This is a genomic window from Mesorhizobium sp. B2-8-1, from assembly GCF_006440955.1.
In the GTDB taxonomy this organism is placed as follows: domain Bacteria; phylum Pseudomonadota; class Alphaproteobacteria; order Rhizobiales; family Rhizobiaceae; genus Mesorhizobium.
On the sequence record NZ_VFTX01000006.1, the window covers coordinates 338,417 to 394,281 of the forward strand.

Annotated in this window: 54 protein-coding genes and 1 pseudogene (2 of these 55 running past the window's edge); 25 read left to right on the forward strand and 30 right to left on the reverse strand. The window is 64.2% G+C overall.

Annotation, left to right across the window (positions count from 1 at the left end; all coding sequences use genetic code 11):
- The 4 genes from FJ428_RS18350 to FJ428_RS18365 form a co-directional block, all read left to right on the forward strand.
- On the forward strand, positions 1-968 hold the final stretch of the coding sequence (locus tag FJ428_RS18350; RefSeq protein WP_140879913.1) for a prolyl oligopeptidase family protein. The gene continues 1,093 nt to the left of window position 1, outside the view; only the last 968 of its 2,061 coding nucleotides appear in the window; its start codon lies off the left edge, out of view; the stop codon is at positions 966-968.
- 67 nt (positions 969-1,035) lie between these two features.
- The gene (locus FJ428_RS18355) at positions 1,036-1,176 is read left to right on the forward strand and encodes a capsid protein (RefSeq protein WP_140495676.1); all 141 of its coding nucleotides are present in this window, start codon (positions 1,036-1,038) and stop codon (positions 1,174-1,176) included.
- Between the two features lie 49 nt (positions 1,177-1,225).
- Positions 1,226-2,605 carry an aspartate aminotransferase family protein gene (locus FJ428_RS18360; RefSeq protein ID WP_140559631.1) on the forward strand — a complete coding sequence of 460 codons (1,380 nt, stop codon included), beginning with the start codon at positions 1,226-1,228 and terminating at the stop codon, positions 2,603-2,605.
- Positions 2,606-2,740: 135 nt separating this feature from the next.
- A complete protein-coding gene (locus FJ428_RS18365; protein ID WP_140879914.1) occupies positions 2,741-3,385 on the forward strand; it encodes a cytochrome c oxidase assembly factor Coa1 family protein in 645 nt (214 codons plus the stop codon).
- Positions 3,386-3,655: 270 nt separating this feature from the next.
- On the opposite strand, the gene mmsB is transcribed toward FJ428_RS18365, so the two are convergent.
- Positions 3,656-4,540, reverse strand: coding sequence for a 3-hydroxyisobutyrate dehydrogenase (gene mmsB, locus FJ428_RS18370; RefSeq protein WP_140521087.1), 885 nt, complete (start codon positions 4,538-4,540; stop codon positions 3,656-3,658).
- Between the two features lie 26 nt (positions 4,541-4,566).
- Positions 4,567-5,733, reverse strand: coding sequence for an isobutyryl-CoA dehydrogenase (locus FJ428_RS18375; RefSeq protein ID WP_140879915.1), 1,167 nt, complete (start codon positions 5,731-5,733; stop codon positions 4,567-4,569).
- Between the two features lie 144 nt (positions 5,734-5,877).
- Between FJ428_RS18375 and FJ428_RS18380 the strand changes: the two genes are divergently transcribed.
- Positions 5,878-6,492, forward strand: a complete 615-nt coding sequence (locus tag FJ428_RS18380) for a dimethylsulfonioproprionate lyase family protein (RefSeq protein ID WP_140879916.1) — start codon at positions 5,878-5,880, stop codon at positions 6,490-6,492.
- Positions 6,493-6,495: 3 nt separating this feature from the next.
- Positions 6,496-7,971, forward strand: coding sequence for a cobyric acid synthase (locus FJ428_RS18385; protein ID WP_140879917.1), 1,476 nt, complete (start codon positions 6,496-6,498; stop codon positions 7,969-7,971).
- On the opposite strand, the gene FJ428_RS18390 is transcribed toward FJ428_RS18385, so the two are convergent.
- The 4 genes and pseudogenes from FJ428_RS18390 to FJ428_RS18405 all read right to left on the reverse strand — a co-directional run bounded on the left by FJ428_RS18390 (position 7,972) and on the right by FJ428_RS18405 (position 10,407).
- Positions 7,972-8,388, reverse strand: coding sequence for a VOC family protein (locus FJ428_RS18390; RefSeq protein WP_140648825.1), 417 nt, complete (start codon positions 8,386-8,388; stop codon positions 7,972-7,974).
- Between the two features lie 85 nt (positions 8,389-8,473).
- Positions 8,474-9,312 (reverse strand): annotated as a pseudogene (locus FJ428_RS18395) (AraC family transcriptional regulator).
- Positions 9,313-9,394: 82 nt separating this feature from the next.
- The gene (locus FJ428_RS18400; RefSeq protein WP_140517247.1) at positions 9,395-9,565 is read right to left on the reverse strand and encodes a hypothetical protein; all 171 of its coding nucleotides are present in this window, start codon (positions 9,563-9,565) and stop codon (positions 9,395-9,397) included.
- Positions 9,566-9,621: 56 nt separating this feature from the next.
- Positions 9,622-10,407: a TSUP family transporter gene (locus FJ428_RS18405; RefSeq protein WP_140517245.1), complete on the reverse strand. Its 786-nt coding sequence runs from the start codon at positions 10,405-10,407 to the stop codon at positions 9,622-9,624.
- A gap of 185 nt (positions 10,408-10,592) precedes the next feature.
- On the opposite strand from FJ428_RS18405, the gene FJ428_RS18410 reads away from it, so the two are divergent.
- Positions 10,593-11,024 carry a TerB family tellurite resistance protein gene (locus FJ428_RS18410; RefSeq protein ID WP_140495687.1) on the forward strand — a complete coding sequence of 144 codons (432 nt, stop codon included), beginning with the start codon at positions 10,593-10,595 and terminating at the stop codon, positions 11,022-11,024.
- A 95-nt stretch (positions 11,025-11,119) separates the two neighbouring features.
- On the opposite strand, the gene FJ428_RS18415 is transcribed toward FJ428_RS18410, so the two are convergent.
- From FJ428_RS18415 to FJ428_RS18440, 5 genes are all read right to left on the reverse strand, one after another.
- Positions 11,120-12,742 (reverse strand): dipeptide ABC transporter ATP-binding protein, encoded by a 1,623-nt coding sequence (locus FJ428_RS18415; RefSeq protein WP_140675728.1) that lies wholly within the window; start codon positions 12,740-12,742, stop codon positions 11,120-11,122.
- Complete coding sequence (locus FJ428_RS18420; RefSeq protein WP_140879918.1) at positions 12,739-13,608, reverse strand: ABC transporter permease; 870 nt, start codon at positions 13,606-13,608, stop codon at positions 12,739-12,741. The genes FJ428_RS18415 and FJ428_RS18420 overlap by 4 nt, the downstream gene beginning before the upstream one ends.
- A complete protein-coding gene (locus FJ428_RS18425) occupies positions 13,605-14,552 on the reverse strand; it encodes an ABC transporter permease (protein ID WP_140879919.1) in 948 nt (315 codons plus the stop codon). The genes FJ428_RS18420 and FJ428_RS18425 overlap by 4 nt, the downstream gene beginning before the upstream one ends.
- A gap of 301 nt (positions 14,553-14,853) precedes the next feature.
- Positions 14,854-16,332, reverse strand: coding sequence for an ABC transporter substrate-binding protein (locus FJ428_RS18435; RefSeq protein WP_140879920.1), 1,479 nt, complete (start codon positions 16,330-16,332; stop codon positions 14,854-14,856).
- A gap of 158 nt (positions 16,333-16,490) precedes the next feature.
- Positions 16,491-17,765: an acetylornithine deacetylase/succinyl-diaminopimelate desuccinylase family protein gene (locus FJ428_RS18440; protein WP_140879921.1), complete on the reverse strand. Its 1,275-nt coding sequence runs from the start codon at positions 17,763-17,765 to the stop codon at positions 16,491-16,493.
- 217 nt (positions 17,766-17,982) lie between these two features.
- On the opposite strand from FJ428_RS18440, the gene FJ428_RS18445 reads away from it, so the two are divergent.
- On the forward strand, positions 17,983-18,411 hold the full coding sequence (locus tag FJ428_RS18445) for a L,D-transpeptidase (protein ID WP_140879922.1): 429 nt from the start codon (positions 17,983-17,985) through the stop codon (positions 18,409-18,411).
- 44 nt (positions 18,412-18,455) lie between these two features.
- Here FJ428_RS18445 and FJ428_RS18450 read toward each other — a convergent pair whose 3' ends face one another.
- From FJ428_RS18450 to FJ428_RS18475, 6 genes are all read right to left on the reverse strand, one after another.
- The gene (locus FJ428_RS18450) at positions 18,456-19,424 is read right to left on the reverse strand and encodes a lipid A biosynthesis lauroyl acyltransferase (RefSeq protein ID WP_224519172.1); all 969 of its coding nucleotides are present in this window, start codon (positions 19,422-19,424) and stop codon (positions 18,456-18,458) included.
- Between the two features lie 12 nt (positions 19,425-19,436).
- Complete coding sequence (locus FJ428_RS18455) at positions 19,437-20,465, reverse strand: zinc-binding dehydrogenase (protein ID WP_140879923.1); 1,029 nt, start codon at positions 20,463-20,465, stop codon at positions 19,437-19,439.
- A 37-nt stretch (positions 20,466-20,502) separates the two neighbouring features.
- Entirely contained in the window at positions 20,503-21,774 is a 1,272-nt protein-coding gene (locus FJ428_RS18460; protein WP_140495696.1) for a beta-ketoacyl-ACP synthase, read from the reverse strand.
- Positions 21,775-21,815: 41 nt separating this feature from the next.
- Positions 21,816-23,003, reverse strand: a complete 1,188-nt coding sequence (locus tag FJ428_RS18465) for a beta-ketoacyl-ACP synthase (protein ID WP_140623294.1) — start codon at positions 23,001-23,003, stop codon at positions 21,816-21,818.
- A 17-nt stretch (positions 23,004-23,020) separates the two neighbouring features.
- Positions 23,021-23,302, reverse strand: coding sequence for an acyl carrier protein (locus FJ428_RS18470; protein ID WP_010909964.1), 282 nt, complete (start codon positions 23,300-23,302; stop codon positions 23,021-23,023).
- Between the two features lie 303 nt (positions 23,303-23,605).
- Positions 23,606-24,154: a histidine phosphatase family protein gene (locus tag FJ428_RS18475; protein ID WP_140517227.1), complete on the reverse strand. Its 549-nt coding sequence runs from the start codon at positions 24,152-24,154 to the stop codon at positions 23,606-23,608.
- Between the two features lie 263 nt (positions 24,155-24,417).
- Here FJ428_RS18475 and FJ428_RS18480 point away from each other — a divergent pair, with 263 nt between their 5' ends.
- From FJ428_RS18480 to FJ428_RS18490, 3 genes are all read left to right on the forward strand, one after another.
- A complete protein-coding gene (locus tag FJ428_RS18480) occupies positions 24,418-25,368 on the forward strand; it encodes an AEC family transporter (RefSeq protein WP_140879924.1) in 951 nt (316 codons plus the stop codon).
- Between the two features lie 227 nt (positions 25,369-25,595).
- Entirely contained in the window at positions 25,596-27,053 is a 1,458-nt protein-coding gene (locus FJ428_RS18485) for an NAD-dependent succinate-semialdehyde dehydrogenase (protein WP_140517224.1), read from the forward strand.
- A gap of 85 nt (positions 27,054-27,138) precedes the next feature.
- Positions 27,139-28,161, forward strand: coding sequence for an aldose epimerase family protein (locus FJ428_RS18490; protein WP_140495701.1), 1,023 nt, complete (start codon positions 27,139-27,141; stop codon positions 28,159-28,161).
- A 3-nt stretch (positions 28,162-28,164) separates the two neighbouring features.
- Here FJ428_RS18490 and FJ428_RS18495 read toward each other — a convergent pair whose 3' ends face one another.
- The gene (locus FJ428_RS18495) at positions 28,165-29,085 is read right to left on the reverse strand and encodes a sugar kinase (RefSeq protein ID WP_140495702.1); all 921 of its coding nucleotides are present in this window, start codon (positions 29,083-29,085) and stop codon (positions 28,165-28,167) included.
- Positions 29,086-29,237: 152 nt separating this feature from the next.
- On the opposite strand from FJ428_RS18495, the gene FJ428_RS18500 reads away from it, so the two are divergent.
- Positions 29,238-29,687, forward strand: a complete 450-nt coding sequence (locus FJ428_RS18500; RefSeq protein ID WP_140495703.1) for a FixH family protein — start codon at positions 29,238-29,240, stop codon at positions 29,685-29,687.
- Between the two features lie 7 nt (positions 29,688-29,694).
- Positions 29,695-30,894: a cytochrome c peroxidase gene (locus FJ428_RS18505; protein ID WP_140559645.1), complete on the forward strand. Its 1,200-nt coding sequence runs from the start codon at positions 29,695-29,697 to the stop codon at positions 30,892-30,894.
- A 1-nt stretch (position 30,895) separates the two neighbouring features.
- On the opposite strand, the gene FJ428_RS18510 is transcribed toward FJ428_RS18505, so the two are convergent.
- Entirely contained in the window at positions 30,896-31,348 is a 453-nt protein-coding gene (locus FJ428_RS18510) for an Lrp/AsnC ligand binding domain-containing protein (protein ID WP_140495705.1), read from the reverse strand.
- A gap of 164 nt (positions 31,349-31,512) precedes the next feature.
- On the opposite strand from FJ428_RS18510, the gene putA reads away from it, so the two are divergent.
- The gene (gene putA / locus FJ428_RS18515) at positions 31,513-35,124 is read left to right on the forward strand and encodes a bifunctional proline dehydrogenase/L-glutamate gamma-semialdehyde dehydrogenase PutA (protein ID WP_140559646.1); all 3,612 of its coding nucleotides are present in this window, start codon (positions 31,513-31,515) and stop codon (positions 35,122-35,124) included.
- A 28-nt stretch (positions 35,125-35,152) separates the two neighbouring features.
- Here the strand turns inward: putA and FJ428_RS18520 are convergent, their stop codons facing one another.
- The 3 genes from FJ428_RS18520 to FJ428_RS18530 form a co-directional block, all read right to left on the reverse strand.
- The gene (locus tag FJ428_RS18520; RefSeq protein ID WP_140517212.1) at positions 35,153-35,467 is read right to left on the reverse strand and encodes an antibiotic biosynthesis monooxygenase; all 315 of its coding nucleotides are present in this window, start codon (positions 35,465-35,467) and stop codon (positions 35,153-35,155) included.
- A gap of 71 nt (positions 35,468-35,538) precedes the next feature.
- On the reverse strand, positions 35,539-35,982 hold the full coding sequence (locus tag FJ428_RS18525; RefSeq protein WP_140559647.1) for a hypothetical protein: 444 nt from the start codon (positions 35,980-35,982) through the stop codon (positions 35,539-35,541).
- Positions 35,983-35,984: 2 nt separating this feature from the next.
- Positions 35,985-38,174 (reverse strand): TonB-dependent hemoglobin/transferrin/lactoferrin family receptor, encoded by a 2,190-nt coding sequence (locus tag FJ428_RS18530; protein WP_140879925.1) that lies wholly within the window; start codon positions 38,172-38,174, stop codon positions 35,985-35,987.
- Between the two features lie 202 nt (positions 38,175-38,376).
- Here FJ428_RS18530 and hemP point away from each other — a divergent pair, with 202 nt between their 5' ends.
- From hemP to FJ428_RS18555, 5 genes are read left to right on the forward strand one after another with little or no spacing between them, the layout of a single operon-like run.
- Positions 38,377-38,583 (forward strand): hemin uptake protein HemP, encoded by a 207-nt coding sequence (gene hemP / locus FJ428_RS18535; protein WP_140555090.1) that lies wholly within the window; start codon positions 38,377-38,379, stop codon positions 38,581-38,583.
- A gap of 18 nt (positions 38,584-38,601) precedes the next feature.
- Positions 38,602-39,663 carry a hemin-degrading factor gene (locus FJ428_RS18540; RefSeq protein WP_140555092.1) on the forward strand — a complete coding sequence of 354 codons (1,062 nt, stop codon included), beginning with the start codon at positions 38,602-38,604 and terminating at the stop codon, positions 39,661-39,663.
- A gap of 10 nt (positions 39,664-39,673) precedes the next feature.
- Positions 39,674-40,582, forward strand: coding sequence for a hemin ABC transporter substrate-binding protein (locus FJ428_RS18545; RefSeq protein WP_140555093.1), 909 nt, complete (start codon positions 39,674-39,676; stop codon positions 40,580-40,582).
- A 5-nt stretch (positions 40,583-40,587) separates the two neighbouring features.
- On the forward strand, positions 40,588-41,688 hold the full coding sequence (locus FJ428_RS18550) for an iron ABC transporter permease (RefSeq protein ID WP_140555095.1): 1,101 nt from the start codon (positions 40,588-40,590) through the stop codon (positions 41,686-41,688).
- A 9-nt stretch (positions 41,689-41,697) separates the two neighbouring features.
- Positions 41,698-42,486 (forward strand): heme ABC transporter ATP-binding protein, encoded by a 789-nt coding sequence (locus tag FJ428_RS18555; RefSeq protein WP_140555097.1) that lies wholly within the window; start codon positions 41,698-41,700, stop codon positions 42,484-42,486.
- A 60-nt stretch (positions 42,487-42,546) separates the two neighbouring features.
- On the opposite strand, the gene rirA is transcribed toward FJ428_RS18555, so the two are convergent.
- Positions 42,547-43,008, reverse strand: a complete 462-nt coding sequence (gene rirA / locus FJ428_RS18560; RefSeq protein ID WP_140495713.1) for an iron-responsive transcriptional regulator RirA — start codon at positions 43,006-43,008, stop codon at positions 42,547-42,549.
- 398 nt (positions 43,009-43,406) lie between these two features.
- On the opposite strand from rirA, the gene FJ428_RS18565 reads away from it, so the two are divergent.
- From FJ428_RS18565 to FJ428_RS18575, 3 genes are all read left to right on the forward strand, one after another.
- On the forward strand, positions 43,407-44,702 hold the full coding sequence (locus FJ428_RS18565) for a DUF445 domain-containing protein (RefSeq protein ID WP_140555099.1): 1,296 nt from the start codon (positions 43,407-43,409) through the stop codon (positions 44,700-44,702).
- Between the two features lie 69 nt (positions 44,703-44,771).
- Positions 44,772-45,200 (forward strand): phasin family protein, encoded by a 429-nt coding sequence (locus FJ428_RS18570; protein ID WP_140495715.1) that lies wholly within the window; start codon positions 44,772-44,774, stop codon positions 45,198-45,200.
- Between the two features lie 247 nt (positions 45,201-45,447).
- Complete coding sequence (locus tag FJ428_RS18575) at positions 45,448-45,945, forward strand: MaoC family dehydratase (protein WP_140495716.1); 498 nt, start codon at positions 45,448-45,450, stop codon at positions 45,943-45,945.
- A 35-nt stretch (positions 45,946-45,980) separates the two neighbouring features.
- On the opposite strand, the gene FJ428_RS18580 is transcribed toward FJ428_RS18575, so the two are convergent.
- Positions 45,981-47,426, reverse strand: coding sequence for an MFS transporter (locus tag FJ428_RS18580; protein WP_140879926.1), 1,446 nt, complete (start codon positions 47,424-47,426; stop codon positions 45,981-45,983).
- A gap of 136 nt (positions 47,427-47,562) precedes the next feature.
- Between FJ428_RS18580 and FJ428_RS18585 the strand changes: the two genes are divergently transcribed.
- On the forward strand, positions 47,563-48,453 hold the full coding sequence (locus tag FJ428_RS18585) for a LysR family transcriptional regulator (RefSeq protein WP_140517192.1): 891 nt from the start codon (positions 47,563-47,565) through the stop codon (positions 48,451-48,453).
- 23 nt (positions 48,454-48,476) lie between these two features.
- Here FJ428_RS18585 and FJ428_RS18590 read toward each other — a convergent pair whose 3' ends face one another.
- Complete coding sequence (locus tag FJ428_RS18590) at positions 48,477-49,877, reverse strand: PLP-dependent aminotransferase family protein (RefSeq protein WP_140517190.1); 1,401 nt, start codon at positions 49,875-49,877, stop codon at positions 48,477-48,479.
- A 108-nt stretch (positions 49,878-49,985) separates the two neighbouring features.
- Between FJ428_RS18590 and FJ428_RS18595 the strand changes: the two genes are divergently transcribed.
- Positions 49,986-50,885 carry a DMT family transporter gene (locus FJ428_RS18595; protein ID WP_140555108.1) on the forward strand — a complete coding sequence of 300 codons (900 nt, stop codon included), beginning with the start codon at positions 49,986-49,988 and terminating at the stop codon, positions 50,883-50,885.
- On the opposite strand, the gene FJ428_RS18600 is transcribed toward FJ428_RS18595, so the two are convergent.
- The 3 genes from FJ428_RS18600 to FJ428_RS18610 all read right to left on the reverse strand — a co-directional run bounded on the left by FJ428_RS18600 (position 50,882) and on the right by FJ428_RS18610 (position 53,411).
- A complete protein-coding gene (locus tag FJ428_RS18600) occupies positions 50,882-51,922 on the reverse strand; it encodes a zinc-dependent alcohol dehydrogenase family protein (protein WP_140517186.1) in 1,041 nt (346 codons plus the stop codon). The genes FJ428_RS18595 and FJ428_RS18600 overlap by 4 nt on opposite strands.
- 135 nt (positions 51,923-52,057) lie before the next feature.
- Entirely contained in the window at positions 52,058-52,708 is a 651-nt protein-coding gene (maiA, locus tag FJ428_RS18605; protein WP_140495722.1) for a maleylacetoacetate isomerase, read from the reverse strand.
- 4 nt (positions 52,709-52,712) lie between these two features.
- A complete protein-coding gene (locus tag FJ428_RS18610) occupies positions 52,713-53,411 on the reverse strand; it encodes a fumarylacetoacetate hydrolase family protein (protein ID WP_140656519.1) in 699 nt (232 codons plus the stop codon).
- Between the two features lie 226 nt (positions 53,412-53,637).
- On the opposite strand from FJ428_RS18610, the gene FJ428_RS18615 reads away from it, so the two are divergent.
- A complete protein-coding gene (locus tag FJ428_RS18615; protein ID WP_140762770.1) occupies positions 53,638-54,321 on the forward strand; it encodes a response regulator transcription factor in 684 nt (227 codons plus the stop codon).
- A 9-nt stretch (positions 54,322-54,330) separates the two neighbouring features.
- Here the strand turns inward: FJ428_RS18615 and FJ428_RS18620 are convergent, their stop codons facing one another.
- The gene (locus tag FJ428_RS18620) at positions 54,331-55,671 is read right to left on the reverse strand and encodes a hybrid sensor histidine kinase/response regulator (protein WP_140495725.1); all 1,341 of its coding nucleotides are present in this window, start codon (positions 55,669-55,671) and stop codon (positions 54,331-54,333) included.
- A gap of 8 nt (positions 55,672-55,679) precedes the next feature.
- Positions 55,680-55,865, reverse strand: the 3' portion of a protein-coding gene (locus FJ428_RS18625; RefSeq protein ID WP_140656516.1) for an FIST signal transduction protein. Its footprint extends 951 nt past the window's final position; 186 of the gene's 1,137 nt are visible here — the last part of the coding sequence; its start codon lies beyond the right edge, outside the window; its stop codon occupies positions 55,680-55,682.

Below are 55,865 nucleotides of genomic sequence, written 5' to 3' on the forward strand. Positions count from 1 at the left end.
TGAAACCGGTCGCGTTGCCGGAAAACGGCACGGTAGGCATCAGCCATGCCGAACATTTCGGCGCCAGCGTCTCCTTCTCTTTCACCGATTTCCTGACGCCGAGTTCGATCATCTGGTCCGACGACAATGGCGAGACGCTCGCCACAGTGAAGTCGCAGCCGTCGCGGTTCGATGCTTCGCAGCTCGTCTCGGAACAGTTCGAGGCGCGCTCGAAGGACGGCACGATGATTCCCTATTTCGTCGTCAGGCGGCGTGACCAGAAGGGCCCGGTGCCGACGCTGCTCTACGGCTATGGCGGCTTCGAAGTGCCTTTGCTGCCTGGCTATGCCGGCGTGCGCGGCAGGCTGTGGCTGGAGAAGGGCAATGCCTATGTGCAGGCCTGCATCCGCGGCGGGGGCGAGTTCGGCCCGGCCTGGCACCAGACAGCGCTCAAGGGCAACCGGCAGAACGCTTTCGACGATTTCGCGGCGGTCGCGCAGGATGTCGTCAGGCGCGGCATTGCGACAGCTGCCTCGCTCGGCATCCAGGGCGGCTCGAATGGCGGCCTGCTGACGGGCGTCTCGTTGACGCAGCATCCGGAGCTGTTCGGCGCCGTGATCATCGAGGTGCCGCTGCTCGACATGCTGCGCTACACCGAATTGCCGCCCGGCGCGTCGTGGATGGCCGAATATGGCGATCCGTCGAAGCCGGAAGATGCGACCTGGCTGGCCGCCTACTCGCCTTACCAGCATGTCGAGGCCGGTGCCTATCCGCCGGTGCTGCTCACCACCTCGACCGCCGACGACCGGGTGCATCCCGGCCATGCGCGCAAGATGGCCGCCCGCCTGCAGGAGGCCGGCCACGCCGGGACGCTCTTCTTCGAAGAGACCGAGGGCGGCCATGGCGGCCGCGGCGACCGCCGGCCGCAGGCGGCACAGGCCGCGATGAAGTACGTTTTCCTGCAGAGGACGCTGGGCGGGAAGGGCTGAACCGGAAGCCTTCGGACCGGAGCGAAGGGTGGTTCACCTCGAACCTTCTTTGCTCTAAGGTGCCTTCATGGCTCCCGTGGTGACATTGGCCGGCCTTTTCGGGGTTCGGGCATTTGGGGGCGCGGTGACGCCGTCGCTGCGCACGTTGCGCGCCGAGCTTTTGCGGCTTTGCGCCCGCATAGGCTATTCGCCACCCGCTATCCTCTGAAGAATCCGCCCCGGCGCAGCCGGATTGGTTCCAGAGGAAGATCAGATCCATGACCTATCAAAATTATTCGCTGAAGCAGCTTCAGCAGATCGACGCCGCGCATCATCTGCATCCGTTCACCGACCATAGGGAATTGCGCGAGGCCGGATCGCGCATCATCACCCACGCCAACGGTCCCTTCATCTACGATTCCGAAGGGACGGAACTGCTCGACGGCATGGCGGGGCTGTGGTGCGTCAATATCGGCTATGGCCGCGACGAGCTCGCCGAGGCTGCCTATGCGCAGATGAAGGAGCTGCCTTACTACAATTCCTTCTTCAAATGCTCGACGCCGACGCCTGTGCTTCTGTCGAAGAAGCTGGCGGAGATCGCGCCGAAGAATGTCAACCAGGTGTTCTATGGCTCGTCCGGCTCGGAAGCCAACGACACTGCGCTCAGGCTCGTGCGCCACTATTGGGTGCTCGAAGGCAAGCCGCAGAAGAACCGCGTCATCTCGCGCAAGATGGCCTATCACGGCTCGACCATCGCCGGCACGTCGCTCGGCGGCATGGACGCCATGCACAAGCAGCTCAACGGAGAGGTGCCCAACATCGTCCATGTGATGACGCCGTACGCCTATGAGCTGTCGCTGCCGGGCGAGAGCGATCATGATTTCGGACTGCGCGCGGCAAAGGCGGTCGAGGACGCCATCCTCGAAGCCGGCGCCGACAAGGTCGCCGCCTTCATTGGCGAGCCGGTGATGGGAGCTGGCGGCGTGAAGATACCGCCGGCAAGCTATTGGCCCGAGGTACAGCGCATCTGCCGCAAATACGATGTGCTGCTGATGCTGGACGAGGTCATCACCGGCTATGGCCGCACGGGCGAATGGTTTGCCGCGCAGACGCTTGGCATCCAGGCCGACACCATCACCACCGCCAAGGCGCTGACGTCGGGCTACCAGCCGTTGTCGGCGCTGCTGGTCGGCGATCGCATTGCCTCGACGCTGATCGAGAAGGGCGGCGAGTTCAATCACGGTTATACCTATTCCGGCCACCCCGTGGCTTGCGCCGTGGCGCTGAAGAACCTGGAGATCATGGAGCGGGAGGGTCTGGTCGACCGCGTCAGGAGCGACACCGGGCCCTATTTCGCCAAGGCGCTGCAAGAGCGCATCGCCGGGCACGAGCTGGTCGGCGAGGTGCGTTCGATCGGGCTGATGGGTGCGATCGAGATCGTCAAGGACAAGGCGACCAAGGAGCGGTTCCTGCCGGCTGGAAGTGCCGCGGTGACCGTGCGCGACCATGCGATCGCCAACGGCATGATGCTGCGCGCCACCGGCGACACAATGATCCTGTCACCGCCGCTGATCTGGACCCGCGACACGATCGATATGGCCTGCGAGCGTATCGGCAAGGCGCTCGACCTGGCGCAAGCGGATCTGCGCAAACGGTAAAAGAAATGGCCGGGCGTTCGTGATCGAGACGCCCGGCCGTCGGTGACCCAATGCCGGTCCCAGACGACCGAGGGTTCCGGTCGCCGGCGCTATCGGTTACAACCCGCCAAGGCAGTTTTGCCGACGGGGAACGCGATGGCCGGACAACCGCTCAACCAGCCCGCCGAAATCCCGGCTGAGCTCGATCGCTGGAATTGGGGCGCCTTCTTCCTCAACTGGATCTGGGGCATCGGCAACTCCACCTTCATCGCCCTGCTGGCGCTGATCCCGATCGTCAACATCGTCATGATCTTCGTGCTCGGCGCGCGCGGCAGCCGCTGGGCATGGCGGAACCGGGCGTGGCGCGATGCCGAGCAGTTCCGCAGAACGCAGCGCAACTGGGCGATCGCCGGTCTTGCCGTCTGGGTGCTCAGTATCGGGGGCTGCGCGACGATGGTCGGCGGCATCCCTTTCATGATCAAAGGCAGTGACGCCTATCACATGACCATGGAGGTCGTTCGCGCCGATACCCGGGTGAAAGCCGCCATCGGCGACGACGTGACCGCCAATTTCTGGGTCGGCGGCCATCTCAACGTCAACGCAAACGGGACGGGTGACGCGCAGTTCAGCATTCCCATCCACGGCGCCAAGGGAAAGGGCACGGTGTTTTCGCATCTTGTTCGCAATGCAGGCACGTGGAGCACGCGCCTGCTCGTGGTCCGGGTCGATGGCGCCGATGCGCCGATCGTGCTGACCAATGAAGATCACGTGCCGATCCCGAACGCGGCAATCGGAATATGAGGGATGTCGGATCCTGGAACGCAAAAACCGCGCCCCACCGGGAACGCGGCTTTGCCAGATACGCTTGGCGTTTCGCTACGCAAACACTTGGCGAAACTTACGGGCTCCGGTACGCGAGACCTGATCCGGAGCGCCGGGCGGACGCGATATCCGCCTCGCAGTCCGTTTTATAGGGACATCGTTACCGCGGAGTTATCGAGAGCTTAAGCAAACCTAAATTTTGCGGTTCTCCGGCGAGGCGTACGAAAGAAAACGAGCTTTATCAATTGCTTATTGATTGGCGCCGCGCAGAAAATTTATGATCCCGGAAAAATCGGCGCCGGCATTCCCTTGCGCGTTGAACAGGCCGTAGAGCTGTGTCGCTTCGGCGCCAAGCGGTGTCACCGCGCCCGCGGCTTGTGCGGCTTCCTGCGACAGCTTCAAATCCTTCAGCATGAGTGCGGCGGCGAAGCCGGGCTTGTAGTCGCGGTTAGCGGGCGAGGTCGGCACCGGGCCGGGCACCGGGCAATAGGTGGTCAGCGACCAGCACTGGCCTGAAGAGGTTGAGGCAACGTCGAACAGGGCCTGGTGCGCCAGGCCGAGCTTTTCGGCCAGCACGAAGGCCTCGGCGACGCCGATCATCGAAATGCCGAGAATCATGTTGTTGCAGATCTTGGCCGCCTGGCCGGCGCCGTCGCCGCCGCAATGGACGATGCGCCCGGCCATGGGCTTCAGGATCGGCTCGGCGGCGGCGAAGGCGTCGTCCGAGCCGCCGGCCATGAAAGTCAGCGTGCCGGCGGCGGCACCGCCGGTGCCGCCCGAGACCGGCGCATCAACCGACAGCAGGCCGTGCTTTGCGGCGATGGCATGCGCCTTGCGCGCCGATTCGACGTCGATGGTCGAGGAATCGATGAAAAGCGCGCCCTTCTTTGCCTTGGACGCGATGTCTTCGTAGACCGACAGGACATGCTTGCCGGCGGGCAGCATGGTAATGACAACATCCGCATCTTTCACTGCGGTCAAGGCATTGGCCATGATCGTAACGCCATGTTCTTTGGCGACGGTGAGGTTTTCGGACATTAGGTCGTAGCCGTGCACGGCATACCCCGCTTTGACCAGGTTCGCCGCCATTGGATTGCCCATATTCCCAAGGCCGATGAAGGCGATTGTGGTCATTGTGTCTCTCCCGGAGTTTGCACGCTTCAGCGACCGATCAACGCGCGGGCGATGATGACGCGCATGATCTCGTTGGTGCCTTCGAGGATCTGATGCACACGCAGGTCGCGCACCAGTTTCTCGATGCCGTAATCGTGCAGGTAACCATAGCCGCCGAGCAGCTGCAGCGCATCGTTGGCGACGTTGAAACCGGTGTCGGTGACGAAGCGCTTGGCCATTGCCGACCATTTCGAGGCATCCGGTGCCTTGCGGTCGAGCTTGGAAGCGGCGGCATAAAGAAAGATGCGCGCCGCCTGCAACTCGGTTTCCATATCGGCCAGCCGGAACTGCAGCGCCTGGAACTGGTTGATCCTGGAGCCGAATGCCTTGCGCTCGGCGGTGTATGACAGCGCCTTGTCGAGCGCCGACTGGGCCCCACCAAGCGAACAGGCGGCGATGTTCAGCCGGCCGCCGTCGAGGCCGGCCATGGCGATGCCGAAACCGGCGCCTTCACCTGACAAAAGGTTCTCGGCCGGCACCTTGCAATCCTCGAAGATGACCTGGCGGGTCGACTGCATGTGCCAGCCCATCTTGTGCTCATTGGCGCCGAAGGAGAGGCCGGGAGCGTCTTTCGGCACGACGATGGTGGAAATGCCTTTCGGTCCCTCGGCGCCGGTGCGCACCATGACGGCATAGACATCGCTGTCGCCGGCGCCGGAGATGAACTGCTTGGCGCCGTTCAGCACGTAGTTGCCGCCGCTCTTCACCGCCCGCGTCTTCAATGCGGCAGCGTCGGAGCCGGAACCCGGCTCGGTCAGGCAATAGCTCGCCAGCCATTCCATGGAGGTGAGCTTCGGCAGGAAGCGCTGGCGCTGGCCGTCGTCGCCGAAACGGTCGATCATCGAGGCCACCATATTGTGGATCGAGATGAAGGAAGAAAAGGCCGGGTCGGCGTGGGACAGCGCTTCGAAGATCAGCACGGCGTCGAACCGGCCGAGCGCGGAGCCGCCGACATCGTCCCTGACATAGATGCCGCCGAGGCCCAGCGGGCCAGTCTCGCGGATCACGTCGGCGGGGAAATGCTTGTTGCGGTCCCAGTCTAGCGCATTCGGCGCTACGCGATCGGCGGCGAAGGCCTGAGCCATTTCCTGGATGGCGCGCTGGTCCTCGTTGAGTTCGAACTGGCTGGTGCTCGCATCGACCGCGGCGTCCATGGCGTGCTCCCTATATACTGGCCAGCTGGCTCGCTGGCCTGTCGTTTTTGGCTTTGCGCGCGCACCAATCTAGACCAATGATGCCGCCGCGCAACCCGAGCCGCCGCGGAGCGGCTGTGCGTCAATGCATGTCCGGAGCAAGATGTGACGACAAAATTCGATGAGCTGCTAGAGCGGTTCCACGCCTATCTCGCTTCCGTGGGTGACTTCCTGGTGCAGGATGCGGTGGCGCGCATAGGGTGGGATATGCCCGCCCGCGAGCTTGAACCGCACTCACTCGGCTGCCTGCGCCATCTCGATCGCGCCGCCGAATTGACGCCGGCGCGGACCAAGCAGCTGGTGCAATTTCTGGCGCAGGAGCGCGGCGAATTGCGCTGGGGCCAGACCTACGGCGAGTCGGATTTCGGCAAGGCGTTCATCGACAATTATGGCTGGCTCGAAGTATTCGGCACCCGCGGCCACTTCGCCAACGACGAGGTCGCCGCCGGCGTGCTGATCCTTGGGCCTGATATCGTCTATCCCGACCATCATCATGTCGCTGAGGAGATCTATATCCCGCTGACCGGCGGCACCGAGTGGCGAATGGGCGAGGACAGCTTTCACAAGAGAGAGGCCGGCGAGGTCGTGTATCACGCTTCCAAGGTCAATCACGCCATGCGCACCGGCAAGGAGCCGTTGCTGGCGCTCTATATCTGGCGCGGCGGGCCGCTGGCGCAGAAATCCACGATCACCGGGACCGCGACGCAGGGCAGGGGCTGAGCCATGGCTAAAGCCATTATGCTGCAAGGCACCGGTTCGGATGTCGGCAAGACCGTGCTGGTCGCCGGACTGTGCCGCGCCGCGAAAAAGCGTGGGCTGAAGGTGCGTCCGTTCAAGCCGCAGAACATGTCGAACAATGCCGCCGTCGCCGATATTCCCGGCGACAACAGGGCTGGCGGCGGCGAGATCGGCCGCGCGCAATGGCTGCAGGCGATCGCCTGCGGCGTGCCGCCATCGGTTCACATGAACCCGGTGCTGCTCAAGCCGCAGACCGATGTCGGTGCGCAGGTCATCGTGCAAGGCAAGGTGTTCGGCGAGGCGCGGGCGCGCGACTACCAGGCGCTGAAGGGCCGGCTGATGGACGCGGTGCTGGACTCCTGGGGCAAGGTCGGCGAGGGCGCCGATCTCGTCATCGTCGAGGGCGCGGGCTCGCCGGCCGAGATCAACCTCAGAAGCCGCGACATCGCCAATATGGGCTTTGCGACGCGTGCCGATGTGCCTGTCGTGCTGGTCGGCGACATCGATCGGGGCGGCGTCATCGCCTCGGTCGCGGGCACGCATCTGATCCTGCCGGAGGAAGACCGGCGCATGATCGTCGGCTACCTCATCAACAAGTTCCGCGGCGACGTCTCGCTGTTCGACGACGGCATCAAGGCGATCGAAGGGTTCACCGGCTGGCGCTGCTTCGGCGTCGTGCCGTGGCTGAAGGCGGCAGCGCGGCTGCCCTCGGAGGATTCGGTGGTGCTGGAACGGCTTGCCTCCGGGGAGGCGCGCGCGCTGAAGGTGGCGGTGCCGATGCTCGGCCGCATCGCCAATTTCGACGATCTCGACCCGCTCAAGGCCGAGCCGCAGGTGGAAGTGGTATTCGTGCAGCCTGGAAAGCCGTTGCCGCAGGATGCGGGACTGGTGGTCATTCCCGGCTCGAAGTCGACGATCGGGGATCTGCTGAAATTTCGCGAAAATGGCTGGGACCGTGATCTTCTCGCCCATCGCAGGCGCGGCGGCCATGTCGTCGGCATTTGCGGCGGCTTCCAGATGCTTGGCCGCATCGTGCGCGATCCCGACGGCATCGAGGGCAGCGTCACCGAAGCGGAAGGGCTTGGCCTGCTCGACATCGAAACAGTGATGGAACCGGAAAAGACGGTGCGCAACGTCAGCGCCCGCTCGGTGCCGTTCGACCTGCCGCTCGAAGGCTACGAGATCCATCTCGGCCGCACCACCGGCCCGGACATGCTGCGGCCGTCGGCGATCATCAATGGCGCCGAGGACGGTGCGGTCTCGGCGGATGGCAAGGTGGTCGGAACCTATATGCACGGGCTGTTTGGCGCCGACGCCTTTCGAGGGAGGTTCCTCGAAAGCCTCGGCGTCAAGGGCGGCGGCATCGACTATCGCGCCGAGGTCGAGAGGGCTCTCGACGAGGTCGCGGCCCAGTTGGAGAGCCATCTTGACTGCGACGCGATCTTTTCGCTGGCGCGGTAGCTAGCTGCTCTTTTCTCCCGCCTTCGGCCAATAGGTGCCGAAGGACCAGACATTGCCCTCCGGGTCGCGGCAGATGAACTCGCGACTGCCATAGTCGCGGTCGGTCAATTCCTGGAGGATCGTGGCGCCTGCCTTCTTCGCTTTGGCGTAGGCGGCGTCTGCGTCGTCGACGGTGATGTAGATTGACTTGCCGCCGCCTGTGCCGGGTTCGCCAACCATTTTGCCGTAGTCGTCGTCGCGCGCGCTGCCGAGCATGATCATCGAGGAGCCGAAGACCAGTTCGGCATGGTGCACGACATCGCCTTCGCCGTAGCGAGCACGGATGCTGAAGCCGAAGGCTTCGCACAGCCAGTCGATCATTTTTGCGGCGTTCCTGTAACGCAAGGCGGGGTAGAGGCGGGGGGCTTCAGCGGGCATGGCAACTTCCTTCATTCGAGCTCATCGATGAACCCAGTCTGAGCGACAGCCGTTCCGGCGTCTTGAAGAAATGTTACCCGGGACTTCAGGCCTGTGCCGAACCCTCGATCGCGGTCGGTGTCTCGCCGGCAAGGACGCGGAACTCACGCACCAGATGCGCCTGGTCGGCATAGCCGCAATCGGCCGCGATGTCGGCCCGATCGCCAGCTTGCTGCCTCGACAGGCCAAGCGCGCGGTTGAAGCGGACGATGCGCGACAGCGTTTTCGGGCCGATGCCGGTCGCGTCCGCGAATTTCCCCGCCAGATGCTTGCGGCTCCAGCCCAGCCTGTCGGCCAGCGAGGAGACGCGCACGCGGCCGCCGGAGGCGAGGATCCTGTCATAGGCCCAGGCAACCCCGGCCTGCGTTTCCGGCGCATCGGCCAGCCGGGCGGCGACGAACATCTCGACAAGGGCAAAACGTTTGCTCCAGTCCGCCGCGTTGCCAAGCCGCTCGCGCAAGGCGACGCCTTCGATGCCGAGCACATCGTCCAGGCTGACCATGCGGTCGGTCAACCCGCTCATCGGCTGGCCAAAGAATCGGCGTGCGCCAAGCGGGGTGAAATTGACCTGGACGCAGCAGGCGCCGCCGAAGGATTCGATCATCACGGGTCCGGCATAGAGGCCGGCGGCGAAACTGGCGAAGCGATCATTGTCGCCGGGTGGCTTGCCAAGGCCATGGCGAAAGGTTCGGCGAAGCTGATGACCAGAGGCACGGTAAGGGAGGCATATTCGACATTGCGGTAATGGCCGGGCGCCGTTTCGCGATAACCGCAAATGTCTGACACAATGCCCGCGAGGGCAGGGCTGGGAAGGCGCCGCCGCATCTCGAACCGCCCGGGGACTGACCGGTCCTGTTCCTCCTGACATGGCATCTCGATTGGCATCGACAGGACTCTAGCAGAGCCCGGACCCGAATCAAAAGCGCCCGGCTCGGCCGGGCGCTCCGAATTGCCTGAGATTTGAATGTCAGGCGCCGCGCATCAGGCAGCCGCCGGCAAGCACGAGGTAAGCAATGAGCACGATCCACACCGATGCGAGTGGGATGAACGAAAGAAGGCCGAGGGCGGCGAGAATGCCGATGAGGGCGATGACAAGGGAGATGATGAAAACAATCTCGGTAGGTGCGCTGAGATTCATGTGCGGGTCCTCTCCTCGACATGATTCGAACAGCGGCATTCCATCAGGCGCGCGGGTCACACACCAATCAGGACGCGCAGCGGGTTCGCCGGGTCGGCTAGGAGCTTCGCCGCCAGAGCGACGCAGACGATGACAAGCAGCGGCTTGATCAGCCTGGCGCCGATGCGCATGGCCAGGCTGGCGCCGAGGCGGGCGCCGAGGAACTGGGCGACGCCCATCATCAGGCCGATCTTCCAGGAGATGACACCGACCGCGGCGAAGACGACGAAGCCGCCGATGTTGGAGGCGAAGTTGAGCAGCTTGGTGTGGGCCGTCGCCTTGAGTACGCCGTAGCCGGCAAGCGCGACGAAGGCCAGCATGTAGAAGGACCCGGCACCCGGCCCGAACAGGCCGTCGTAAAAGCCGATGGCCGGCACCAGCGTTATCCCGAACAGGAAGGGCGTCATACGTTCGGCGCGGTCAACGTCGGTCATGTTGGGCTTCAGGGCGAAATAGAGCGCGATGGCGATCAGCACCAGCGGCAGAAGCGCCCGCAGCAGATCGCCGGGCACGACCGTTGCCAGCAAGGCGCCGACGGCACCGCCGGCAAGCGCCAGCAGCGCAGAAGGCAGTTGCCGGCGAAGGTCGACATGGCCTTTCGCGGCATAGTGGATGGTCGCAGATCCCGAGCCGAACATGCCCTGCAGCTTGTTGGTTCCCAGCGCCTCGACCGGCGAGAAGCCGGCCAGCAGCAGTGCGGGAATAGTGATCAGCCCACCGCCGCCGGCAATCGAGTCGACAAAGCCCGCGGCAAAACCGGCGAAGGCGAGCATGGCGACGGATTCTAAGGTGAAGTCGATCATCAGGGAGAAATCAAGCCAGAGATGCTCCGGCTTCGATCACGAACACCCCGTTTGCGCAAGACCGATTTCACGCTACTTCTATCCAAGCGCGTCGCGCCTGGATTTCGCGTTGTGCTGTCATTATCCCAAAACCGCTGCGCTTTTTTGGGCTACATGGATTAGAGGAATCGGCAAAGGGGCTCCCGATGGCATTCGAACTGCTCGACCAGATACGCTCGATCTTCGATGGCGACCCCGGGGTGCGCAAGGTGGCGGACGACCCCGTGTTGTCGGCGGAACTTCTGATGCTGTTCCGCATGATCCTGGCTGACGGAACGGTCAGCGAGAGCGAGATGGTTGCCTTCCGGCGCATCTGCAAGGATGCCTTCGGCATTCCGGAAACCAGCATCGACGCCGTCATCGAATATCTCAACGAATTCGGCTACGAAACCAATGGCTCACAGGCCATCGCGCTGTTCCGCGACCTCGATGTCGAGCGGCGCAAGCAACTGGCGCAGCATATGGCCGAGATCGCCAAGGCGGACGCGCAATTGGCCGAGACCGAGGTGCGCCTGCTGCGCCGCACGCTCGACCTGCTCGACATCAGCCCGGTCGACGTGGTGAAATCTGAGCAGTAGGTTGATGGGATCCCAGCCGGGCCGGCTGTCTACGGCAGCCTCCGGCATTTGCGGCCTTTCACTCACACGGCGGATTCGCTTCGCGAACCGATCGCTCACCCCTGCTCCTGCATACGGCGTGCAATTGCCCTGTGCAGGTCCGGCGCTGCGGCGACAAGCGCCTTGGCCGCCTCGGATTGCGGGTGATCCAGCACCTCGCTCGTCCGGCCACGCTCGACGATCTGGCCGTCATGCATGACCAGCACTTCGTCCGTTATGGCGCGGGCGACGGTGAGGTCGTGGGTGATGAAGAGATAGGCGATGCCGAGTTTCTGGTTGAGCTCGGCGAACAGGTCGAGGATCTGAGCGCGGATCGAAACATCGAGCGCCGAAACCGGCTCGTCGGCGACGACCAGTTTTGGGCGGGTGATGATGGCGCGGGCGATCGACAGGCGCTGGCGCTGGCCGCCGGAAAATTCGTGCGGATACTTTTCCATGTCGTGCTGGTCGAGGCCGACCTCGTGCAGCGCCTGCGCCACCATCTCGCGGCGCTCGGCGCGCCCCGGTTTCCTGTCCAGCACGTGCAGCGGCTCGGCGACCAGTTTCTCGACCTTCTGGCGCGGATCGAACGAGCCATAGGGGTCCTGGAACACCACCTGCATGTCGCGCCGCGCCGGCTTCAGGTCCGCCTCGCTCTTGCCGGTGAGGGGCTCGCCGCGAAAGCGGATGGTCCCCGAACTCGGCCGGTCCAGCGCCAGGATCATGCGCGCCAAGGTGGACTTGCCGCAGCCGGAGCGGCCGACCAGCGCCACCGATTGGCCCGGCGCCATCGACAGCGACACGCCGTCGACGGCGCGGATATCAGGCGCGCGCCGGAACAGCGAGGTGCGCCGGCCTGGATAGTCGCGCGTCACGCCCTCCACCTCGAGCAAGGGCCGGGCTGCCGAGGCGCCATGCGGCCGGGCGCGGGCCGGCACGTGCATCGAGGCCAGCGCCAACTGGCGGGTATAGGGGTGGAGCTGTTCAGAGAGCGTGCGGGCCGTATCGCCGGCTTCCATGACTTCGCCCCGACGAAGAATGGTGATGCGATCCGCCATCTCGGTGACCACGGCGAGGTCATGCGAGATCAGGAGCAGGCCCATGCCGCTCTCCGCGACAAGGTCGCGCAAGAGGGTGAGGATTTGTGCCTGCAGCACCACGTCGAGCGCCGTGGTCGGCTCGTCGGCGATCAGCAGCTTCGGCTTCAGCGCGCAGGCCATGGCAATGACGACGCGCTGGCGCTGGCCGCCGGACAGTTCGTGCGGATAGCGCGACAGCGGGAATTTTGCCGACGGCAAGCCAACCCGGTCGAGCGTTTTTCGCGCCCGCTCTTCCGCCTCGGCGCGGCTCGCCTTGGCATGCCAGCGTATACCTTCGGCGACCTGCTCGCCGATGGTCTTGAGCGGGTTCAGCGCGGTCATCGGCTCCTGGAACACCATGCCGATATCGTCGCCGCGCAGGGCGCACATCTGATCCTCGCTTGCCGCGAGGATGTCGATGCCGTCGAAGGTGATGCGCCCGCTGGCACGCGCGGCATATGGCAAGAGCCGCATGACGCTCAGAGCCGTCATCGATTTGCCGGAGCCGGATTCGCCGACCAGCCCCATTACCTCGCCGGGCGCGATGGAGAACTCGATGCTCCGGAGGATCGGCGTGTCGCCGATCGCCAGCGACAGATTGTCGATTTCCAGCAGGCTCATCGTTGCCGCCGCGATTTCGGATCGAGGATGTCGGCGATGCCGTCGCCCAAAAGGTTCAGCCCAAGCACGGTGATCACGATCGCCATGCCGGGAAAGATCGCCATCCAGGGCGCCACCACCATGCGGGTCTGGGCGTCGAACAGCATGCGGCCCCAGCTCGGCATTGGCGGTTGGGCGCCAAGGCCCAGATAGGAAAGCCCGGCCTCGGCCAATATGCCGAGCGCGAACTGGATAGTGCCTTGCACCAGGAGCAAGGTGGCGATGTTGGGCAGCACATGTTCGATGGTGATCAGCGCCTTGCCCTTGCCCGCGGCGCGGGCGGCGAGGATGAATTCGCGCGGCCAGATCGCCAAGGCGCCGGCGCGGGCGACGCGAGCAAAGACAGGGATGTTGAAGATGCCGATGGCGATGATGGCATTAACGGCGCCGGGGCCGAAGATGGCGGTGATCATGATGGCCGACAAAAGCGCAGGGAAGGCGAAGACCAGATCGTTAATGCGCATCAAGGCCTCGTCGACGAGGCCGCCGCGCGCCGCGGCGAAAGCACCGAGCGGCACGCCGACGCCCATGCCGATGCCGACCGCGACCAGCGCCACCGCGATCGAATTGCGGGCGCCGACCATGATCATCGACAGGATGTCGCGGCCGAAATGGTCGGTGCCGAACCAGTGCGCCCAGGACGGCGCCAGCGTCTTGTCGGATATCACCAGCCGGGTCACGTCATAGGGCGTCCAGAGATAGGAGAGGATCGCCACCGCCGCCACAAACAATGTGACGACGAAGCCGGCAAGAAACGAGCGGTTGCCGAACGCCTTGACGAGGATGCCGCCCAGCGTCTCTTCGGGGATGTCCGGATGCAACATCATTGCCGGCTTCGGAGGCGCGGATCGACGACGGCATAAGAGAGGTCGACGACGAGGTTGACGGCGATGACCGCGGCGACCAGCAGCATGACGACGCTTTCCACGACGATCAGGTCGCGCTGGGTGATCGCCTGGAACACCAGCCGGCCGAGGCCGGGCAGGTAGAAGACGTTCTCGATGATGATGGTGCCGGCGAGCAGGAAGGCGAATTGCAGGCCAAGAATGGTCAGCACCGGGATCATGGCGTTGCGCAGCGCGTGCCGCCACAAGACCACGCGGTAAGGCAGGCCCTTGGCGCGGGCGGTGCGGATATAGTCCTCGTTCAGCACCTCGATCAGCGCCGAACGGGTAACGCGTGCCAGGATCGCGGCCTGCGGCAGCGCGAGCGCCACAGCCGGCAGCAGCAGCGATTTCAGCGCCGGCCAGGCACCAGCCCCCCAGCCAGGAAAGCCGCCGGCCGGAACCAGCCGCAACCAGACGGCGAAGAGATAGATCAGCATCAGCGCGAACCAGAAATTGGGAATGGCGACGCCGAGCTGCGCGGCGCCCATCGCCGCTGTGTCACCCATCCGCCCGCGATGGTTCGCTGAAAACAGGCCGACCGGGATGGCGATGAGGGTGGATAGGGCGAGCGCAATCAGCGCCAGCGGCAGTGAGACGACGAGACGCTCGCGCACGAGGTCGATGACCGGCACCGAATAGGTGTAGGAGCGGCCGAAATCCAGGCAGAGCAGGCCGCCGGCCCAGTGCAGGTAGCGCCAGGGCAAGGGCGCGTCGAGGCCCATCTGGTTGCGCAGCAGCTCAACCTGGTCGGCGCTGGCATTCATGCCCAGCATCAGCCGCGCCGGGTCGCCGGGCAGGATCTCCAGCACCGCGAAGACGACCATGGAGGCCAGCGCCAACGTGGCGGCGGCGATCGCGAGACGCCTGAGGAGGTAGGCGGTCATCGCTTGATCGGCCAACAGTCGAAATCGGCGCTGCCCCTCATCTGCCTGCCGGCATCTTCTCCCCGTATAGAGACGGGGAGAAGGACGCCTTCGCAAAGGATTTCGCCAATCTTCAGCGTTGCAGAAAGGGTGCCGAGGTTGCGGCCAGCCCCCTTCTCCCCGTCACTATACGGGGAGAAGTGCCCGGCAGGGCGATGAGGGGCGGCGCAAACCTGAAGCGATCGTCCTGCGGCTCGGGTCAGGCAGCCCGGCAGGGCAGAGGGGGGTGCGGAGCGCAAGCGTCGCCTCTTGGCCAACGGCTTCACTCGTTCCACTTCACCTTGGTGAGATCATTGGACTGGATCGGCGCGTTTTCCCACAGGCCCTGCAGCTTGGCGTCCCAGACGCCGACCTTGGGCAGTTCGTAGAGGAAGCCGACCACGGCGTCGTCGGCCAAGATCTTCTGTGCCTGCCCCAGCAATTCCTTGCGCTTGGCTTCATCGGAGGTGACGTCCAGATCGGCGATCACCTTGTCGAAGGCCGGATTGTCGTAATTGAAGTAATAATCCTTACGCGCATAGATACCGATGTCGTTGGGCTCGGTATGGGAGACGATGGTCAGGTCGTAGTCCTTCTTGGTGAACACCTGGTCCAGCCACTGCGCCCATTCGACCGGGATGATCTCGAGGTTGATGCCGACGTCACGGAGCTGCGAGGCGATGATCTCGCCGCCGAGCCTGGCATAGGTGGGAGGCGGAAGCTTCAGCGTCGCCTTGAAGCCATTCTCCAGGCCTGCTTCCTTCAAGAGTTCCTTGGCCTTGGCGACATCGTGCGGATAGCGGCCGGTGAGGTCGACGTAGTCCTTGTTGGCCGGCGACATATGCGAGCCGATCGGCAGGCCGAGGCCGGCCGAGGCACCGTCGATGATCGCCTTGCGATCGAGCGCGTAGGAGATCGCCTGCCTGACCAGCAATTTGTCGAAGGGCGGCTTCTTGTTGTTGATCGACAGGATGGTTTCGCCTTCGGTCGAACCGATCACCACCTTGAAACGCGGATCGTCCTTGACCTGCGCGAGACTGTCGGGATCGAAGAATGGGAACGCCTGGATATCGCCGGAAAGCAATGCCGGTACGCTAGCAGCGGCATCGGGCACGATGCGGAACTCGACCTTGTCGAGGTAAGCCGGCGTGCCCCAATAGCTGTCGGATTTCACCAGTTTGATCGAGGATCCCTTGGCCCAGCTCTGGAATTTGAACGGGCCGGTCCCGACCGGCTTTTCCTTGTTGGCGTCAGCGGATTTCGGCGAGACGATGACAGCATCGCCCCAGCCCATATTGTAGAGGAAGGATCCCTGCGGGTTCTTCAACGTCACCTTGACCGTTGCCGGGTCGACCACGTCGACCGTATCGATGGCTGCGAACAGGGCTTTTTGCGCATTGACCGAATTGTCGGCGCGGGCGCGGTCGAGCGAGAATTTCACGTCGTCGGCGCTGAAGCCGGCGCCATCGTGGAATTTCACGCCGGTGTGCAGCTTGAATGTGTAGGTCTTGCCGTCGTCGGAGATGGTCCAGCTTTCAGCCAAATCCGGCAGGACCTCGCCATTTGGCCCGATGCGGGTCAAGCCTTCGAACACGTTGGCGTAGAGAACCTCGTCGATTGCCGCGGCCGCGCCGGCGGTCGGATCGAGATGTGGCGGTTCGAGCGGGATGCCAATGACCAGATCGGTTCGCGCCGCCAGCGCGGGAGTGCCGACGGCCAGCGCCAGGACGGCGGCGGCCAGGATGGTTTTCCACAATTTCATGGTGCTACTCCCCGTGTGGTCAAACATGCGCTCAAACCGGGCGAATAGAAGCGTGATTTCGCACGGGAGTAAATTGCGTTTCGTGCCGCGCGGCGGCGTAGCGGGGAATGTTTTTCTCCGGACGGCCGCATCGATCGTTGGCTCTTGCCCGTGCGGCGCTATCGGGCGCCGCGCAGCAGCATGTTGAGCCCGAACGCCATCACCTTGGCCGATTCCACCATATCCGAGATCCCGACCCATTCGTCCGGCCGGTGGGCGAGATCGAGAATGCCCGGGCCATAGGCGATGCAATCATAGACATGGCCGATGCGGGCAATGTGCTTCTGGTCGTAGGTGCCCGGTGAAATGACGTAGTCGGGCTCGCGATCGAAGATCGCGTGGATGCCTTGCGCGATTGCCTTGACGACGGGAGCGTCGCGTTCGGTCATCAGCGGCAGCACCTCCATCAGGTCACGGATCTCGTAGTCGAACTTTTGCCGATCACGCTTCAGCCGCTCGAGAATGCCGGTCACCTCGCCCTTGACCGTGGCGAGATCCTCTTCGAGCAGGAAGCGGCGGTCGATGGTCAGCCGGCAGGAATCGGGCACGTTGGGCGAGGGCAGGCCGGGCCGGAAATCCTCGGTCTGGCCGCCATGGATGGAGTTGATGTTCATGGTGGAACGCTTCGCCCCTTCGGGCACGACCGGCATGAGCGTCATCTTGCGGTCAAGCGCGGGGAACAATTCGTCCTCGAATGCCTGCAGCACGGCGCCCATATGGCGCACCGCATTGTCGCCGAGGAACGGCATCGAGCCATGCGCGATCTCGCCCTTGGTCTCGATCTCGGCCCACCAGACGCCGCGATGGCCAAGGCAGATGCGGTCCTTGTTCAGCGGTTCGGGAATGATGACGTGGTCGACCCTGGGTTTCGAGAAATAGCCGAGCCTCGCCAGATGCGCGACACCGCCGAAGCCGCCGGATTCCTCGTCGACCGTGCCTGATATCTCGATAGCGCCGGGAAAATCGGGAAATACCTCCATGAAGGCTTCGGCCGCGATGATCGAGGAAGCCAGGCCGCCCTTCATGTCGCAGGCGCCGCGGCCGTAGACCTTGCCGTCCCTGACGATGCCGGCGAAGGGATCGACGGTCCAGCCGTCGCCGGCCTCGACGACATCGATATGCGAGTTGAAATGGACGCAGGCGCCAGGCGAGCGCCCATCGAAGCGAGCGACGACGTTGACGCGCGGGTAGCGGTCGGTGTCGCCGGGCGTGCCCTCGGCACGGATGAACTCGGTCTGAAAGCCGCTCTTCTTCAGCCGCGCGCCAAGAAATTCGGCGCATGGCCGGTACGCTTCGCCGGGCGGGTTGATGGTGGGAAAGCGGATCAGCTCGGCGGTCAGCGCGACGAGATCGTCACGCCGGTCATCGATCGCTTGGAAGAGTCGCTCGTTCATGGCCCGAGTTGAGCAGCGATCGGCGTCGTTTTGCAAGTCCGCTGGCAATTAGGCCGTTGCGGCGTGTCGTTACGGCAACTCTTGCGGGAATTCGTTCAAATTCGCTGCTTTGGATTGGCGAATTGGTCAAGGGTATATGTTATGCCGTTCACCTGTCATTAAAGAGATGAAAAACGACGTGAAGGCAGGCAAGGGGCAATCAAAGGGGTTTGATCGCATGAAAAAGACAGTTCTCATGGCAGCAGCACTTGTCACGATGCTGTGGGGTGCTTCGGTGCAGAGCTGGGCAGCCAGCCTCATTGCAAATATAGACGTGTCATCGCAGACGATGACGGTCAGGTACGGCCAGGAGGTTTACCGGTGGAGCGTGTCCACGGCTCGGTCCGGCTACTTCACACCGCGCGGCTCCTACCGGCCGCAGCGAACGGCCCGGATGTGGTATTCGCGCAAATACGACATGTCGCCGATGCCTTATTCCGTGTTCTTCCACGGCGGCTATGCCATCCACGGAACGGGCGCGGTGAGGCAGCTCGGCCGACCGGCGTCGCATGGCTGCGTGCGGCTGCATACGGCCAATGCGGCGGCTTTCTACTCGATGGTGCGAGAAGTCGGCTTCGGCAACACGCGCATCGTCGTGAGGAACTGACTGCTAAGCCGGCTTGTGGCGGAGGCGCATCGGACGGATTCAGGCTAGGCGCTTCGGGTCTTTGCCTTGCGTCGCTTGCGGCTGATGTCCCATCTCTTGTGGAACCACATCCACTGGCCGGGATCCTCGCGCACCCAGCGCTCGACCACGTCGTTGAGAAGCTGGGTGGTGGCGCGCACGTCGACACTGCCATCGGCGGTGCGGGGCAATGTCAGCTTCTCTTCTATCTCGAGCCTGAAGCGGTTGCCCGGCAGCCTGACGCAGCGCGCCGGGTAGACGTCGCAATCATAATGACGGGCAAGTGTGCCGAGCACGCGATTGCTCTGGCAGGGGCGGCCGAAGAATGTCGTTTCCAGGCCGCCCGTGAACTTCTGGTCGACGAGGACCCCGATATTGCCGCCGTTTTCCAATACCGAGGCGAGCGCGAACGAAGCGCCCGCCATCGAGGGCAGCAACGATCCCATGGTCGCGCGGCGCGTCGAGAGGATGTAGTCAGCCAGGTAAGGATTGTTGGGCGGGCGAAACAGCGCGGTGATATTCATGCCGAAAGTAGCCGCCGCCACCGGCAGCAATTCAAAATTGCCGAGATGTCCGGTGAAGACGATGTGCGGCTTCTTTTCGGCCGCGATCTCGACGAAATGGTCTACTCCCCTGACCTCGACACGGCCGGGACTGGTGGCGGCTGGATCGTAGTCGAACAAGGCGTCGAGAAAGATGTATTCGGCGGCGAGACGCGCCATGTTGCCCCACATGTCGGAGGCGATGGCCTGGATCTCGGCTTCGCTCTTGTGCGGATAGGCCTTGCGCAGATTCTCGACGGCCACATTATGGCGTCCGACCCATGGACCGATGCGGCGGGCGACGCGGTCGGCGAAATTCAGCGCGCTGTCGGGGGGCAGCAGGCGCAGCACCGAGATGATGATCATCGCAATGCGCGCGACCAGCCAGTGCTCGAACCGGCGCAATTGCCGGCCGTAGCGGAACATCAGGTCGCGGCGAAGCTTCTTCAACACAGAAGTCAGGGCCTAGACGACGCGTAGGATGATCTTGCCAAAGACGTCGCGGCCTTCCATGCGCTTCAGCGCGGCGTCGATGTCGTCGAAGCCGACTTCGGTATCGATGACGGGTGCGACCTGTCCCGCCGCCATCTTCTGCATGGCGTTGGCCATGTTCTCCATGCGGCAGCCGAAGGAGCCGAGCAGCTTCAACTGCTGCTGGAAGAGCTGCATCAGATTGACCTGCGCCGACACGCCGGACGTCGAGCCGCAGGTGACGAGCCGGCCACCGCGCTTCAGGCACAGCATCGAGCCGGCAAAAGTGTCGGCGCCGACATGTTCGAAGACGACGTCGACGCCCTTCTTCTTGGTCAGCTTGCGCACGACGCCCTCGAACCGGTCGTCACGGTAGTTGATGACATGATCGGCGCCGAGCGCCTTGGCCTTGTCTATCTTGTCGTTCGAGCCGACCGTGGTGATGACCGTGCAGCCCATCCGCTTCGCCAGCTGGATGGCGGCCGAGCCGATGCCGGATCCGCCGGCGTGGACAAGGATCGTCTCGCCGGGCTCGAGCCTGGCATTGTCGAACAGCATGTGTTCGACGGTGCCGAAAGTGACGGGGGCGACAGCCGCGCCGATCTCGCTCACGTCTGGAGGGGCGGGGACCAGCAGGCGCGCCGGCAGGTTGATCTTCTCCTGCGCGAAGCCGTCGAGGTGGAAGCCATGTACGCCCGAGACGTGTTCGCAAAGATTGTCGCGGCCTTCGCGGCAGGCACGGCAAAGGCCGCAGGTGCGCGCGCCGTAGATCGAGACCAACTGTCCCGGCAGCAGGCCGGAAACGCCGGGACCGACGGTCTCGACCTCGCCGGAGGCTTCCGCGCCGACGACCAGCGGCAGCTTGCGCTTGGCGAAAGCCATGCCGCGCCAGCCCCAGACGTCAATGTGGTTCAGCGCCACTGCCTTGATGCGCAGCGTCACCTCGCCGAGCGCGGGCGGCGGCGGGGGCGGCAGGTCCACCGTTTCAAGACGGCGGTCCTCGATAAGTTGCAGTGCGCGCATGGAGCCTGTCGGTTCTGTTCTAGCGGAAGTGGCTCGCTTAGACCGGTTCCCGCGCCATGACAAGGCAAGTGTTCTGGCCGCCAAAGCCGAAGGAGTTCGAAAGCACGGTGCCAACCTGCGCATTGCGCTTCTTGTTGGGCACGACATCGAGCACGATCGCCGGATCGGGATTGTCGTAGTTGATGGTCGGCGGAATGACGCCTTCGCGCATTGTCATCAGGGAAAATGCCGCTTCCACCGCGCCGGCGGCGGACAGCGTATGGCCGATCATCGACTTGTTGGACGAGATCGGCATCGAGCCGATCCGTTCGCCGAACACCGTCGACAGCGACAGGTGCTCCATCTTGTCATTTTCCGGCGTCGAGGTGCCGTGCGCGTTGACATAGTCGATCTCGTCCTCGCCCAGGCCGGCATCGGCGAGGGCGGCGCGCACCGCCGCGATGGCCGGCGAACCATCCGGCTTGGAGCGGGTGCGGTGGAAATCGTCCGCCTTTTCGCCGCAGCCGCGCAGAATGCCCAGAACGCTTGCTCCACGGGCGAGCGCTGCCTCCAGCGATTCCAGCACCAGAGCGCCGGAACCTTCGGCCAGCACGAAGCCGTCGCGGTCCTTGGAGAAGGGCTTAGAAGCCTTTTCCGGGATGTCGTTGTGGGTCGAAAGCGCCGACAGCAGCGAAAAACGGATCAGCGCCTCGGCGGTCGCCGAGCCGTCCGCGCCGATCGACAGCGCCCGGTCGCATTCGCCTCTGCGGATTGCCTCGACCCCAAGCTGGATGGCCGTTGCACCGGAGGCGCAAGCGGTCGACAGCGTGATCGGCAGGCCGCGCGTGCCGAAACGGTCGGCGAGCCGGTCGGCGATCGACCCGAACTGCGTGGTCTCGAATGTATCGAGCTCCTTCAAGCCGCGCGCCACCCGAAGCAGCCTTTCGGCACCGGCGTCGTGCTTGTCGGAATTATAGAGCGCGAACCGCTCATGCCAGTCGAGTTCGACCGGCGGCGAGGCCAGAAACAGCGGTCCGCCGAAGTCGCTGGAATTGAGGCCGGCTTCGGCAACGGCTTCCTGCGCGGCCGTCTCCGCCAGTTCGTATGTGAGGGGGCTGGCGCCCTTCGAGCTCGACGCAAGGAAATCGACCATGCCGGAAATGCGGGTGTTGAGGTGGTCGACAGGGAAGCGGGTGATCGGGTGGATGCCCGATCTGCCCGAGGTCAGCGCCGTCCAGTTGTCTGATTTGCCGGCTCCAAGGGAAGTAACCACGCCGATGCCTGTGACGGCAACGATCGGCCTGCCCATGTGATCTCTGAGATTGGCCATCCGGAAGCCCTAACCTTTGTCGTTGTATGTGGCTGGCCGCTCTATGCGGCGTTGACCAGCGCCATGCCCTCGAATTGGTGGTAGCCGATCGCCGTTGCAAGGACGCTTCTTGGAATGCCTTCGAACGGTTTCTCGGCAGCGGCATCGAAAACGGGGTAGGCGGCCTTACGGTCGACGGCGAGCGCCGCCAGCGCCACGGCGAAGGGAAACTGCGCTTCCTTCATGTGGCCGGTCAGCGTCGCGAAGCCACGCGCCGCGATCGCGGGATTGGCGTCGAATGCCGACTTCTCGGCGGAGGTAGCCGCGTGAGCGCCTGAGGCGCCAGACATGGTCAGCAAGCCGCCATTCGGCACGGCGGTCTTCTTGAGCAGCGCGGCGATCTCGGAATCGAGCTCGCCCTGCCGCCGCCTGGCACGGCCGGAGACGACCGGGCCGAGCTCGGCATAGATCTTGCGCCCCCGGCTTGCCGCGTGTTCGCGCTGCTCCAGCACCAGGAAAGCGCCGCCGGATCCCGACACCACGCCGCCACCTTCGGCGCCTTGCCGCTGCCAGACGGGCTTCCAGGCGCCGCGATGCAGGTAGCCGGCAAGCTCATAGCCGAGCAACATATCGGAATGTTCGGTCTGGAAAGCGCCGCCCACCAGTATATGCGTCGACTGGCCGGAACGAATGCGCGCGGCAGCCGTCTCGACGGCGGCTACGCCGGCGCCTTCCTCGCCCATGAAGGTCCTGGACGATCCCGTCACCTTGTGGACGATGGAGATGTTGCCGGCGAGCAGATTGGAAAGCTGTGCCAGGAACAGGGTGGGGCGCAGTTCGGTGGTGAGCTTCTCGTTGAGCAGCACGTCACGGTCGTTGCGGCTTTCCGAGGCGGCCAGGATGGCGGCATCGACCGCTTCGTCGCGCTCGCCGCCGCCGGCGGCCACGACCATGTCCATGGTCGTGCAGAGCTCGTCATTGCCCTTGATGCCGGCATCGTCCAGCGCAAGACCCGCGGCATAGGTGCCGAGCCTTTGCCAGGTTTCCATCTGGCGCTGGTCGCCGCGCTTGGCGATCTGCAGGTTCCAGTCGATCTCCGGCAGCGGATGGACGGTGTAGGGCGCGAAACGCTCGGCTTCGAGCACCGGCTTCTGACCCGGCTGAGTGAGCTTGCGCCAGTGTTCATCGGGGCCTTCTCCCAACGAGGAGACAAGGCCAATGCCGGTGATGACGACGTCGCGGGGGCTCATGGATGATCGGGTACGGATCAGGCGGTCTTGGCGGCGACCAGTGCGTCGATCTTGGCGCACAGGTTCTTCATGACAAAGTAATCGTCCGTCGAGGCCTTGCCGTCATTGACTTCCTGGGTCCACTTTTCCAGCGGCACCTTGATGCCGAATTCCTTGTCGATGGCGAAGACGATGTCGAGGAAATCGAGGCTGTCGATGCCGAGATCGTCGATCGTGTGGCTCTCGGGCGTGATGGTGTCGATATCGATCTCGCTGGTGTCGGCAATGATCTTGGCGACTTTGTCGAACGTGGTGGACAAGGGCTTTTCCTTCGGTTGCGGGCGGAATCTGTCCGCATCTTGTTTGGGCGCTGTCTAATCGGTTTTTCCCGGCAGGAAAAGGCCTGATACGCCGGGCGCAGATGGGTAGCGTGCCCAAGAAACGCAAGACGGGCCGCCGGTCAACCCGGCGGCCCCTCCATGGCTGGCGACCGCGGATGATGTTGGCCTCATTGTCGCGGCCCTAGCGCGGCATCTTTTTTGGGTGGTATTTTGGCAACATTACCTCTGTCGCAAGTCCTCATCGACGCGTGGCTGCTCGCGGATGCGCCGGTCGGCCCCGATTTAGAACGTAACCCGGCCGAGCACACGCAGACCGTCGCCCTGCGGCTCGACGACAACGGCTTCGCCCTCGCGCGGCGAGACGCCGGTCAACGCAGCGATATTTTCCAGATGAGTGACCATGACCAGGTTGTCAGAGCCGGAATAGGCGCGGATTTCCTTCATGATCGCGGCGATCTGGGCCGCCTTTTGCGCCGCGTCGCCCTTCAGCAGGTCGAGCGGCGCGAAAGGCTCCGGCTCGGTCTCGAAGGCGATGCGCGCGGTGTCGAGGCAGCGGCAATAGCGGCTGGACAGCACGCGCTCGATCGGCGCGGCGCGGGCGGCAAGCAAGGCGCCGATCTTGCTCGACTGCTGCTTGCCGCGTGCGGACAGATTGACCTGGGTGGCGCAGCTGTCGATATCAAAATTGGCGGGATCGGTGGTGCCGGTGACCATGGCATGGCGCAAAAGCACGACATGGCCGCCATCGCGCAGCAGCGCCCAGCCGGCATCCGTCGCATGCGCTGCAGCCGGAACGCCAAACAGGAACAACGCCAAGGCAAATCGGATCATCGTAATCCTTCCAGGAGCCGGGCACCGGCCACCCGCATATAGGGATCGGAAAGCAGGTACAAAGACAAGCGAAAGGCCTGCGGTCTCCGCGGTCTCACTTCTCCTTCGTCATCCGCTGCTTCACCAGATCGGTCTTCCGGTCGTGAGCGGGATGGGAAAAGTCCAGCCGCCTTCGGCGATGCCCCGCTTGGCAGAACAAATTCGGGGTCGAAGAAATTCGGGCGCGATTGCACCGCGACCTTGGCTCGCCTATCCCTGGAAAAATGTCTCCGCTTACCGAAACCGTCCTTTTCGTCTTCAGCCTCGTGGCGCTCGGCTACCTCGCCGGGTTCACCGGTTATATGAAGCCGGCGAGCGGCGAGGGGATATCCGATTTCGCGGTCAGCGTTGCGATGCCGCTGCTGTTGTTCCAGACGATGGTGAATGCCGATTTCCACGGGGTGGCACCGTGGTCGCTATGGGGGGCCTATTTCGCGGCGGTGGCAATCACCTGGGCCGCCGGCCATGTCGTTACCACGCGGATATTCGGACGCGACGAACGCGCCGGTGTCGTCGGCGGCGTGTCGTCGGCCTATTCCAATGTTGTCCTGCTCGGCGCGCCGTTCATTCTCGGCATATTCGGGCGGGACGGATTCGAGGTGCTGTCGCTTCTGGTTTCCGTGCATCTGCCTGTCATGATGATGGCTTCGATCGTGCTGTTCGAGATGTTCGGCCGCGGCGGCGGCGAGCATGTGCATCCCGTGCGCGTCGTCCGCAACTTCCTGAGGCGGCTGTTCATCAATCCGCTGATCATCGGCATTCTTTTGGGTCTCGCATGGCGCTTCAGCGGCATCCCGCTGCCCGAACTGGTCATGCGGCTGGTGGACGCGCTGGCCGGCACCGCCGGGCCGGTGGCGCTGTTCGCCATGGGGCTCAGCCTGCGCCGCTTCGGCATATCAGGCAATGTCCGCCCGGCGCTGGCGCTATCAACACTGAAGCTGTTCCTGATGCCGGCGCTGGTTCTGATCTTCGTCTGGTTGCTCGGCCTGCCGCCCTTGACCGCCAAGGTAGCGGTCGTGGTGGCGGCGCTCCCATCCGGCATCAATTCCTATCTCATTGCCGTGCAGTTCAACACAGGCCAGGCGCTGGCTTCGAACCAGATGACCATCGCGACCGCGAGCGCGGTCGTCACCACTGCTTTCTGGCTGGCGGTGAGCGTGCACGTCTTCGGCTGACATGAATAAGACCAGGGTCTGAGCCGCTCGGCGTGAGTCCGTTCGACGCGATGTCTCAGCGGTGAAATCAAACCTCGGCTCTCGCCTTGCACTGGCATAACCCCTATATGCCATCTTGCGATTGCTTGCGGGGCTTTCCCTAGGTTAAGAGCAATGGCCCCAGCGCACGGTGCGCTAATCGAAGACATCCAGATAGCGGCCCGTGAGCGCCGAACGGAGGCTAGACCATGCTTCAGAAAACCAGCCATTTCATGCGCCAGGCCAATCTCATCAACGGCGAATGGGTGCAGGCCGACAGCGGCCAGACGGTCGACGTCACCAATCCGGCAACCGGCCTCAAGATCGGCACCGTGCCCAAGGCAGGCAAGGTCGAGACCCGCCGCGCCATCGAAGCCGCCGACGAAGCTTTCAAGACCTGGCGCAAGACCACCGCGCTCGAGCGCTCGAAGCTGCTGCGCAAGCTGCACGATGCCATGATGGACAATCAGGACGTTCTGGCGGAGCTCCTGACCATTGAACAGGGCAAGTCGCTGTTCGAATCGAAGGGCGAGATCGGCTCGGCCGCCTCCTACATCCTGTGGTTCGCCGAGGAGGGCCGCCGCACCTATGGCGATGTCGTGCCGTCGCCGTGGGCGGACCGCCGCATCCTGGTGACCAAGGAACCGGTCGGCGTCATCGCCGCCATCACGCCGTGGAATTTCCCGTCCTCGATGCTGGCCCGCAAGCTCGGCCCGGCACTCGCCGCGGGTTGCACCGCCGTGGTGAAGCCAGCCTCGCAGACGCCTTACTCCGGTCTCGCCTGGGGCGCGCTGGCCGAGGAAGTCGGCTTCCCCAAGGGCGTAATCAACATCCTGACCGGTGCGGCCGGCGAGATCGGCGATGAGATCTGCGCCAATCCGCTGGTCAAGAAGATCACTTTTACCGGCTCGACCGAGGTCGGCAAGATCCTGATCCAGAAGTCGTCTGTCACCGTGAAGAAGGTGTCGATGGAGCTCGGCGGCAATGCGCCGTTCATCGTCTTCGACGACGCCGACATCGACCGCGCCGTCGCCGGTGCGATCACGGCCAAGTATCGCAATTCGGGCCAGACCTGCGTCTGTACGAACCGCTTCCTTGTCCAGGCCGGCGTCTATGACCGGTTCGTCGAGAAGCTGGCTGCCGCCAGCGACAAGCTGAAGGTTGGCTCCGGCCTGGAGGAGGGCGTGCAGCAGGGGCCGCTGATCGACGAGAAGGCGGTCGAGAAGGTCGAGGAACTGATCGCCGATGCGACTTCGAAGGGCGGCAAGGTCGTCGCCGGCGGCAAGCGCCATGCGCTCGGCGGCTCGTTCTTCCAGCCGACCGTCATCGCCGATGCAACGCCCAAGATGCGCTTCATGAAGGAAGAGATATTCGGGCCGGTGGCGCCCGTCTTCAGGTTCGAGACCGAGGAAGAAGCGATTGCGCTTGCCAATGACACCGAATTCGGCCTCGCCTGCTATTTCTACACCGGCGATCTCGGCCGCGCCTTCCGCGTCATGGAAGGGCTGAAATATGGCATGGTCGGCGTCAATGAAGGCCTGATCACCACGCCGGAAGCACCGTTCGGCGGCGTCAAGGAGTCCGGGCTCGGCAAGGAAGGCGGACATCAGGGTATCGAGGATTACCTCGACACCAAATATGTCTGCATCGGCGGCCTCGGCCTCTGATAGACTGTCGCCGGGACAGGCAGGCCTGTGATCTGCCTGCCCCGGCTACGAAACGGGCCGTCTGGATCAACTGACGTTTGCGGGCATGGCAATGAAGGACGGCGAGGTTTTCGGCACCACCCAGGCGGGCGACCCGATTCGCCGCTTCACCATCAGAGGCGGCGGACTTAGCGCCAATATCCTTGGGCTCGGCGCGATCATCCAGGACCTGCGCCTGGCCGGCCACGATGCGCCTCTCGTGCTCGGCTATGATAATCTATCATCCTATGAAACCGACACGGCTTTCTTCGGCGCGGTCGTCGGCCGCTATGCCAACCGCATCCGCGACGGCCGCTTCACCATCGCCGGCAAGCGCTACCAGACCGAGCGCAATTTTCTCGACAAGCACACGCTGCATGGAGGCTCGCAAGGCTTTTTCCATCGGCCGTGGACGGTTTCGCTGCACGGGCGGGACTTCGTCACGCTGACGCTGCACGATCCCGACGGCACGATGGGCTTTCCCGGGGCACTCGACGTCACCTGCACCTACCGGCTGAAGATCCCCGGTACGCTCAGCGTCGAGATATCAGCGACGTGCGAGGAGCCGACGCTGTGCAATCTCACGCAGCATTCCTACTTCAACCTCGATGATGGCGGGACGGGCGACATCCTCGATCACCGGATGATGCTCAATGCCGGCGCCTATCTGCCGGTGGATGGCGAAATGATTCCGACGGGCACGGTGAAGCCTGTCGACGGCACGCCCTTCGATTTCCGCCAGGCGCGGCCGCTGCGCATGGAGACCGAAGGCGAGCAGCTTGCCTACGACCAGAATTTCTGCCTCGCCTCGGCGCGTGGGCCGCTCAAGCAGGCGGCGTGGGTGCAAGGAGCGAGCTCCGGCGTCGAGATGGAACTGTGGACCACGGAGCCCGGCGTCCAGCTCTATACCGGCCAGTATGTGACGCCGCGCACGGGGCTGGAAGGGCGAAACCACAAAGCTTTCTGTGGTTTTTGCCTGGAGCCGCAAATATGGCCGGACGCACCGAACCGGCCCTATTTCCCGCAGGCGACACTGTGGCCGGGTGCGATCTACCATCACGTGACGGAATATCGGTTCCGGCTGCCCTGACCCTCAATCCGTTTCGAATGCCGCACGCAACGTCTCGAATGGCGCCAATGCGCCGCGAACCTGCACCACGCTGGCCGCGACACGGTGCGCGCGCTTTGTAGCCTCCGCAGGGGTGTGTCCGGCGAGACGCGCGGCGAGATAGCCGCCGTTGAAGGAATCGCCCGCGCCCGTGGTGTCGACGGGCGTGGCCACATGGATCGCCTGAACGTCCCGCAGCGTCCCGTTCTCGACGATCAGCGCCGGCTGTTCACCGTTCTTGACCACGACTTCGCCGACCAGTTGCCCGAGCCGCCCAGCCGTTGCCTGTGGCGCTTCATCGCCGAACAGCATCTGCTCGTCCGGGAAAGTCGGCAATGCGATGTCGGTGACGGCGAGCGCCTCCAGGATCGCGGCTTGCGCCTCCTCGCGATCGCGCCACAGCCGTGGCCGGTAGTTGGGATCGAAGGCGATCAGCGACCCCGCGGATCGCGCCTCGGCCACGGCCGATAGCAACGTGGCGCGCGCAGCGGAGTCCAGAATTCCCAAAGTGATTCCGGAAAAGTAGACAAGCGCCTGCTTTTCAAGGCTTTTTGCCAACGCAGCCGGATTGGAGGCAAGCTGCCTGGCAGCCGCATCGCCGCGCCAATAGGTGAAGGAGCGTTCCGCGCCGGTCAGCGTGATGGCATAGAGGCCGGGCCGCGCGCCCGGGATAACAGGGCTTTCGCCAATGCCGATGCCATTGTCCGCGAAGAAGCCGATCTGATCTTGCGAGAAAGGATCGTCTCCGAAAGCCGAGACGTAGGTCGCTGGCCTTCCACTCAGCGCATGCAGGGCCCACAGCGTGTTGAACGTATCGCCGGCAAATCCCATGCGCCAGTTCGAACCCGTTTGGCCCGAAAGCTCGATCATGCATTCGCCGATCGAGGCGACACCTTTGCCGATCATGATCCATTCCCCTGTTACGATGCTGCTGTAGCTTTTTGGAGAGTAGAGCGCCATGCTTGGCAAGGGCGGTTTTTTCCGTCACCTGCGATTCCAACAGGTTTGGCGGGATGCGATCGGTGCGGCAAAACGTTATCCCCTGAAGAGGAACCGGCTTGGCTTCGATATGGCGTTATCTTTTGGCGGGTCTTGGTCTGGCAGCCTTGCTGGCTGGCATCCTGGCAGTGGTCTATCTGACCGCACCGCGAACCGCGCAGGTTGCCGGCCCGGATATCTCCCGAACCAAAAAGACCGAGAACGGATTGTTCATGGCGAGCTTCGCGCCGGAACGCGGCGTCGTCCGTCAAGGCGAACTGGAAGCCTGGCTGTTGACCTTGAAGACGATAGCCGGGACGCCGGTGGAAGGGGCCGCGATCGCGGTATCGGGAGGCATGCCGCAGCACCGCCACGGCCTGCCGACCAGCCCGCAAGCGACGGACTATCTCGGCGACGGGCGCTATCGCATCGAAGGCGTGAAATTCACCATGAGCGGCTGGTGGCAGCTGCATTTTGCCATCTCCGCGACGGCTGGGTCGGATACGGTCGTCTTCAACGTCGTGCTGTGAGCCGCAGATGAGGCGTCTTGCGCGCTTTTTCGTCTTGATGGCGATGGCCGTCCTTGCCGGCTGCGGCAAGCCGGACTTTTCCGATGCCGAGAAGAAGACCATCGCCTCGCTGGCGCTGTCGAGGCTGCCGGCCCTGAAACCCGACACCACCAACCGGTTCGCCGATGTCCCGGCCGCCGCTGCCCTTGGCTCGACGCTGTTCTTCGACGCCAGCATGAGCCGCGACGGCACGGTGTCCTGCTCGACCTGCCACAAGATCGACCGGCAGTTTCAGGACGGCTTGCCGCAGGCGGTTGGCGTCGGCCGCACGAACCGGCGTACCATGCCGCTCGCCGGCATCGCGCGCGATCCCTGGTTTTTCTGGGACGGACGGCGCGACAGCCTGTGGGCGCAGGCGCTCACGCCGCTGGAGAACCCGCTGGAGCAGGCGGGAAACCGTGCCGCCTATGCGCATTACATCAAGGCGCGCTTCGGCGACCGCTATGAGCGCATCTTCGGCCCGCTGCCCGATCTGTCCGACATACCAGCCAATGCCAGTCCGCTCGGCAGCGATGCCGAGAAGGCTGCATGGAGCGCCATGAGCGACCAGCAGCGTGACGCGATAAACCGGGTGTTCGCCAACATCGGCAAGGCAATCGCTGCCTTCGAACGCTCGATCGAGCCGCCGCAGGCCCGCTTCGACCGGTTCGCGCTGGACCTGGCGACCGGCGCCGAGCCGAAAGGCGACGCCGCCTTCTCCCAGGAGGAAATCCTCGGCCTGAAACTGTTCATCGGCAAGGCCAATTGCGTGACCTGCCACAATGGGCCGCGCTTCACCGACAATGGGTTCCACAACACCGGCGTGCCGCCGGTCAACGGGCTGCCGCCGGATCGCGGCCGCGTCGACGCGGTACGCCAAGTTCAGGCCGACCCGTTCAACTGCTTCGGCGCCTATCGCGATGGCGATGTCGGCGCCTGCGGCGAATTGCGGTTCATGGTCAAGGATGCGCCGGAATTGGTGCGCGCCTACAAGACGCCTTCGCTGCGCGGCGCGGCCACGCGGCCGCCCTACATGCACGCCGGTCAGTTTGCGTCGCTCGACGAAGTGGTGGCGCACTACGCGAAGGCAGCCCCCAGCGTTGAGGGTACATCCGAAATTCATCCGCTTGAGCTGTCGGACCGCGAGCGCGCGGCGCTGGTGGCGTTTTTGAAGACCTTGGCGGAGTGAATTATCGATCCTTCACAGTCTCCATCGCCACGAAGGTCGAGGTCTGGGCGACATGGGGCAAGGCGGAGATGCGTTCGCCGAGCACGCGGCGGTAGGCGGCGATGTCCCGGGTCCGCACCTTCAAGAGGTAGTCGAAGCTCGACGCCATCATGTGGCACTGCTCGATCTCGGGCACGGCCTGTACGGCACGGTTGAAGGCATCGAGTGCGGCCGAACGGGTGTCGGACAGTTTCACCTGGACGAAGGCGACATGGCCTTCGCCCATGCGCTCGCGGTCGATAATCGCCTGGTAGCCCCTGATATAGCCGTCCTTCTCCAGCCGCTTCACCCGCGCCTGCACCGGCGTCTTGGACAGGCCGACCTTGGCGGCGAGCTCCGACATGGAAAGCCTGCCGGCGCTTGCCAGCGCCGACAGGATGTTCCTGTCGATGCGGTCCAATTGGTCTTCCCTCATCGAAAATGCAGCCTTCTTCGGGTAGTTTGCGGTGATATGATAGATCGATCGAACTGCAATGTCGATTTCTTCAGACCGCCTGAAAATCGGGACTTGTGCTAGCTTGCGCCATTCGGTCCGGTGACCGCCGGCCCGCTCCCTTGTGCTTGCCCGTAGGACCCGCCATGCCAGCGCTCGACGCCATCCGCCAGCAAATCCGCGCCAACTATCTGCCCGACGAGGATCAGGCCGTGAAGGCGCTGGCCGAGGCGAGCGGCCTCTCGGCGGAGGACCGCCGGGCGATCTCGGCTCATGCCGCCGATCTGGTGCGGGCGGTGCGCGGCTCGTCCGATCCGCGGCTGATGGAGGTTTTCCTGTCCGCCTATGGCCTCTCCACCAAGGAAGGCGTGGCCCTGATGTGCCTGGCCGAGGCGCTGCTGCGCGTGCCCGATACCGAGACCATGGACGACCTCATCGCCGACAAGATCGCGCCGCACGACTGGTCGGCGCATTCGGGCGGCTCGAGCTCCATCTTCGTCAACGCCTCGACCTGGGCGCTGATGCTGACCGGCCGCGTGCTCGACGAAGGCGAGGGCGGCATCGAAGGCACGCTGCGCGCCATGGTGCGCAGGCTCGGCGAGCCCGTCATCCGCAAGGCGGTGGCGGCGGCGATGCGCGAGATGGGCGAGCAGTTCGTGCTCGGCCGCACCATCGCCGAAGCCGTGAAGCGCGGCCGGCCGATGACGCAGAAGGGTTATCTCTATTCCTTCGACATGCTGGGCGAGGCGGCCCGCACCGAGGCCGATGCGCTGCGCTACCACAAGGCCTATGCAGACGCCATCTCGTCACTCGATGCCGGTTCAAACGGGCCTGATATCCGCCACAACCACGGCATCTCGGTGAAGCTCTCGGCGCTGCATCCGCGCTACGAGGAAGCGCAGAAGGAAGAGATGCTGCCTGTCATGGCCGAGCGGCTCCTTTCGCTGGCGCTCGCGGCGCGCCATTCGCGCATGGGCCTCAATATCGATGCCGAGGAGGCCGATCGCCTCGACCTCTCGCTCGACGTCATCGAGCGCGTGCTTGCCGAGCCGGAGCTTGCAGGCTGGAACGGCTTTGGCGTCGTCGTCCAGGCCTATGGTCCGCGCGCTGCCTTCGTCATCGACTGGCTCTATGCGCTTGCCACGAAATGCGATCGCACCATCATGGTGCGGCTGGTCAAGGGTGCCTATTGGGATACCGAGATCAAGCGGGCGCAGACGCTGGGGCTCGCCGGCTACCCCGTCTTCACCCGCAAGGTCAACACCGACGTTTCTTATCTCGCTTGCGCGAGAAAGCTTTTGTCGATGACCGATCGCATCTATCCGCAATTCGCCACCCACAATGCCCACACTGTCGCCGCCATCCTGTCGATGACGAAGAACCGTGAGAGCTTCGAGTTCCAGCGCCTGCACGGGATGGGCGAGGCGTTGCACGAGACGGTGCGCAAGGCCGAAGGCACGCGCTGCCGCATCTACGCGCCTGTCGGCGCGCATTCCGACCTGCTCGCCTATCTGGTGCGCCGGCTGCTGGAGAACGGCGCCAATTCATCTTTCGTCCACCAGCTTACCGACGAGGATGTCGAGCCCGAAGACATCGCGCGCGACCCGCTAGAAGCGGTCGAGAGCCAAGGCCCCGCCGCCAATCCCGCGATCCCCCGGCCTGCCGTCATCTTCGGTGCAAGCCGCCGCAACTCGAAAGGGTTCGACATCACCGATCCGGTGACGTTGGCAGCGATCGACAAGGAGAGGACAGCCTTCGCGGGCCCTAACCGCTGGCACGCCAAGCCGATCACGCGCGCGGCCGGCTATGGCGAGCAACGCCCGGTCGTCAATCCCGCCAGGCCTTCGGAAGTGGTGGGCATGGTCAGCGAAGCCACCGCCAAGCAGGCGGCAACCGCCGTGCGCATCGCCGTCGAAGCGCAGCCAGCCTGGGCAAAGCGTCCGGTTGCCGAGCGCGCGGCCATCCTCAATCGCGCCGCCGATCTCTACGAGGCCAATGCCGTCGAATTCTTCGCGCTGGCCACCCGCGAGGCCGGCAAATCGCTGGCCGACGGCGTCGCCGAAGTGCGCGAAGCGGTGGATTTCCTGCGCTATTACGCGGCCGAGGCGGCCAATGCCGAAGCGGGCACCGAGGCGCGCGGCGTCATTGTCTGCATCTCGCCGTGGAATTTCCCCCTCGCCATCTTCACCGGCCAGATCGCCGCAGCGCTCGTCACCGGCAATTCGGTAATTGCAAAGCCCGCCGAACAGACGCCGCTGATCGCTTTCCGAGCCGTCGAAATGCTGCGCGAGGCCGGCGTGCCGGAAGACGTCATCCAGCTTCTGCCGGGCGATGGCCCCTCGGTCGGCGGGCCACTGACATCAGATCCGCGCATTGCCGGCGTCTGCTTCACCGGCTCGACCGAGGTCGCCAAGCTGATCGAGAAGCAACTGGCCGAGACAGCCGCGCCCGATGCCATGCTGATCGCCGAGACGGGCGGGCTGAATGCCATGATCGTCGATTCCACCGCGCTGCCTGAGCAGGCGGTGCGCGATATCCTCGCCTCCGCCTTCCAGAGTGCGGGCCAGCGCTGTTCGGCGCTGCGCGTCCTCTATGTGCAGAAGGATGTCGAGAAGAAGATGCTGGAGATGCTGAAGGGCGCCATGGAGGCGCTCAAGGTCGGCGATCCCTGGGCTATCTCGACGGATGTCGGTCCCGTCATCGACGACGAGGCGCAGGGTTCGATCCGCGATTACTGCACGACGATGGGTTTGCAGGGACGGCTGATCGCCAAGCTCGAAGCACCCAGGGATGGCCGCTTCGTCGCGCCGCATGTGTTTCGGGTCAAGGGTATCGAGGAGATGGAGCGCGAAGTGTTCGGGCCGGTGCTCCATGTCGCCAGTTTCGACGCCGATGAGATTGACGCGGTGATCGCCGCCATCAACCGCAAGGGCTACGGCCTGACGTTCGGTCTGCACACCCGCATCGAGGGTCGCGTGCAGCATTTCGTCGACGGGATCCATGCCGGCAACATCTATGTCAACCGCAACCAGATCGGCGCGGTCGTCGGCTCGCAGCCATTCGGCGGCGAGGGGCTGTCCGGGACCGGGCCCAAAGCCGGCGGACCGCATTATCTCCGGCGCTTTCGCAAGGGACCGGAGGCAGGCACGCCTGTTGGCGACGGCCACAAGGTGACGGCGACCGAACTCGCCGACAATCTGCCCGATCCCGCGCTTGGCGGCTGGTCGACGCGGCCGGACCGCATCGCCATCCTGCGCAAGCATTTGCGCGGCAAAGGTGCCGCGGCGATCGGTGCCGCCGCCGCAATCGATTTCGGCCAGGTCGACCTGCCCGGGCCGACCGGCGAGGCCAATACACTGTCATTGGCGCCGCGCGGCCGGGTGCTGTGCTTGGGACCGGACGGCGACACGCTGTTTGCGCAGACGATCCAGGCGCTCGCCGCCGGCAATGCGGTGCTGGCGGTGGCGCCAGGCGCGCCGGCGGCGCTTTCGGCGCTGACCGGCAAGGGCCTGCCGCTGGCGGCGATCGACGGCCGCCCCGATCCGGTTGAGGCGCGTTCGTTACGCGTCGACGTCGTCGCCTTCTCGGGGACGCCGGAGGCGGCGCGCATCGTGCGCAAAATGATCGCCGAACGCTCAGGGCCGATCGTGCCGCTGGTCAGCGAGGTGCTCAATCCGGCGGCTTACGCGCATGAGCGGGCCGTTTGCGTCGACACGACCGCCGCGGGCGGCAATGCCAGCCTGCTTGCGGCGGCGTGAGGACCCTTATCCGGCTGGCGAGGTTGCTTCAGGCGCCCTCGACGACCGAAAAACCCTCGAACTGGGGATGGCCGAGATAGTGGACCTTCGTCGTGCCGACGTTCCTGTGGGCGGCGCGAAAGTTCTCCGACTTGGTCCAGGCGATGAAATCGTCGTGGCTTGCCCAGACCGTGTGCGAGGCAAACAGCGTATAGCCTTCGGTCTCGTTGACTGGGCCGCGCAGCAGATGGAACTCCCGGAAGCCCTTCATTTCCGCAAGGCTGGAATCACGGTTTTTCCACACGGCCTCGAAATCGGCTTCCGAGCCGTTCTGCACCTTGAAGCGGTTCATGGCGATGTACATGGAGTTCCTTTCGATTTCCTGGACTTAGACGGGTGGTGCCGCAGGATGCCGCGTGCGGCCCCACGCCGTGCTCAGACCCCGAAGGCGATGCCGGTCTTGGCATCTGTCTTGAGTTTTCGCATGCAGGTGTTCGGCTCGACGCCGGTGCCGACGCATTCGGTCGCGCTGTTGATCAGCACGCGGCTGACCTTGGCGCAGTTGGTGCCAGCGAGATCGAAGCGCGTCACCTTCGTCTTGCCGGCCGGCAAGTCCTTGAAATCGAGCACGGTCAGGCGGTCGACGACGCCGGCGTCGTTGAACAGCGCGATCTCGAACGCCGCCCTGGAAAGGTCGGCGCCGAGATTGTTGGTGACCACGAAGGTCAGGCGGCAGCCCTTTTCAGACGGTTGCGCGCCATTGAGTTCGAGGGCAAGAGCAGGCGCCGGCGCGGACTCTTGTGCCCACGCCGGAACCGCTGCAAGCGACATCGCCAGCGCCGAGGTCAGCAGACGAAGGGATGCCGTCAAGTTCGTCATCATCATCCTCCAAATCGCATCGTTGCCGCCAGCTTCAGCGTTATGCCCGGTTCATAGACCGCGACCGTGGTGCTGCCGTTCAACGGATTGGCGTATTTGACATCGAACAGATTGTCGGCGCGGAAATCAACCTTCAGATTGTCGGTCGCCTGGTAGCTGGCGAAAGCGTTGACCAGCGTATAGTCCTCGGCGATCAGGTTACCCTTGGGCTTGCCATTGTACTGCACCTCGCCGCCGACAGTGAGTTTGTCCTCGAGGAAGCGCAGGCCGAGCTGCACGGTGACCTGCGCGGACGGTATCGTGGCAAGGTCCGCCCGATCGCCTTCGTAGGATATGGTGTGACCATTGATGATGGAGGCGGAAAGTCCGGCGTAGCCCCATGCTGCATCATAAACGCCTTCCATCTCGAAGCCGTTGATCTTTGCCTTGGCGAAGTTCTGGTACTGGAAGCAGATCGGAATGCCCGGCCCGAAGGGGCAGCCGCTGGTCGGATCGAAGGCCGACAGCGTAACGCCGTCAATATAATCGTCGACGTCGTTGTTGAAATAGGCTGCCTTCAGCCGAAACGCGTCGCCGGACTCGAGAACGTCGTTCTGCTTGTAATTGACACCGAATTCGACGGTCTTGCCGGTTTCGGGCTTCAAATTGGGATTGGGCAGGAACGGGAAGCTGACGCCCGCCGGATGGTTGCCGCTGATCAGGGTTTCGGTCAGCGAAGGCGACCGGTAGCCCTCCGCGTAGGTGCCGTAGAATTGCAGGCCGGCAAGGCCGGCGCTTTCGAAAGGCGAGACGCCGACGGTGACGCGCGGCGACAGGCGGTCGCCCGACGTTTCGTGCGTGTCGTCCTCGAGGCTGTAATTGTCATAGCGCAGCCCGGCAATGACTTCGAGCCAATCCCAGCTGAGCTTGTCCTGGACGTAGGCGCCAGAAACGTTGCGCTTGCCGGAAGGCGTGTAGAAGCTGTCGCCGCCTGCCGTGCCGCCAGTCTCGACGTCGTCATTCACCCAGTCGCCGCCATAGGTCAGTTCATGCGCGAGGCCGCCTGTCTCGAATCGCGACGTGTTCCAGATGTCGATGGCGGCTGTGCCGACATCGAAGGTCGACGTCGAACCTGCCGGCAACATCACGGGAAGGCCGGTGACGGGATCGAAGCGGCGCTGCGGAACAAGGCCGGTCAGGTCGAGATTGGTCTTGTTGTAGGAGGTGTTGACGTGGAGGTCGAGCCAGCTCCTGTCTTCGTCCGTGACATTGTAGCGAGCCGTGAAGGTGTTCGATTTCAGGTCGACGTCATTGACCGGCATGCCGCCGCTGATCTCGTTCCAGCCGTCGCTCGAACCGACCCAGCCGAGCTTCAGTTCGCTATTGTCGCTCGGGCGGATCGTGGTCTTTAGCAATCCGCTCAGCACGTCGAAGCCGGTGCCCTTGACGGTGTCGCCGTCGCCATCCTTGTAGTCGTCATAATTGCGGTAGACGATATTGCCCAGCGCATCCAAATTGTCGTTAAAGCGATAGGCGCCGGATGCGCTGGTGGTCCAGCCCTTGCCGTTGCTCTCGTAGCGTCCGGTGACGGAACCAGCCCATGTCTCGTCCGGCTTGAGGATGTCCTGGGCGTCCTTGGTGTCGAAGAAGACCACGCCGCCTATCGCGCCCGAACCATAGGTGTTGGCGACCGGACCACGGATGACGTCGACGGATTTGATAAGCTCGGGGTCGACGTAGAAGGTCGATTGGGTGCCATGGTCGGAACGCTGGAAGTTCTGCCGCGCGCCGTCGACGATGATCGCGACGCGGCCGAAATCCTGCAGGCCGCGGATATTGACGCTGGTGCTGACGCGCCTGGCATCGGCCTGCGCCGCGACGCCGGGCACGCCGAACAGCATTTCGTTCGGCGTCGTCGCCATGCGGCGATCGAGCTGTTCCTGGTCGATATGGCTGGCCGAGGCCAGCGATTGGATGGCCGTTTCTCCGGTGCGGCTAATGACCAGAACCTTGTCGAGCAGTGTTGCGCCCGCTGGCGCCGGCTTTTCCTGCTCAGCCTGCTTCGATTGATCGGCCTGCTCTCCCGCCGCCTGTGCTGATTGCTGAGCGTTGGCAGGTGGCACGAACAAGGCAATCGCCGCCACGCCCGCCAGCAAAGCCGCTGCACCGTTCGGCCCCGACCAGCCGCGCCGTTCCCAAATCGCTAACCCCATGTGCCCCAACTCCAAAGTTTCCAGGTTCGATGCGGGCTGGCCTGGGGCTGGCTGGCATTTGTGATCGTATTCGCGTCTTAAATCTTGACTAATTTAATCCGGTATTGCACTGACTAGTAAACATGATTATTCAAGTCAAGAATGAATCGGATTACGCAAAACGCCTAGCCAGACGCCCGGCACAGGAAAGGGACCGATCCACATGAACACGCACAATCCCAACGACTTCCGCTATCGCATCCGCCGTTCCGACGATGCCTCCGCCCGCTTCGACGGCGTTCCGCTGGCGGTGCGGACGCTGTCGAGCAACACGCTGTTCCAAGGTGAGCACGAGATCGGCATCGAGCATCACGGCGCGCTCTACCGGCTCAAGATCACCCGTCAGGGCAAGCTCATCCTCAACAAGTAAGCGCAAGGCAGCAGGACAATGGACCAGCGCGTAAAACCCACCCCGCACGAAATCCGGCGGGCGCGGACGGATAATCCGAAAACGCGCGAGCGCGATCTGGCCGCACAGCTTGGCATTTCGGAGGCTGAGTTGGTGGCCGCGCATTGCGGCGACGGTGTCGTTCGCGTCGAGCCACGCGTCAACGATCTTCTGACCGGCCTCGAAGCCGTCGGCGAGGTGATGGCGCTCACCCGCAACGAAAGCGCCGTGCATGAAAAGATCGGCGCCTACGACAAGGTCGTCACCGGCAATCACAATGCCATGGTGCTGGGCGAGAACATCGACCTGCGCATTTTCCCGAAAATATGGGCGCACGGCTTTGCCGTGGAAAAACGCGACGGCGACGACATCCGCCGCAGCCTGCAATTCTTCGACGCGGCGGGCGAGGCGGTGCACAAGGTGCATCTGCGGCCGGGGTCAAACCTCTATGCCTATCAGAAACTGGTCGCTTCGCTGGAATCGCCGAACCAGGAGCCACTGGTCGCCATTTCGGGGCCAGCCGCCGAGAACGAAGGCGAGGCGGTGACAACGACCGCGAATCTCGACGATCTGCGCGATCGCTGGAGCCGGCTGACCGACGTGCATCAGTTCTTCGGCATGCTGAAGACGTTGAAGCTCAGCCGCCGCCAGGCAGTGCGCATGGTGGGCCAGGACTATGCATGGCTGCTCGACAATGATGCGGTGAGAGCCATGTTCAATCGTGCCGCCGAGGGCGAGATGCCGATCATGTGCTTTGTGGGAAACCGTGGCTGTATCCAAATCCATTCCGGTCCGGTCAAGTCGGTCAAGCCAATGGGGCCGTGGATCAATGTGCTGGACGAGACCTTCCATCTGCACCTGCGCACCGACCACATCCATGAAGTCTGGGCCGTGCGCAAGCCGACCAAGGACGGCCATGTCACGTCGCTGGAGGTCTACGACGCCGACGGCAACATGATCATCCAGTTCTTCGGTAAGCGCCATGAAGGAGAGGGCGAGCGCGACGACTGGCGCTTCCTGGCCGAGAACCTGCCGCGCATTCCAAGCCCGACCGCAGCCTGAGGAAACAACGATGGGTCTTCTCACCGGATTGACGGCTGTGCGCGGATCGATGCTTGGCCCGATGCTCAGCTTTTCCCTTGCTTTCGGCGCGCTGCAGCCGGCCGACGCCGGCGACGGTGTCTCCGTCTTCGCCGATCCCGCCAGGATCGCGTCCATCGGCGGCTCGATCACCGAGATCGTCTATGCGCTCGGCGAGGAAAAGCATCTTGTGGCGCGCGATTCCACCAGCCGCTATCCGAAAGCAGCTCTCGACCTGCCAGATGTCGGCTACATGCGCCAGCTGTCACCGGAGGGTGTGCTGTCGGTAAACCCTTCGGGCATGCTGGCGCTGCACGGTAGCGGCCCCAAGGAGGCGCTCGATGTGCTGAAGAAGACGAGCATCCCCTTCATCGAAGTGCCTGACCGGTACGACCGTGAGGGCATCCTCGAAAAGGTCCGCGTGGTCGGCAAGGCGCTCGGCGCCGACGCCAAGGCCGAAGCGCTGGCCAGGGAGATCGATGCCAAGCTGCAGGCGGCGGAAAAGCAGACGGCCTCGATCGAGGAGCGCAAGCGCGTTCTGTTCGTGCTGTCGATGCAGGGCGGCAAGATCATGGCGGCCGGCAGCGATACCGCTGCCAACGGCATCATCAAGCTGGCCGGCGGCGTCAACGCGATCGAAGGCTTCTCCGGCTACAAGCAACTGTCTGACGAGGCTGTTGTCACCGCCAGGCCGGACGCGATCCTGATGATGAGCAATGCCGGGCCGCCGGTATCGGACGATGAACTGTTCGGCAACGCATCGATCGCCTCGACGCCGGCCGGAACCGCGCGCAAGCTGATCCGCATCGACGGCGGGTATCTGCTCGGCTTCGGACCGCGTACGGCCGACGCCGTCCACGACCTTGCCGTCGCGCTCTATGGCACGCAGATTACGGACTGAGCGGCATGGTCGACCAGTCGATCGCCGGGCCGGCGGAGAGGAAGATGGCCAGCGCCGGTGACCGTTCCGGGCGCGCCCGTCTGGTCATCGCGCTCGCCTGCGTCATGCTTGCGGCAGCGGTATTGCTGTCGCTGACCTCCGGCGCCTCGGATGCGTCCGCCGTCAAGGTGGTCGGCGACTGGCTGTTCGGCGCAGCGCCTGGCGACGTGGCGATGAGCGCGCGAGATCGCCTCATCGTCTATGACATAAGGCTGCCGCGCGTCGTGCTCGGCGTGCTGATCGGGGCCGCGCTCGCGGTCTCCGGCGCGGTCATGCAGGGGCTGTTCCGCAATCCGCTTGCCGACCCCGGCCTTATCGGTGTTTCGGCGGGCTCCAGCCTCGGCGCGGTGGCCGTCATCGTGCTCGGCACGACCGTGCTGTCGCCGGTGACCGCCTCGCTCGGCGCGCTGATCCTTCCTCTGGCGGCCTTCGGCGGTGGTTTGTCGGTGACGTTGCTGCTCTACAAGGTCGCGACGCGGCAGGGCCGCACATCCGTCGCCACCATGCTGCTTGCCGGCCTGGCGCTGGCCGCACTTGCCATGGCGCTGACCGGTATCCTGATCTTCATGGCCGACGACCGGCAACTGCGCGACCTGACCTTCTGGCAACTCGGCTCGCTGGCCGGTGCGACATGGCAGAAGATCGGCTCTGTCGGCCCGGTCATCGTGCTTTCGCTGGCGGCGATGCCGTTCCTGGCTCGCGGCCTTAATGCGCTGGCGCTGGGCGAGGCGACCGCCGGCCATCTCGGCATTCCGGTGCAGCGGCTTAAGTACACGGCCATCGTCGGCGTCTCGGCGGCGGTCGGCGCCTCCGTCGCCGTCAGCGGCGGCATCGGTTTCATCGGCATCGTGGTGCCGCATCTGCTGCGCCTGCTGATCGGCCCCGACAATCGCTATCTGCTGCCGGCCTCGGCGCTGCTCGGCGCCTCGCTGCTGCTTTTGGCGGACGCGGTCGCGCGCACCATCGTGGCGCCCGCCGAACTGCCGATCGGCATCGTCACGGCGATCGCCGGAGCGCCGTTCTTCCTCTGGATCCTGCTGCGCAAGCGCGGCGTCATCGACCTGTAGGGGTGTTTCATGATCGAAGCGCGCGATGTTTCGGTGGCGATCGGCAGGAAAGGCATTGTCGCCGGCGTCGATTTCGAGGTCAGGCCGGGTGAGATTTCGGCCATTGTCGGCCCCAATGGGTCGGGCAAGACGACCTTCCTCAAGGCGCTGTCGGGGGAACTCGCGCATACCGGCCGGATTGCCATCAACGGCCGCGAGCTCTCGACGATAACGCCAGTCGAGGCGGCGACGCTGCGCGCGGTGCTGCCGCAGGCGACGACCTTGTCGTTTCCCTTTACTGTGCGCGAGATTGTCAGGCTCGGCCTTGTCGGAGGCTGCTCGGGTGTGCTGCCGGGCGAGGACGAACGCCTGCCGGAACGGGCGCTGGCGCGTGTCGACCTCGACGGTTTCGCCGGCCGCTTCTATCAGGAGCTTTCCGGCGGCGAGCAGCAGCGCGTTCAACTCGCCCGCGTGCTGTGCCAAATCTGGGCGCCGGTGCTCGACGGCAAGCCGCGCTATCTGTTCCTGGACGAGCCGGTGTCCAGCCTCGACATCAAGCACCAGCTGATCATCATGAACATTGCCCGCGACTTCGCCAGAAGGGGCGGCGGCGTGGTTGCCATCCTGCACGACCTCAACCTGACGGCGATGTATGCCGACCGGATTTTCGTCATGCACCGCGGCCGGCTTGCCGCCACCGGTTCGCCGCAGGATGTGCTGAGCGACGATCTGATCGAAAGGGTATTCGGTTGCCGCTTAAAGGTTGGAGTCCTGCCAGCCGGCAATATGCCGTTCGTGCTGCCTCAATCAGCGGCCTAGATTCTGGCAGCGGCCTAGATTCTGGACGTTCGCCGCAGGTCCAGCCTGCGGCAAACCGGATCAGGCCGCCGGTGCGCGGCGCTCCAGCAGGTCAATGCCGAGCAGGTTGCGCACGTTCGGACGCGCCGCCACGAGATCGGCGATCGTATAGCGGGCAAGGACCGCGAAGAAGGCGTTGAGCGCCTCGCGCAACGCGGAATTCAGCGCGCAACTGTCGACCAGAGGGCATTCCGCGGCGTCGTTCTCGAAGCACTCGGCCATGGCGAAGCTTTCCTCCGTCACGCGCACGACGTCGAACAGGTTGATCGATTCCGCGGCACGGCCAAGCCTGACGCCGCCATTGCGGCCACGCACCGTCTCGACAAGGCCATTCTCGACCAGTGGCTGGAGGATCTTGAACAGGAAAAGCTCCGACACCGAATAGGCGGCGGCGATCTCGGGGATGCGGCTCAGCCGATCGGTATTGGCCGCGCAATACATCAGGATGCGCATGGCGTAATTGGTCTGGCGGGTAAGTCGCATCTTGTCCTCACAAAGCGCCGGCGAGCTGCGATCACGCCAGATTTTGAACTTTGCTGGTGCGGCTTTGCTCCGAGCTTTCGGATTCGCCACACTGGCCTCGGCGGAATATGGCCTATACCTTGGAATAATTCCAGACTAGCTTCGCCTAATAGCTGAATATTCCCGTCAACTTTGTGTGCGCAAGGCGGCAAGACGCGGGCCGAATCGGCTGTCACGCGCATTTTCTCGGGCGAAACACCAGAGCGGTCCAGTGATTGGCAGAATGGCCGACCGCCCTAACTCTTTGTTTTCACGCAATTCCCTGGGGAAAGCGCCAGGCGCTTTTCCAGAGAACAGCGTTACACACCTTTCCTGGAATGCTCTAAATAGATCAGAGATCGACGAGGAGCGGCTCTGACATGTCACAATCAGCCACGGCCCTGGCTTCCGGCGGATACGATGCCGACGCGCATGCCAAGCTTACAATGCTGCGGCGGACCAAATTCGTCGCCACGGCGGCACTTGCGCTTTGCGTCGCCGTGTTCGCTCTGGCCAAGTCCTTCGAGAGCACCTATCCCTGGCTCGGCTTCGTCGCCGCCTTTGCCGAGGCGGCGACCATTGGCGGCCTGGCCGACTGGTATGCGGTGGTCGCGCTGTTCAAGCGGCCTCTCGGTCTGCCGATCCCGCACACCGCGATCATTCCCGAGAACCAGAACCGTATCGCCGATAGTCTCGGCCGTTTCATCGAAGCCAATTTCCTTGCCCCCGAGCCGGTGCGCGAAAAGTTGGCCGAGGTCGATTTCTCGGCGCTCGTCGCCGACTGGCTGGCCGATTCCGAACGTGCCGCGGGCCTGTCGCGTTTCGTCGTGCGCCTGGTTCCGCAGACGCTTGCCGCCGTCGAGCAATCGGGGCTGCGCGGCTTCGTCACCAGCCGGATGCTGGAGCAGATCGAAAAAGTGCCGCTGGCGCCGTTGGCGGCCGAATTGCTCTCGGCCCTGACCGACGATCGCCGTCACCAGAGGCTTTTCGATGAGTTCATCAAGGTGATCGGCCGGTTCCTCAACGATGAACAGGCGCTGACGACCATGCGCGAAAAGATCCGCGAGGAACTGCCGTCGCTGTTCAACCTGTTCAGGGCCGACGCCTATCTCCTGAAGAAGATCGTCGCCTCGGCCGGTTCGCTGCTCGACGAGGTGAGAGCCGATCCCGAGCACCCGATGCGCGCAGAATTCGATCGTTTCGCACAGGGCTTCGTCGAGCGGCTGAGAACGTCGAAGCAATATGCAAGGCGCGCCGAGAAGCTGAAGCGCGATTTCCTCGCCAGGCCGGAAGTCAAGGCGCTGGCCGGCGACATGTGGGAAAGCCTCAGCCTGTTCATCGAGCAGGATGCCAAGGCGCCGCGATCGATCATCCGCGCGCATCTTGCCAACATGTTCGTCGAGGTCGGCCGGCATCTGGCCGGAGACGCCAAGATCAGGGCCGACATGAACCAGGGATTCGTGGTGGCGCTGTCCTCTTTCGTCGAGAGCCAGAAGAGCGGCGTATCGAAATTCATCGCCGACCAGGTCAAGCGCTGGGACCTGGCGCAGCTGACGCGGTTGATCGAGATGAATATCGGCCGGGACCTGCAATATATCCGCTTCAACGGCATGATCATCGGCGGTCTGGCTGGCATCGCGCTTTACACAGCTGAGCGGCTGTTTCTCGTCAATTGACGGGCGCACGCCATGCCCTATTCTCATGGACGGGCATCAGCAGTCGCGGCAACAGGGGAGCAGATGAGCATGGCCAAACAACCGGATTCCGATTCCTTCACGGACATGTTCGGCCGGTTCGGCCGTGACCTGAAACTGCCCAATGTCGATGTCGAGGCGATCCTCGCGCACCACCGCAAGAACCTTGAAGCGCTGGAGAAATCGGCGCGGGCAAGTGCCGCCGGCGCGTCGTCGCTGTTCTCCAGGCAACGCGAGATGCTGCAGGACACGCTGCGCGAAATTGCCGACATGACGCAAGGCTACAGAGCGCCCGGCACGCCGCAGGACCTGATGGCCAAACAGACTGAGTTCGCCAGGAAATCCTTCGAGACTACGTTGAAGAATGCCAGCGAAGTGGCCGAGCTGGTCAGGAAATCCGGCACCGAATCGGTCGACATCCTGCGCATGCGCATCAAGGAGGCGATGGAGGAAATCCGCGCCGGCTACGAGAAGAAGTAGCTTGCGTGACAAAGACCGGTTGCCTGCCAACCCTGCGCCAGGCGAAGTTTGTTCGGATGCTCTTTCATCGGCCGCTATGCCTTTACACCATGGGTACCCTCAAATGCCAAGGCCGGGCGAACACGGCTTGACGTAGAGTGATGCCAGGATTCGCATCGATCCCAAGGGGACCGAATCATGCAGGGCGAATTGACAGAGGCCGCCGGTTCGTGGTCCGGAAGCGTTGGAAGCTATCGGGAAAACAGGAATGACCGAAATACGGCCTAAGACGCCGCCGACCTACGAGCAGTTGAGGACGATGTCCGGGCAGGAGCTTGGCGTCTCGGAATGGACGACAGTCGACCAGAACCGTATCAACCAGTTCGCCGAATGCACCGGCGATCATCAATGGATCCATGTCGACCCCGAACGGGCGCGGCGGCAAAGCCCGTTCCGCACGACGATCGCCCATGGCTATCTGACGCTGTCGATCATCGGCGCGCTGGCGCTCGGCATGGGAATCGTGCCCGAGAACACGCAGGCCGCCTTCAACTACGGCTTCGACAAGGTGCGTTTCCTGGCGCCGGTCAAGGTGGGCGCACGCATCCGGCTGCGCACCACGCTGCTGTCCATGGAGGACAGGGGGCCGGGCCAATACCTGATGAAGGCCGCCAACACCGTCGAGATCGAGGGCGAGGAAAAGCCGGCGCTGACGGCCGAGACGCTGGTCATGCTCTATGAGCGCCGCAAGCGGGCAGGGGCCTGAGCGGCATTCGCCCAAGCCCCCTGAATTGATCTTCGTCAGGCATTCTCCGCCCGCCGGCTCGGCAAAAGGCTGAGCGCCAGCGCCGCCACCGCCAGTGCCGTTGCCGTCTGGAAGGTCACCTGCATTCCGCTGGCCGCCGCCGCTGACGTCAGCATGCCTTGGCCGCCGGCTTCACGTCCTCCGGCCGATGCGGCGGCGAATATGGCGCCCATGACGGAGGCGCCCGTAATGAGGCCAAGGTTGCGCGACAGATTGAGCAGGCCGGAGATGACGCCGCGTTGACCGGCGCCGACGCTGCGCATGACGGCGGCGTTGTTCGCTGTCTGGAACAGGGCATAACCGAAGCAGGTCACGGTGATGGGGACGACATAGCTGGCGATGCCGAGTGTCGTTATCGCCAGGGACAGGAGGAACGTGCCCGTGGCAAGGCCGAGCAGGCCCGCGACCATCATCCTTTTGGCTCCGAAGCGATCGGCAAGGCGTCCAGCGAGCAACGCCGACAGCGCCGAAACCAGCGGGCCTGTCGAGAGCACCAGTCCGACGTTTGCCGCGTCCAGTCCGAGCCCGCGCGAGAGATAGAACGGCGCAACCACCAAGGTAGCCATCATCACGGTGGCGACGATCAGATTCATGGCCAGGCTGGCGCTCAGCGAGAGATCACGGAAGGCGGAAAGCTCGACCAATGGGTTTTTGGCCATCCTTTGCGCCGTGGCGAACAGGAAGATGCCGATGCCAGCCGCGACCAGCAGGCCGATGTTGATGAGCCCGAAACTGCCTCTACCCAGTGTCATCGCCAATGCGTAAGCCGCCAATGCCAGGGCCAGCAGGCCCGTGCCCAAACCATCGAAGCCGGCTTGGCCGGTCCGCACCGTCCGGTTGCCGGTAGGCAAAGCACGCCAGGCCATTGCAAAGGTCAGGATGCCGAGCGGCACGTTGACCAGGAAAATCGAACGCCAGCCGAGAGCGGCGATCAGCAGGCCGCCCATGGAGGGGCCGAGCGTGGTGCCGATGGCCGACATGGCGCCGAGCAGGCCCATGGCGCTGCCGGTCCTGGCCTTGCTCACCGTCTCGGCGACAAGGGCCAATGTCAGCGCCATCATCAGCGCCGCGCCAAGCCCTTGCACCGCCCGCGCCGCGATCAGCAGCCACAAAGCCGGCGAGAGGCCGCAGAGCACCGACGCCGATGTGAACAGCGCGATGCCGAAAAGCAGCAGCGGCCGCCGCCCGAGCATGTCGGCGAGGCGCCCGGCACTGACGATCAGGATGGTGATGGCGAGCAGATAGGCAATCACGACCCATTGCACCTGTTGGAACGAGGCATCGAATGCCTGCATCAGCGCGGGAAGGCCGACGCTGGCGATGCTGGTGCCGAGCGACGACAGCAGCGTGGCCAGCGACAGGCTCGCCAGCGCCCATCCAGCCGATGGGATTTTCTGTGCGACCGATGCGTGCTCGTTGCGATGTTGCTCAGTGACTGCCACGGCGATCTCCCTTTGTCGGCTTCAGGTCGAAGCTTCGAAGATCTAATCGTTTGTATGATGTGGCGGAACGCGCAGCATTTGCATTCTATTCGTGCGTTGCACGCCACATCAGCGGATTTCGTGCTAGGATCGAACCATGTCGCCGCCCGATCTCAACCTGCTCGTCGCCCTCGATGTCCTGCTGGACGAAGGCAGCGTGGCGCGTGCGGCGACGCGATTACGGCTCAGCCCCTCGGCGATGAGCCGCACGCTGGCGCGCCTGCGCGCGGCGACGGGAGATCCGCTGCTGGTGCGGGCCGGTCGCGGTCTGGTTCCAACGCCACGCGCGCAGGAACTGCGCCAGCAGGTCGGTCGTGTGGTTCAGGATGCGGAAACGCTGCTGCGCCCGGCGAGGCTGCTTGATCTGCCGGGCCTGGAGAGGACCTTCACGCTGCGCACCAATGAAAGCTTCGTCGAGGAGTTCGGGCCGCGCCTGATCGCCCGCATCCAGGCCGATGCGCCGGGCGTGCGGCTGCGTTTCGCGCCGAAGTCGGACAAGGACATGGCGTCACTGCGCGAAGCGGCGATCGACCTGGAAGTAGGTGTGGCCGGCGAGACCGGGCCGGAGGTGCGCATCCAGGCGCTTTTTCGCGACCGTTTCGTCTGCGCGGTGCGCAGTGGCCATCCGCTCGGCCAGGGCGCGATGACGCCGGAACGCTATGCGGCCGGCCGCCACATCAATGTTTCGCGGCGGGGCCGCGAAAGGGGGCCGATCGACGAGGCCTTGAGCCGGCTCGGATTGCAACGAATGGTCGTGTGCATGACTTCCGGTTTTTCGGCCGCGCTCGCGATGGCGCGCGCCTCGGAACTGATCGCCAGCGTGCCCGAGCGGCATACGCAAGGCGCGCGCGCCGGCATGCAGACTTTTTCCCTGCCGGTCGACATTCCGGCGGTCACCATTTCCATGCTCTGGCATCCGCGGCTCGATGCCGATCCGGCGCAGCGCTGGCTGCGGAGTTGTGTGCGCGAGATTTGCGTGAAGTCCTGATCGCGCAAGCCGCGCCCCGGCCGTCAACGCGGCATGGCTGCCTCCAGCACCTTGAAAATCCGCTCGTCTTCGCATTGCGCAACGTTGAAGCGCAGGAATCGGCTGGCTGATCGCGACAGGCTGAACGCGTTCCCGGGCGCCAGCACGACATTGGCCGCAAGCGCGCGGCGGGCAGTCTCGGCTGCGTCCACTGCATCCGGCAGGCTGCACCAGAGGAACAGACCGGCAGGCTGCTCGATCCAGGGCGTGATCCCGATCGCCTTCAGCCGAGCGCTTGTCTCGATCATGGCACGTGAGAGCCGGGCGCGCAGCAGGTCCATATGCTTGCGATAGCTGCCATCCCTGAGCAGGGTCAGCACCAATTCGGCCGCGAGCCGCCCGCCGCCGAAAGTGGTGGCGATCTTGAGGTCGGCCAGCCCTTCCATCCAGTCACGGGGCGCGGCGATGAACCCGCAGCGTATCGAGGCCGAAAGCGTCTTGGAGAAACTGCCGATATGGACGACACGTTCGAGACCGTCGAAAGCCGCAAGCCTCGGGGCAGGAGTGTGTTCGAAATCGGCGAAGATGTCGTCCTCGACGATGGTCAGGTCCGATTGATCGGCGAGCTTGAGCAGCCGGTGCGCGGTGACCGGCGACAGGATCGCGCCGGTCGGGTTGTGGATGGCGGAGTTGGTGATGTAGAGGCGCGGCCGATGCTCGGCCAGCGCCTGCGCGAACAAGTCGATATCCGGTCCCGATGGCGTATAGGGGACGCTGACGACCTTGGCCTGATGGGCACGCAACAGTGCGTGGAAATTGAAATAGCAGGGATCGTCGACCAGCACTGTATCGCCGGGTTCGAGCAGGAACCGGCACAGGAGGTCGATGGCCTGCGTGCCCGATTCCGTCAGCATGACCTGTTCGGGGGAAGCCTCGATGCCATGCGTGGCCATGCGCCGCGCCAGCAATTGGCGCAGCGGCGGCAGCCCGAGCGGCGTGCCGTAGTCGGCAAGGGCCACATCATCGGCGCGCGCCACGTTGCGCAGCGCGCGACGTAGCGCTGCCTGCGGCATCCACGAGGCGGGCAGCCAGCCGCAGCCGGGCTTCAGCATCTCATCGCCCGCTTCCAGCGACTGCCGCGAAACCCAGAGCGGATCGACGGCGCGATCGAGTCGGGGGCCGATCTCGGCCAGCGACAGCGGCGCCAGCGATCCGGCGGCATAGAAGCCGGAGCCTGGCCGGGAACGGATCGCGCCTTCCGCCGCCAGTCGCTCATAGGCCTCGACCACTGTCGATTTGGAAACCTGCATGGATTTGGCGAAGGCGCGGATCGAGGGCAATCGGGCGCCGGGCGTGAGGCTGCGCGCGGCAATTCGCTGGCGGATGGTGGACATGACGCCTTCGACAAGGGTTCCGCTGTTGTCGAATCTCGCTGATACGTTCATCTGTACCTTCCGGCAAACCATTACAGTTTTGTTGAATTGTACTGCATTGTCTCTGGTGACGCCATGGGTATGGGCCCGATAGAGGGCGCAACGGATGGAGTGCCTGCAATGGACAAGACGACGAGCGGCTGGGTGAGCGGATTCATCGGCGTGTTGATTTTCAGCGGCTCCTTGCCGGCAACGCGCGTGGCGGTGATGGATCTCGATCCGACATTCCTGACGTCGGCGCGCGCGGTGATAGCAGCTTTGCTTGGCCTCGCGCTGCTGCTCGTCTTCCGCGAGAAGCGCCCGGAGCGTCATGACCTGATGTCGCTTGTCATCGTCGCGTTGGGTGTGGTGGTCGGCTTTCCCTTGCTGACAGCCTTGGCGCTGAAGCATGTCACCTCTGCTCATTCCATCATCTTCGTCGGCCTGCTGCCGCTGGCGACCGCGATCTTCGGCGTGCTGCGCGGGGGCGAGAGGCCGAGACCGGCCTTCTGGCTGTTCTCATGCCTCGGCAGCGCGCTGGTGGGCGGGTTTGCCCTTGCGCAAGGCGTGACGGCCTCGCCGGTTGGCGATGCACTGATGCTCGCCGCAATCGTCGTTTGCGGCCTGGGCTACGCAGAAGGCGCCGCGCTGTCGCGCAGGCTGGGCGGTTGGCAGGTGATCTGCTGGGCGCTGGTGCTGTCACTGCCGGTCATGCTGGTGGTGACCCTGGTCACCTTGCCACCGTCCTTCGCCACGGTCGGGACCAATGCATGGATCGGGCTTGCCTATGTCTCGCTGTTCAGCATGCTGATCGGCTTCGTGTTCTGGTATCGCGGCCTCGCGCAAGGCGGCATCGCCGCCGTGGGGCAGTTGCAACTGCTGCAGCCCTTCTTTGGCCTCGCCCTGGCGGCGTCCCTGCTGCATGAACAGGTCAGCCCCCTGATGGTCGTCATCACGCTCGGCGTGGTGCTGTGCGTATTCGGCGCCAAAAAGTTTGCCAGGCGGGATTTGCCACGGCCCGCAACCGGCGCCGCTGGCTAAAACTTCGTCACCACACCGATGCCGATGCCTTCGAAGCCGCCCATCGCCATCAGTGCAGCCGGCGCTTCCTCAAGGCTGATCTTCTTGCCGACCAGAAGCTCGGGTTTCAGCTTGCCGGTGCGGATCATCTCCATCATCGCGGGGTAGCGGTAGGCCTGCATGCCGTGGCTGCCGAGGATTTCGAGCTCGAACGCGATCACCTTGTCCATCGGAACCTGCGGGCGGGCGTGATCGCCCAGCATCAGGCCGACCTGCACATGGCGGCCGCGCCGGCGCAGATTGGCGATCGAATTGAACGAGGTCGTGGGATGACCGAGTGCATCCATGGACATATGCACGCCGCCATTGGTGATCTGCTTGACCGCCTTGACGACGTTCGGGGTCGTCGCCGCGTTGATGGTCGCCACCGCGCCGATCTTCCTGGCAAAGTCCAGCTTCTCTTCGGTGAGGTCGATGGCGATGACATTGGCACCCATGGCGCTGGCGATCATGATCGCCGACAGGCCGACGCCGCCGCAGCCATGCACCGCCACCCATTCGCCCGGCCTCACCCGGCCCTGGTCGACGATGGCGCGGAACGAGGTGACGAAGCGACAGCCGAGGCTGGCGGCAGTGGCGAATTCCATCTCGTCGGGCAGGCGCACGAGGTTGGTGTCGGCGTGCTCGATGGCGACATATTCGGCGAACGAGCCCCAGGCGTTGAAGCCCGGCTGGGACTGGTGCTCGCAGACCTGGTGATTGCCGGACGTGCATTCGAAACAATGGCCGCAGCCGACGGCGAACGGGACGGTGACGCGCTCGCCAGCCTTCCAGCGGGTCACCTGCTTGCCGGCGGCTACCACGACGCCGGCCAGCTCGTGACCGGGGACATGCGGCAAGCGGATATCGGCGTCATGGCCCATCCAGCCGTGCCAATCGCTGCGGCACAGGCCTGTCGCCTCGACCTTGATGACGACGCCGTCCGGCGCCGGCTTCGGATCGGGAACGGTCTGGATCGTCGGCGCCTCGCCGAATTTTTCGAAGACGACGGCTTTCATCGGCAACTCCACCTTGCGCGCACTTCGGGAAACGATAGCCGATTCCCTGGCCGGTCAAGCGGAAATCGATTCCGCCAGACAAGTCGGCCGTTTGGGCATACGCCGATGGCGACGCTGCGCGTCGCCGAATGAAGGTTACTCGGCATCGATCTGGTTTTGCGGCGCGGCGTTCTGGAAGGCCGGCAGGGCCATGCAAGCGGCATTGATGCGCGAGATCGTCGGGTAGGGCGCCATATCGACGCCGAAACGGGCATTGCTGGTGACTTGTGCCGCCAGGCAGATATCGGCCAGCCCCGGCGTGTCGCCGTGGCAGAAGGTGCCGGTCTCGGGCGAAGCCATCAACAGGTCTTCGAGTGGCTTGAAACCCTCTTTGACCCAGTGCCGGAACCAGTTGGCGACATCCTCGTCGCCGGCGCCGAACAGGGTTCGCAGCGCGGTCAGGATACGCAAATTATTCACCGGATGGATATCGCAGGCAATCATCTGCGCCAGCATCCTGACGCGGGCGCGCCCAACTGCGTCCTTCGGCAGCAGAGGCGGTTCGGGCGTCGTCTCGTCGAGAAATTCGATGATCGCCAGCGATTGCGTCAGCAGGGTGCCGTCGCCCAGGATCAGCGCCGGCACCAGGCCCTGCGGGTTGACCGCGAGATAGGCCGGTTCGAGATGCTCGCCATGGCGCAGGTGATGCGGCACGTAGTCATAGGTCAGCCCCTTCATCTCCAGCGCAATCCGCACCCTGTAGGAGGTGGAGGAGCGGTAGTAGTTGTGAAGGACGATGTCGCTCATGCATTCACCGATTTGGTTGGCCGATGGTCACTTCGATCGTGCCGATGCCGTCGACGCCGCCGGTCATCGTCTCCCCGGGGTTGACCGCGCCGACGCCGGCCGGCGTGCCGGTGAAGATGAGGTCGCCTGGCTGCAATTCCATGCCTTCGCTGCAGATCGAGACGATGTCGGAGATCGGCCAGATCAACTCGGCGAGGTCGGCGTCCTGCCGGATCTTGCCGTCGACAGCCAGCCAGATACGGCCCTGGTTCGGATGGCCGGATTTTTGCGCGGGAACCAGAGGACCGCACGGCGCGGAGCGGTCGAAAGCCTTCGACCAGTCCCATGGCCGCGCCGCTTTCTTGGCTTCGTCCTGGAGATCGCGGCGGGTGAGGTCGATGCCGACGGCATAGCCCCAGACATGATCCAGCGCCTGGGCGCGCGGGATGCGGAAGCCCGACTTGCCGATCGCGACCACCAGTTCGATCTCATGGTGCAGGTTGGTCGTCAGCGGCGGGTAGGGGATCGTAGCGCCGGAGTCTGCCACCGCATCGGCGGGCTTGGTGAAGAAGAAGGGTGGATCGCGCTCGTCATTGCCGAACTCCCTGATATGCGCGGCGTAGTTCCGCCCGACGCAAAAGATGCGGCGCACCGCAAATCGTTCGTTCGAGCCGGCCACCGCGACCGAGGGCGTTGGCGGAGCGGGGAGGACAAAGGCGGTCATGGTCTGTCTCTGCTGTTGGATGTCGGGGTCGCGGGCACCTTCGGCCGAATTAAGGGGTCGGGCAAGGCGTCGCTTTTCATAAAGCATTGGCTTGCCGGCCCGTATAAGGAATCCGGAGTTTCCATCACTTTCGCGGCGATGCATCCTCCGTTGGGATAGACTATTTGCCAATAAGTCGGCCATGGTCGCGGGATTATGCTGCGGCCGGCAAACCGAAACGAGCCACATGACAGCAGCCACTGACAGCGCCCGGTTCCTGATCATCGACGATCATCCGCTGTTTCGCGAGGCGCTGCACAGCGCCGTGCAGATGGCCTATCCCGAGGTCGACACGGTGGAGGCGCGCTCGATCGCCGAGGCACTCGACCTGCTGGCCGGGACAAAGCCGTTCGACCTTGCCCTGCTCGATCTCAGCATGCCCGGGGTGCACGGCTTCGAGGGGTTGCTGCAGCTTCGGACCCGCTATCCGCGCCTGCCCGTGGTCATCGTGTCCGGTTACGAGGAGCCCAAGATCATCTCCGAGGCGCTGTCCTACGGTGCTGCCGGCTTCATCCCGAAATCGGCGCGCAAGAGCGATCTGGCCAACGCTATACGCTCGGTTATGGAAGGCGCCATCTATGTTCCGGAAAGTTATGAGGGCCGCCCGCCCGACGCCGACAGCACCGACCGCGCCGACATGGTGCAGCGCCTTTCGACATTGACGCCGCAGCAGTTGCGCGTGTTGCAGATGCTGCGCCAGGGCCTGCTCAACAAGCAGATCGCCTATGAGCTGCAAGTGGGCGAGACCACGGTCAAGGCGCACGTTTCGGAGATCCTGCGCAAGCTCAACGTCTACAGCCGCACGCAAGCGGTGATCGAGGTTTCGAAGCTTGATAATGCGGAGCTTTTCAGGGATCAGGCGGGGTTTTGAGGGGCAGGTCTAAGCCAGCAGATGTGCCAGCAGCGCCCTTAGTTGCGCGGGCTTGAGCGGCTTGCGCATCAACTCGATGCCGCCGGCCCGCGCCGCCTTGGCGACGGCTTCGGAACTGTCGGCGGTGACGATCAGCGCCGGCACCGCGCGGCCGAGATAGCGGCGGACCTTCGATATGGTGGCGGTGCCGAGATCGCCGCCGTCGAGATGCTGGTCGGCTATGACGATGTCGGGCACCCAGTCCGTGTCGCCGAGCATGTCGAGCGCGTCGTCGGTCGAGGTCGCGGCGCGCACCAGGCATTGCCAGCGTTCGAGCAACGAGGTCATCGCCTGCAGCACCTCGACATCGTTCTCGACCAGCAGAACCTTGGTGCCGAACAAGCCGTAGCCGCGCGGCCGCTCCAGGCTTGCAGCGCTGGCGACGGCGTCCGCCGTGGCACCGATGCCGACGGGGACATCGATGTGAAAAATCGTGCCGCGACCGACCTTCGAGGAAAACGTCACGGGATGGCCGAGCGCGCCGGCGATGCGCCGCACGATGGCCAGCCCAAGGCCGAGGCCGCCGCCGGCGAGTTCGGCATTGGCAGGCATGATGCCGCGATGAAATTCCTCGAACACCGCCTCGCGCTGGTCGTCGGGAATGCCGCAGCCGGTGTCGGCGACATCGATGCGGATGGCATCGCCGCGGTGCCTGGTGCCGACAAGGACACCGCCCGAGCGGGTGTAGCCCAGCGCATTGGAGAGGATGTTCTGCAGGATGCGGCGCAGCAGCGTGCGATCGGAGCGAACCACGGCGTTGACGGCGCGGAATTTCAGCGACAGGCCCTTCAGTTCGGCCACAGGCTGGAAATCCGACCGCAGCGACGAGAACAGCGCCTCCAGGCTGACGTCGCCAATGTCGGGCTGGACCACACCCGCATCGAGCTTGGAGATGTCGAGCAGCGTGCGCAGCAGGTCCTCCATCGTCTCCAGCGAGCGCTCGACCTGCCGTACCAGTTTCCGGCCCTCGTCGCTGGTCTGCACTTCGGCAAGGGCGGAGACGGACAGATGCGCCGCATTCAACGGCTGCAGCACGTCGTGGCTGGCCGCCGCGAGAAAGCGGGTCTTGGACAGGTTCGCCTGCTCGGCATTTTCCTTGGCGGCGCTGAGGTCGATGTTCGATTGTTCCAGCCGCCGCAAGGTCGAGTGCAGTTCCTCGGTGCGGGCGCGTACCCTGCTTTCCAGTGAGATCGCGGTCTGGAACAGCGAGAAGGCGTTGCCTTGCTGGTCCATCGAGCGCTCGACGCGGCTGACCAGCGCAGCGTTGATCTTCTTCAGCCTGTCGGGATCGTCTATGTCCTTGAGGGGCACGGCAGCGCTCACTCGGCGGCCGGGCGCTCGCCGAAGGCGATGCCGGTGAAGGTCTGGTTGAGATGCATCGACCGGTATTGTTCGCCATAGGTGCCGAAGCCGATGACGTTGTTGACCCGGTAGAGTTCGGAAATCTCGCGAAAGACCTGGCGGTTGCGCGCATCCAGCCGGCGCAGGACACAGTCGAAGCCGAT

Bases quoted from the DNA above. Each gene is read 5' to 3' on its own strand.
- FJ428_RS18355 (WP_140495676.1), top strand. From the start codon at position 1,036: ATGGCTCCCGTGGTGACATTGGCCGGCCTTTTCGGGGTTCGGGCATTT.
- FJ428_RS18360 (WP_140559631.1), top strand. From the start codon at position 1,226: ATGACCTATCAAAATTATTCGCTGAAGCAGCTTCAGCAGATCGACGCC.
- FJ428_RS18365 (WP_140879914.1), top strand. From the start codon at position 2,741: ATGGCCGGACAACCGCTCAACCAGCCCGCCGAAATCCCGGCTGAGCTC.
- mmsB (WP_140521087.1), bottom strand. From the start codon at position 4,540: ATGACCACAATCGCCTTCATCGGCCTTGGGAATATGGGCAATCCAATG.
- FJ428_RS18375 (WP_140879915.1), bottom strand. From the start codon at position 5,733: ATGGACGCCGCGGTCGATGCGAGCACCAGCCAGTTCGAACTCAACGAG.
- FJ428_RS18385 (WP_140879917.1), top strand. From the start codon at position 6,496: ATGGCTAAAGCCATTATGCTGCAAGGCACCGGTTCGGATGTCGGCAAG.
- FJ428_RS18390 (WP_140648825.1), bottom strand. From the start codon at position 8,388: ATGCCCGCTGAAGCCCCCCGCCTCTACCCCGCCTTGCGTTACAGGAAC.
- FJ428_RS18400 (WP_140517247.1), bottom strand. From the start codon at position 9,565: ATGAATCTCAGCGCACCTACCGAGATTGTTTTCATCATCTCCCTTGTC.
- FJ428_RS18405 (WP_140517245.1), bottom strand. From the start codon at position 10,407: ATGATCGACTTCACCTTAGAATCCGTCGCCATGCTCGCCTTCGCCGGT.
- FJ428_RS18410 (WP_140495687.1), top strand. From the start codon at position 10,593: ATGGCATTCGAACTGCTCGACCAGATACGCTCGATCTTCGATGGCGAC.
- FJ428_RS18415 (WP_140675728.1), bottom strand. From the start codon at position 12,742: ATGAGCCTGCTGGAAATCGACAATCTGTCGCTGGCGATCGGCGACACG.
- FJ428_RS18420 (WP_140879918.1), bottom strand. From the start codon at position 13,608: ATGATGTTGCATCCGGACATCCCCGAAGAGACGCTGGGCGGCATCCTC.
- FJ428_RS18425 (WP_140879919.1), bottom strand. From the start codon at position 14,552: ATGACCGCCTACCTCCTCAGGCGTCTCGCGATCGCCGCCGCCACGTTG.
- FJ428_RS18435 (WP_140879920.1), bottom strand. From the start codon at position 16,332: ATGAAATTGTGGAAAACCATCCTGGCCGCCGCCGTCCTGGCGCTGGCC.
- FJ428_RS18440 (WP_140879921.1), bottom strand. From the start codon at position 17,765: ATGAACGAGCGACTCTTCCAAGCGATCGATGACCGGCGTGACGATCTC.
- FJ428_RS18445 (WP_140879922.1), top strand. From the start codon at position 17,983: ATGAAAAAGACAGTTCTCATGGCAGCAGCACTTGTCACGATGCTGTGG.
- FJ428_RS18455 (WP_140879923.1), bottom strand. From the start codon at position 20,465: ATGCGCGCACTGCAACTTATCGAGGACCGCCGTCTTGAAACGGTGGAC.
- FJ428_RS18460 (WP_140495696.1), bottom strand. From the start codon at position 21,774: ATGGCCAATCTCAGAGATCACATGGGCAGGCCGATCGTTGCCGTCACA.
- FJ428_RS18465 (WP_140623294.1), bottom strand. From the start codon at position 23,003: ATGAGCCCCCGCGACGTCGTCATCACCGGCATTGGCCTTGTCTCCTCG.
- FJ428_RS18475 (WP_140517227.1), bottom strand. From the start codon at position 24,154: ATGATCCGATTTGCCTTGGCGTTGTTCCTGTTTGGCGTTCCGGCTGCA.
- FJ428_RS18480 (WP_140879924.1), top strand. From the start codon at position 24,418: ATGTCTCCGCTTACCGAAACCGTCCTTTTCGTCTTCAGCCTCGTGGCG.
- FJ428_RS18485 (WP_140517224.1), top strand. From the start codon at position 25,596: ATGCTTCAGAAAACCAGCCATTTCATGCGCCAGGCCAATCTCATCAAC.
- FJ428_RS18490 (WP_140495701.1), top strand. From the start codon at position 27,139: ATGGCAATGAAGGACGGCGAGGTTTTCGGCACCACCCAGGCGGGCGAC.
- FJ428_RS18495 (WP_140495702.1), bottom strand. From the start codon at position 29,085: ATGATCGGCAAAGGTGTCGCCTCGATCGGCGAATGCATGATCGAGCTT.
- FJ428_RS18505 (WP_140559645.1), top strand. From the start codon at position 29,695: ATGAGGCGTCTTGCGCGCTTTTTCGTCTTGATGGCGATGGCCGTCCTT.
- FJ428_RS18510 (WP_140495705.1), bottom strand. From the start codon at position 31,348: ATGAGGGAAGACCAATTGGACCGCATCGACAGGAACATCCTGTCGGCG.
- putA (WP_140559646.1), top strand. From the start codon at position 31,513: ATGCCAGCGCTCGACGCCATCCGCCAGCAAATCCGCGCCAACTATCTG.
- FJ428_RS18520 (WP_140517212.1), bottom strand. From the start codon at position 35,467: ATGTACATCGCCATGAACCGCTTCAAGGTGCAGAACGGCTCGGAAGCC.
- FJ428_RS18525 (WP_140559647.1), bottom strand. From the start codon at position 35,982: ATGACGAACTTGACGGCATCCCTTCGTCTGCTGACCTCGGCGCTGGCG.
- FJ428_RS18530 (WP_140879925.1), bottom strand. From the start codon at position 38,174: ATGGGGTTAGCGATTTGGGAACGGCGCGGCTGGTCGGGGCCGAACGGT.
- hemP (WP_140555090.1), top strand. From the start codon at position 38,377: ATGAACACGCACAATCCCAACGACTTCCGCTATCGCATCCGCCGTTCC.
- FJ428_RS18540 (WP_140555092.1), top strand. From the start codon at position 38,602: ATGGACCAGCGCGTAAAACCCACCCCGCACGAAATCCGGCGGGCGCGG.
- FJ428_RS18545 (WP_140555093.1), top strand. From the start codon at position 39,674: ATGGGTCTTCTCACCGGATTGACGGCTGTGCGCGGATCGATGCTTGGC.
- FJ428_RS18550 (WP_140555095.1), top strand. From the start codon at position 40,588: ATGGTCGACCAGTCGATCGCCGGGCCGGCGGAGAGGAAGATGGCCAGC.
- FJ428_RS18555 (WP_140555097.1), top strand. From the start codon at position 41,698: ATGATCGAAGCGCGCGATGTTTCGGTGGCGATCGGCAGGAAAGGCATT.
- rirA (WP_140495713.1), bottom strand. From the start codon at position 43,008: ATGCGACTTACCCGCCAGACCAATTACGCCATGCGCATCCTGATGTAT.
- FJ428_RS18565 (WP_140555099.1), top strand. From the start codon at position 43,407: ATGTCACAATCAGCCACGGCCCTGGCTTCCGGCGGATACGATGCCGAC.
- FJ428_RS18570 (WP_140495715.1), top strand. From the start codon at position 44,772: ATGGCCAAACAACCGGATTCCGATTCCTTCACGGACATGTTCGGCCGG.
- FJ428_RS18575 (WP_140495716.1), top strand. From the start codon at position 45,448: ATGACCGAAATACGGCCTAAGACGCCGCCGACCTACGAGCAGTTGAGG.
- FJ428_RS18585 (WP_140517192.1), top strand. From the start codon at position 47,563: ATGTCGCCGCCCGATCTCAACCTGCTCGTCGCCCTCGATGTCCTGCTG.
- FJ428_RS18590 (WP_140517190.1), bottom strand. From the start codon at position 49,877: ATGAACGTATCAGCGAGATTCGACAACAGCGGAACCCTTGTCGAAGGC.
- FJ428_RS18595 (WP_140555108.1), top strand. From the start codon at position 49,986: ATGGACAAGACGACGAGCGGCTGGGTGAGCGGATTCATCGGCGTGTTG.
- FJ428_RS18600 (WP_140517186.1), bottom strand. From the start codon at position 51,922: ATGAAAGCCGTCGTCTTCGAAAAATTCGGCGAGGCGCCGACGATCCAG.
- maiA (WP_140495722.1), bottom strand. From the start codon at position 52,708: ATGAGCGACATCGTCCTTCACAACTACTACCGCTCCTCCACCTCCTAC.
- FJ428_RS18610 (WP_140656519.1), bottom strand. From the start codon at position 53,411: ATGACCGCCTTTGTCCTCCCCGCTCCGCCAACGCCCTCGGTCGCGGTG.
- FJ428_RS18615 (WP_140762770.1), top strand. From the start codon at position 53,638: ATGACAGCAGCCACTGACAGCGCCCGGTTCCTGATCATCGACGATCAT.